Origin of the sequence: Pseudodesulfovibrio cashew (assembly GCF_009762795.1) — a bacterium.
Classification (GTDB): Bacteria; Desulfobacterota; Desulfovibrionia; order Desulfovibrionales; family Desulfovibrionaceae; genus Pseudodesulfovibrio; species Pseudodesulfovibrio cashew.
Window position 1 is genome coordinate 3,709,822 of the sequence record NZ_CP046400.1, and the last position, 57,671, is coordinate 3,767,492.

The 57,671-nt window shown below is 60.4% G+C and carries 47 protein-coding genes and 3 tRNA genes (2 of these 50 only partly in view); 18 read left to right on the forward strand and 32 right to left on the reverse strand.

The annotated features are described in order from the left end of the window. The 20 genes from GM415_RS17030 to GM415_RS17125 all read right to left on the reverse strand — a co-directional run. Positions 1-1,351, reverse strand: the 5' portion of a protein-coding gene (locus GM415_RS17030) for an L-lactate permease (protein WP_158950312.1). It extends 359 nt beyond the left edge of the window; 1,351 of the gene's 1,710 nt are visible here — the first part of the coding sequence; its start codon is at positions 1,349-1,351; the stop codon falls past the left edge of the window. 114 nt (positions 1,352-1,465) lie between these two features. Next, complete coding sequence (nifJ, locus tag GM415_RS17035) at positions 1,466-5,056, reverse strand: pyruvate:ferredoxin (flavodoxin) oxidoreductase (protein WP_158950313.1); 3,591 nt, start codon at positions 5,054-5,056, stop codon at positions 1,466-1,468. A gap of 477 nt (positions 5,057-5,533) precedes the next feature. Further along, positions 5,534-5,956 (reverse strand): arsenate reductase ArsC, encoded by a 423-nt coding sequence (locus tag GM415_RS17040; protein ID WP_158950315.1) that lies wholly within the window; start codon positions 5,954-5,956, stop codon positions 5,534-5,536. Positions 5,957-5,996: 40 nt separating this feature from the next. Further along, complete coding sequence (locus tag GM415_RS17045) at positions 5,997-8,126, reverse strand: AsmA family protein (RefSeq protein WP_158950317.1); 2,130 nt, start codon at positions 8,124-8,126, stop codon at positions 5,997-5,999. Between the two features lie 22 nt (positions 8,127-8,148). Beyond that, positions 8,149-8,454 (reverse strand): MerR family transcriptional regulator, encoded by a 306-nt coding sequence (locus GM415_RS17050; protein WP_158950319.1) that lies wholly within the window; start codon positions 8,452-8,454, stop codon positions 8,149-8,151. A gap of 88 nt (positions 8,455-8,542) precedes the next feature. After that, positions 8,543-8,827, reverse strand: coding sequence for a mercury methylation ferredoxin HgcB (gene hgcB, locus GM415_RS17055; protein WP_158950321.1), 285 nt, complete (start codon positions 8,825-8,827; stop codon positions 8,543-8,545). 8 nt (positions 8,828-8,835) lie between these two features. Next, the gene (hgcA, locus tag GM415_RS17060; protein ID WP_250697410.1) at positions 8,836-10,032 is read right to left on the reverse strand and encodes a mercury methylation corrinoid protein HgcA; all 1,197 of its coding nucleotides are present in this window, start codon (positions 10,030-10,032) and stop codon (positions 8,836-8,838) included. Next, on the reverse strand, positions 10,032-10,349 hold the full coding sequence (locus GM415_RS17065; RefSeq protein ID WP_158950323.1) for an ArsR/SmtB family transcription factor: 318 nt from the start codon (positions 10,347-10,349) through the stop codon (positions 10,032-10,034). The genes hgcA and GM415_RS17065 overlap by 1 nt, the downstream gene beginning before the upstream one ends. 177 nt (positions 10,350-10,526) lie before the next feature. Further along, complete coding sequence (gene pheT / locus GM415_RS17070) at positions 10,527-12,941, reverse strand: phenylalanine--tRNA ligase subunit beta (protein ID WP_158950325.1); 2,415 nt, start codon at positions 12,939-12,941, stop codon at positions 10,527-10,529. A gap of 243 nt (positions 12,942-13,184) precedes the next feature. Then, positions 13,185-14,237 (reverse strand): phenylalanine--tRNA ligase subunit alpha, encoded by a 1,053-nt coding sequence (gene pheS / locus GM415_RS17075; RefSeq protein WP_277872926.1) that lies wholly within the window; start codon positions 14,235-14,237, stop codon positions 13,185-13,187. A gap of 3 nt (positions 14,238-14,240) precedes the next feature. Then, positions 14,241-14,594, reverse strand: coding sequence for a 50S ribosomal protein L20 (gene rplT, locus GM415_RS17080; RefSeq protein WP_158950327.1), 354 nt, complete (start codon positions 14,592-14,594; stop codon positions 14,241-14,243). Positions 14,595-14,769: 175 nt separating this feature from the next. Then, positions 14,770-14,967, reverse strand: coding sequence for a 50S ribosomal protein L35 (rpmI, locus tag GM415_RS17085; RefSeq protein ID WP_158950329.1), 198 nt, complete (start codon positions 14,965-14,967; stop codon positions 14,770-14,772). A gap of 44 nt (positions 14,968-15,011) precedes the next feature. Next, positions 15,012-15,560, reverse strand: coding sequence for a translation initiation factor IF-3 (infC, locus tag GM415_RS17090; RefSeq protein ID WP_158950999.1), 549 nt, complete (start codon positions 15,558-15,560; stop codon positions 15,012-15,014). Next, entirely contained in the window at positions 15,544-17,481 is a 1,938-nt protein-coding gene (thrS, locus tag GM415_RS17095) for a threonine--tRNA ligase (RefSeq protein WP_158950331.1), read from the reverse strand. Before thrS ends, infC begins: the two co-directional genes overlap by 17 nt. A 78-nt stretch (positions 17,482-17,559) precedes the next feature. Further along, positions 17,560-17,634: transfer RNA gene (locus GM415_RS17100), tRNA-Val, on the reverse strand. A 126-nt stretch (positions 17,635-17,760) separates the two neighbouring features. Beyond that, positions 17,761-18,450 (reverse strand): DVU0298 family protein, encoded by a 690-nt coding sequence (locus tag GM415_RS17105; RefSeq protein ID WP_158950333.1) that lies wholly within the window; start codon positions 18,448-18,450, stop codon positions 17,761-17,763. A gap of 109 nt (positions 18,451-18,559) precedes the next feature. Then, the gene (locus tag GM415_RS17110; RefSeq protein WP_158950335.1) at positions 18,560-19,177 is read right to left on the reverse strand and encodes a tetratricopeptide repeat protein; all 618 of its coding nucleotides are present in this window, start codon (positions 19,175-19,177) and stop codon (positions 18,560-18,562) included. A gap of 17 nt (positions 19,178-19,194) precedes the next feature. Beyond that, entirely contained in the window at positions 19,195-19,560 is a 366-nt protein-coding gene (locus GM415_RS17115) for a hypothetical protein (RefSeq protein ID WP_158950337.1), read from the reverse strand. Positions 19,561-19,563: 3 nt separating this feature from the next. Beyond that, a complete protein-coding gene (locus tag GM415_RS17120; protein ID WP_158950339.1) occupies positions 19,564-20,379 on the reverse strand; it encodes a YkgJ family cysteine cluster protein in 816 nt (271 codons plus the stop codon). 327 nt (positions 20,380-20,706) lie between these two features. Then, positions 20,707-20,895 carry a ferredoxin gene (locus GM415_RS17125; RefSeq protein WP_158950341.1) on the reverse strand — a complete coding sequence of 63 codons (189 nt, stop codon included), beginning with the start codon at positions 20,893-20,895 and terminating at the stop codon, positions 20,707-20,709. A gap of 245 nt (positions 20,896-21,140) precedes the next feature. Here GM415_RS17125 and GM415_RS17130 point away from each other — a divergent pair, with 245 nt between their 5' ends. From GM415_RS17130 to GM415_RS17145, 4 genes are all read left to right on the forward strand, one after another. Next, entirely contained in the window at positions 21,141-22,343 is a 1,203-nt protein-coding gene (locus GM415_RS17130; RefSeq protein ID WP_158950343.1) for an aminopeptidase, read from the forward strand. Positions 22,344-22,505: 162 nt separating this feature from the next. Continuing rightward, positions 22,506-24,467 carry a molybdopterin biosynthesis protein gene (locus GM415_RS17135; RefSeq protein ID WP_158950345.1) on the forward strand — a complete coding sequence of 654 codons (1,962 nt, stop codon included), beginning with the start codon at positions 22,506-22,508 and terminating at the stop codon, positions 24,465-24,467. A 25-nt stretch (positions 24,468-24,492) separates the two neighbouring features. Beyond that, positions 24,493-25,026 carry a cysteine hydrolase family protein gene (locus tag GM415_RS17140; RefSeq protein WP_158950347.1) on the forward strand — a complete coding sequence of 178 codons (534 nt, stop codon included), beginning with the start codon at positions 24,493-24,495 and terminating at the stop codon, positions 25,024-25,026. Positions 25,027-25,173: 147 nt separating this feature from the next. Further along, the gene (locus GM415_RS17145; RefSeq protein WP_158950349.1) at positions 25,174-25,620 is read left to right on the forward strand and encodes a bacteriohemerythrin; all 447 of its coding nucleotides are present in this window, start codon (positions 25,174-25,176) and stop codon (positions 25,618-25,620) included. A 94-nt stretch (positions 25,621-25,714) separates the two neighbouring features. On the opposite strand, the gene GM415_RS17150 is transcribed toward GM415_RS17145, so the two are convergent. Further along, on the reverse strand, positions 25,715-26,659 hold the full coding sequence (locus GM415_RS17150; protein ID WP_158950351.1) for a PhzF family isomerase: 945 nt from the start codon (positions 26,657-26,659) through the stop codon (positions 25,715-25,717). A gap of 14 nt (positions 26,660-26,673) precedes the next feature. Further along, on the reverse strand, positions 26,674-27,201 hold the full coding sequence (locus tag GM415_RS17155; RefSeq protein WP_158950353.1) for a hypothetical protein: 528 nt from the start codon (positions 27,199-27,201) through the stop codon (positions 26,674-26,676). 87 nt (positions 27,202-27,288) lie between these two features. Between GM415_RS17155 and GM415_RS17160 the strand changes: the two genes are divergently transcribed. From GM415_RS17160 to GM415_RS17180, 5 genes are all read left to right on the forward strand, one after another. Then, positions 27,289-29,037 (forward strand): aldehyde ferredoxin oxidoreductase family protein, encoded by a 1,749-nt coding sequence (locus GM415_RS17160; RefSeq protein WP_158950355.1) that lies wholly within the window; start codon positions 27,289-27,291, stop codon positions 29,035-29,037. Then, positions 29,034-30,209, forward strand: coding sequence for a class II aldolase/adducin family protein (locus GM415_RS17165; RefSeq protein WP_158950357.1), 1,176 nt, complete (start codon positions 29,034-29,036; stop codon positions 30,207-30,209). Before GM415_RS17160 ends, GM415_RS17165 begins: the two co-directional genes overlap by 4 nt. Positions 30,210-30,271: 62 nt before the next feature. Further along, entirely contained in the window at positions 30,272-30,631 is a 360-nt protein-coding gene (locus GM415_RS17170; RefSeq protein WP_158950359.1) for an ArsR/SmtB family transcription factor, read from the forward strand. A gap of 10 nt (positions 30,632-30,641) precedes the next feature. After that, complete coding sequence (arsB, locus tag GM415_RS17175; protein ID WP_158950361.1) at positions 30,642-31,733, forward strand: ACR3 family arsenite efflux transporter; 1,092 nt, start codon at positions 30,642-30,644, stop codon at positions 31,731-31,733. A gap of 46 nt (positions 31,734-31,779) precedes the next feature. After that, positions 31,780-32,670, forward strand: a complete 891-nt coding sequence (locus GM415_RS17180; protein ID WP_158950363.1) for a CPBP family intramembrane glutamic endopeptidase — start codon at positions 31,780-31,782, stop codon at positions 32,668-32,670. Between the two features lie 286 nt (positions 32,671-32,956). On the opposite strand, the gene GM415_RS17185 is transcribed toward GM415_RS17180, so the two are convergent. Beyond that, a complete protein-coding gene (locus GM415_RS17185) occupies positions 32,957-33,112 on the reverse strand; it encodes a rubredoxin (RefSeq protein ID WP_158950365.1) in 156 nt (51 codons plus the stop codon). A 159-nt stretch (positions 33,113-33,271) separates the two neighbouring features. Between GM415_RS17185 and GM415_RS17190 the strand changes: the two genes are divergently transcribed. Continuing rightward, positions 33,272-35,389, forward strand: a complete 2,118-nt coding sequence (locus GM415_RS17190; protein ID WP_158950367.1) for a cache domain-containing protein — start codon at positions 33,272-33,274, stop codon at positions 35,387-35,389. Here GM415_RS17190 and murA read toward each other — a convergent pair. Continuing rightward, positions 35,386-36,642 (reverse strand): UDP-N-acetylglucosamine 1-carboxyvinyltransferase, encoded by a 1,257-nt coding sequence (murA, locus tag GM415_RS17195; protein ID WP_158950369.1) that lies wholly within the window; start codon positions 36,640-36,642, stop codon positions 35,386-35,388. The genes GM415_RS17190 and murA overlap by 4 nt on opposite strands. Positions 36,643-36,711: 69 nt before the next feature. On the opposite strand from murA, the gene GM415_RS17200 reads away from it, so the two are divergent. After that, positions 36,712-36,787 (forward strand) — tRNA-His (locus GM415_RS17200). Positions 36,788-36,841: 54 nt separating this feature from the next. On the opposite strand, the gene GM415_RS17205 is transcribed toward GM415_RS17200, so the two are convergent. The 4 genes from GM415_RS17205 to GM415_RS17220 form a co-directional block, all read right to left on the reverse strand. Continuing rightward, positions 36,842-37,561, reverse strand: coding sequence for a lipid-binding SYLF domain-containing protein (locus tag GM415_RS17205; protein WP_158950371.1), 720 nt, complete (start codon positions 37,559-37,561; stop codon positions 36,842-36,844). 26 nt (positions 37,562-37,587) lie between these two features. Continuing rightward, complete coding sequence (gene selB, locus GM415_RS17210) at positions 37,588-39,495, reverse strand: selenocysteine-specific translation elongation factor (RefSeq protein WP_158950373.1); 1,908 nt, start codon at positions 39,493-39,495, stop codon at positions 37,588-37,590. A gap of 188 nt (positions 39,496-39,683) precedes the next feature. Beyond that, positions 39,684-42,194 (reverse strand): methyl-accepting chemotaxis protein, encoded by a 2,511-nt coding sequence (locus GM415_RS17215; protein ID WP_158950375.1) that lies wholly within the window; start codon positions 42,192-42,194, stop codon positions 39,684-39,686. Between the two features lie 302 nt (positions 42,195-42,496). Continuing rightward, positions 42,497-44,785: an ATP-binding protein gene (locus GM415_RS17220; RefSeq protein ID WP_158950376.1), complete on the reverse strand. Its 2,289-nt coding sequence runs from the start codon at positions 44,783-44,785 to the stop codon at positions 42,497-42,499. Positions 44,786-44,990: 205 nt separating this feature from the next. Here GM415_RS17220 and GM415_RS17225 point away from each other — a divergent pair, with 205 nt between their 5' ends. The 4 genes from GM415_RS17225 to GM415_RS18125 all read left to right on the forward strand — a co-directional run bounded on the left by GM415_RS17225 (position 44,991) and on the right by GM415_RS18125 (position 50,061). After that, positions 44,991-45,767 (forward strand): hypothetical protein, encoded by a 777-nt coding sequence (locus GM415_RS17225; RefSeq protein ID WP_158950378.1) that lies wholly within the window; start codon positions 44,991-44,993, stop codon positions 45,765-45,767. Positions 45,768-46,008: 241 nt separating this feature from the next. Beyond that, entirely contained in the window at positions 46,009-46,773 is a 765-nt protein-coding gene (locus GM415_RS17230; protein WP_158950380.1) for a substrate-binding periplasmic protein, read from the forward strand. Between the two features lie 220 nt (positions 46,774-46,993). Next, a complete protein-coding gene (locus GM415_RS17235; protein ID WP_158950382.1) occupies positions 46,994-47,740 on the forward strand; it encodes a substrate-binding periplasmic protein in 747 nt (248 codons plus the stop codon). A 428-nt stretch (positions 47,741-48,168) separates the two neighbouring features. Next, the gene (locus GM415_RS18125; protein WP_242012287.1) at positions 48,169-50,061 is read left to right on the forward strand and encodes an ATP-binding protein; all 1,893 of its coding nucleotides are present in this window, start codon (positions 48,169-48,171) and stop codon (positions 50,059-50,061) included. Positions 50,062-50,314: 253 nt separating this feature from the next. On the opposite strand, the gene GM415_RS17245 is transcribed toward GM415_RS18125, so the two are convergent. The 4 genes from GM415_RS17245 to GM415_RS17260 form a co-directional block, all read right to left on the reverse strand. Continuing rightward, entirely contained in the window at positions 50,315-51,142 is an 828-nt protein-coding gene (locus tag GM415_RS17245; protein WP_158950384.1) for a nidogen-like domain-containing protein, read from the reverse strand. Positions 51,143-51,494: 352 nt separating this feature from the next. Continuing rightward, positions 51,495-52,880 carry an aminopeptidase gene (locus GM415_RS17250; RefSeq protein WP_158950386.1) on the reverse strand — a complete coding sequence of 462 codons (1,386 nt, stop codon included), beginning with the start codon at positions 52,878-52,880 and terminating at the stop codon, positions 51,495-51,497. Positions 52,881-52,883: 3 nt separating this feature from the next. After that, positions 52,884-54,293, reverse strand: a complete 1,410-nt coding sequence (gene selA, locus GM415_RS17255) for an L-seryl-tRNA(Sec) selenium transferase (protein ID WP_158950388.1) — start codon at positions 54,291-54,293, stop codon at positions 52,884-52,886. Between the two features lie 12 nt (positions 54,294-54,305). Then, positions 54,306-55,520: a bifunctional folylpolyglutamate synthase/dihydrofolate synthase gene (locus tag GM415_RS17260; RefSeq protein ID WP_242012288.1), complete on the reverse strand. Its 1,215-nt coding sequence runs from the start codon at positions 55,518-55,520 to the stop codon at positions 54,306-54,308. A gap of 115 nt (positions 55,521-55,635) precedes the next feature. Between GM415_RS17260 and GM415_RS17265 the strand changes: the two genes are divergently transcribed. The 3 genes from GM415_RS17265 to GM415_RS17275 form a co-directional block, all read left to right on the forward strand. Then, positions 55,636-55,712, forward strand: a tRNA-Arg gene (locus GM415_RS17265). 350 nt (positions 55,713-56,062) lie between these two features. Further along, entirely contained in the window at positions 56,063-56,851 is a 789-nt protein-coding gene (locus GM415_RS17270) for an alpha/beta fold hydrolase (RefSeq protein WP_158950390.1), read from the forward strand. A 323-nt stretch (positions 56,852-57,174) separates the two neighbouring features. After that, on the forward strand, positions 57,175-57,671 hold the 5' portion of the coding sequence (locus tag GM415_RS17275; RefSeq protein ID WP_158950392.1) for a transporter substrate-binding protein. It continues 1,657 nt past the right edge of the window; only the first 497 of its 2,154 coding nucleotides appear in the window; it begins with the start codon at positions 57,175-57,177; its stop codon lies off the right edge, out of view.

Here is a 57,671-nt window from a genome sequence, read left to right on the forward strand (position 1 = left end):
CCTTGGCCATGGCCAGCGGCATGGACGGATAGGAGTTCGGGTTCAGGGCCGCGTCGCCGATGCCGGAACCGCGGAAGATGGAAACCAGAGCAACGGCCGCGAACAGCGCGATGGTCGGGTTCTTCATGGTCTTGATTGCCTGAGTCCAGGACAGCTTCACCTTGTCGGCGGGCATGCCGTGGATGAAGATGGTCAGGATGGCCACCAGGGTGAACGGGATGGTACCGGGCAGATACAGGTAGGCGATGGCGCCGTTGACGCTTTCATAGCCCAGGATGTGGCTGAACTTGAGGGCCTGGCCGGCGAGCATGCCCTTGAGGCCGAGTTCGGGAATACGGGTGACGACCAGGATGGCGCCGATCAGGATGTACGGCAGCCAAGCCTTGAACTGGCTCATGTGCGCGGTGAACTCGGTGGAGTCGGCGGACACGGAACCGGTCCATTCGGGGTCCCAGTTGGCGGAGGGGCCGAAGTCCCAGGATTCCTTGGGCATGCAGAAACCGGCCTTGGCACCGGCGATGATGACGCCGAGGCCGACGAGACCACCAATCAGGGACGGGAACTCGGGACCGACGTTCCAGGCAAAGATCAGGTAGGGCACGGTGAAGGACACGGCGGCGAAGATGCAGAACTTCCATGCGGCCAGACCGGGCTTCCAGCTCCGTTCGGGGCCGAAGAAGCGGGTGATGAAGCCGAGCATGAAGATCGGAAGGATGAAGATCATGCTCAGGTGCATCAGAGTGGCCCACTGGCCGATGACGGCCACGAACTCGCCCATGTTGGAGAAGTTGAGACCGGCGACGCCGGAGGCAACGGCCTGGTCAACACCGGGAGCGAGGTACTTCAGGCCGAGCACGACCGGAGTACCGACCGCGCCGAAGGTGACCGGGAAAGAGTTGAAGACCAGACAGATGATGGCTGCGGCCAGAGGCGGGAAGCCCAGGGAAAGCAGCAGCGGAGCAGCCAGGGCGGCCGGGGTTCCGAAGCCCGCGGCGCCTTCGATGAAGGCGGCGAACATGTACCCGATGATGATGGCCTGAATGCGCCGGTCAGGGGTGATGTTCTGCATCCCGTGCTGGATGGTTTCCATGCCGCCCGAATGCTGCAAGGTACGCAGAATCAGGATGGCGCCGAAGACGATAATCAGGATACCGATGGCGGTAATGAACCCTTGCAGGGTCAGTGCTGCAACATATTTGACGGGGAGGCCCCAGACGACAACAGCCCCCGCGGCAGCGGTCAGCCATGCGACAGGCATGGCCTTGGTGGCGGGCCAGCGCATGCCGACCATCAGAATGAGCGCCACCAGAATCGGCAGCAGCGCGACCAGCGCAAGTACTTCCATAGACATTATTACACCTCCGTTGCTGTGGACCCCCCAGGGTCCACACAGTTGAGAAAGAAGTGCGGGGCGGAACCAGGCTGAACCTCCGCAAATGTTCCGCCCCGCACAAACATCAGACGATTATCTGCCGTCGTCGCAAGGCTCGCCGGAGCCCGGGCTTTCGGCGGACACGCCGGTCGTACAGACATCCCCGTCCTCTGCATCAGGCTTGCTGAAGTCAGCTTCGGCCAGATGAGTCAGGATGGTGTAGCGTTCGGCGTAGTCTTTTTCGAGTTGAGCACGGAACGCCTTGGAGAGTTCCGGGTGGAACCGTTCCAGCATGGCGTACCGGTTTTCGCCGGAGAGGAACTCCTGCAGGGAACCGTCGGGAGCCTTGGACTCCAGGATGAACGGATTCTTGCCCTCGTCGGTGAGATCGGGATTGTAGCGGTAAAGCGGCCAGTAGCCGGAATCCACCGCGAGCTTCTGCTCGAGCTGGGTCTTGCCCATGCCCTTGCGGATGCCCTGGTTGATGCACGGTGCGTAGCAGATGATCAGGGAGGGGCCGTTGTAGGCCTCGGCCTCCTTGAAGGCCTTCATGGTCTGCTGCTTGTCCGCGCCCATGGCCACGGAAGCCACGTACACGTAGCCGTAGGTCATGGCGATACGGCCCAGGTCCTTCTTGCCGGTGGCCTTGCCCGCGGCGGCGAACTTGGCGATGGAACCCAGCGGCGTGGCCTTGGAGGACTGGCCGCCGGTGTTGGAGTAGACCTCGGTGTCCATGACCAGGATGTTCACGTCCTTGCCGGAGGCGATGACGTGGTCCAGGCCGCCGAAACCGATGTCGTAGGCCCAACCGTCACCACCGAAGATCCAGACGGACTTCTTGGTGAACAGGTCGGCGTCGGCCGCAATGGCCTTGAGGGAGTCGTCGGAAGCGCCTTCGAGGGCGGTCTTCAGGGCCGCGCCCGCTTCGGCGGAAGCCTCGGCGTCGTCCTTGGCGGCCAACCAGCCTTCGAGAGCAGTCTTCACGTCGCCGGAAGCGGTCTCAAGGGCGGCTTCGCACTTGGTGACGAGGGTGTCGCGGCGGTTGTTGACGCCCATTTCAATGCCGAAGCCGAACTCGGCGGCGTCCTCGAACAGGGAGTTGCCCCAGGCCGGACCGTGACCGTCTGCATTGGTGCAGTACGGCGTGGACGGAGCCGAGGCGCCCCAGATGGAGGAGCAGCCGGTGGCGTTGGCGATGATCATGCGCTCGCCGAAGAGCTGGGTGAGAACCTTGACGTAAGGGGTCTCGCCGCAGCCGGAGCAGGCGCCGGAGAATTCCATGAGGGACTGACGGAACTGGCTGCCCTTGACCGAGTCGCGCTTGAAGGCGTCCTTGAAGGCGACGGTCTCGGCGAAGTCCCAGTTGGGGGCCTGCGCAGCGGTCTGGCTGGCCAGCGGCTGCATGACCAGGGCCTTTTCCTTGGCCGGGCAGATATCGGCGCAGTTGCCGCAGCCCAGGCAGTCCAGAACATCCACCTGCAGGCGGTAGGCCATGCCCTTCACGTCCTTGCCCTTGGCATCAATGGTACCGAAGGATTCAGGAGCGCCCTTCATCTCTTCCTCGGTGGCGAGGACGGGACGGATGGCGGCGTGCGGACAGACAAACGCGCACTGGTTGCACTGGATGCAGTTGTCGGCGATCCACTCGGGCACCTTGATGGCCACGCCGCGCTTCTCGAACTTGGCGGTGGACAGAGGCATGGTGCCGTCCTTGGAGAAGACGGAGACCGGCAGGTCGTCGCCCTTCTGGGCCAGGACCGGACGCATGACGTTCTTGACGTAATCAGGCTCGTCCACTTCGACGGCTTTGTCGTCGGCCAGGCCGGACCAGGAAGCCGGGACAGCCACTTCGACGATGGCGTCGGTAGCCTTGTCCACTGCGGCGCAGTTCATCTCGACGATCTTCGGTCCCTTCTTGCCGTAAGCGGCCTCGATGCCGCCCTTGAGCAGGGCAACGGCCTTGTCAAAGGGAATGACGTCGGCCAGCTTGAAGAAGGCGGTCTGCATGACCATGTTGATGCGGCCTCCGAGGCCGACCTCGGCAGCGATCTTGACCGCGTCGATGGTGTAGAACTTCAGGTTCTTCTCTGCGATGGTCCGGCGCATGGCGGCGGGCAGTTCCTTTTCCAGCTCCTCGGCGGACCAGGCGCAGTTCAGCACGAAGGTGCCGCCGTCCTTGATGCCGTCCAGCACGTCGTAGAGGTGGACGTAGCTGGGGTTGTGGCAGGCGATGTAGTCGGCTGCGGTGACCAGGTAGGTGGACTGGATGGGCTTTTCACCGAAACGCAGGTGCGAGATGGTGATACCGCCGGACTTCTTGGAGTCGTAGGCGAAGTAGCCCTGGGCGTACATGTCTGTGTTGTCGCCGATGATCTTGATCGCCTGCTTGTTCGCTCCGACGGTTCCGTCGGAACCGAGGCCCCAGAACTTGCACTGTACAGTGCCTTCCGGGGTGGTATCCAGAGCCCCGGTAGCGACAAGGGAGGCGTTGGTGACATCGTCCTCGATACCCACGGTGAAACGGTTGCGGGGATCGGAGGCGGCCAGGTTTTCGAAAACGGCCTTGGCCATGGCCGGGGTGAATTCCTTGGAACCCAGACCGTAGCGGCCGCCCACGACGAGCGGGCCCTCGCCCAACTCCTTGTAGGTGGTGCAGACATCCAGGTAGAGGGGATCGCCCAGGGAGCCGGGCTCCTTGGTCCGGTCGAGCACGGACACGGTCTTCACCGTCTCGGGCATCACCGCCAGGAAGTGCTTGGCGGAGAACGGACGGTACAGGCGGACCTTGATCAGGCCGACCTTTTCGCCGTCGGCCACCATGTGGTTGACGACTTCCTCGATGGTCTCGCAGGAGGAACCCATGGAGATGACAACGCGCTCGGCATCGGGTGCGCCAACATAGTCGAAGGGCTTGTAGTCACGGCCGGTCAGGGCGGAGACCTTGTCCATGTACTCCTCGACGATGGCGGGGATGGCGTCGTACTCGGCATTGGTAGCCTCGCGGCCCTGGAAGTAGATATCCGGGTTCTGGGCGGTGCCGCGAACGTCCGGGTGTTCCGGGTTCATGGCGCGCTTGCGGAACTCGGCCACCTTGTCCATGTTCAGCAGCGGCTTCATGTCGTCGTAGTCGATGACCTCGATCTTCTGGATCTCGTGCGAAGTGCGGAAGCCGTCGAAGAAGGACAGGAAGGGAATGGAAGCCTCGACGGTGGACAGATGGGCCACCAGGGAGAGGTCCATGACTTCCTGGACGGAAGCGGCGGCCAGCATGGCGAAGCCGGTCTGACGGCAGGCCATGACGTCCTGATGGTCGCCGAAGATGGACAGTGCATGCGCGGCGATGGCGCGAGCGGAAACATGGAAGACGCTCGGCAGCAATTCGCCGGCGATCTTGTACATGTTGGGGATCATCAGCAGCAGGCCCTGAGAGGCAGTGAAGGTGGTGGTCAGTGCGCCACCGGCCAGGGAGCCGTGCACCGCACCGGCGGCGCCGGCCTCGGATTGCAACTGGCGGACCTCCACGGTCTGGCCGAAAATATTCTTGCGCCCCTGCGCAGCCCATTCATCGGCGATTTCGCCCATGGTGGACGAGGGGGTGATGGGATAGATGGCGGCGGTTTCGCTCATGGCATAGGCCACCCAGGCGGCGGCGGTGTTGCCATCCATCGTTTTCATCTTTGACATTTGGTCGTTCTCCTCTTGAGGTGTTTTTTCCGTTCATCATTCCAGTGTATGAAATGCGGACAAGTCGAAGTAACGACACCCCTTACTCAACATCCGTGCCAACCCGATGAACACATTATATTCTCTTTAAATACAGTATATTATCAATTTTTTAACGTTTCCGTTAAAATCAAAACACGCCAATTCAGTCCGAAAAACAGGACAGAATCGAACAAGTTGTTCCAGCCTCGACCAGCAGATTTTCGCCATTTACGGGGTTTTCTCCACTTTTGCCCCGCCCAGCCCGAAAAAAAGGCCCAGTCTGAAAAAACGGACACGTCCGTTTTGCGGGATAAAGCAAGGCGGGCAGGGACTCCGGCGGGAATTCAGTTCACACGGCTTTCCAATAGAAAAAGGCCGCTCCGGAAAGGGAACGGCCCAGAATGATTACCAAGTCCAATCTGGCAGGCTAAGATGATTCTTCAAGCAGACTGCGAATCATGCCTCCAACGACGCGGGCAGTCCTTCGACCATGACCCGAATCTCATCGCGCACCCGGCGATAGACAGCGAGCCCGTCGTCTTCGGAAAGATCCTGCTCCCGAACCAGGCTCGGCGGATCATCGAACCCGCGATGGACTCGTTTAGCGGAGGAAGGAAAGTATGGGCAGTTTTCGGCGGCATGGCCGCACAGGGTGACCACGTAGTCGAATGCCTCGTCCGGCAGGTCGTCCACGGTCTTGGACTCCTGGCCCGACATGTCCACCCCAGCCTCCTCCATGACCCGAACGGCCATGGGATTCATGCCGTGCCGGACCACGCCCGCAGACCAGACACCGATCTCAGGGCGCAGGTGGCGCGTCCATGCCTCGGCCATCTGGCTGCGGCAGGAGTTGCCGGTGCATAGGTAGAGAATTTTCATCAAGCTGTTCTCCGTCATTCCGGTCGTGCTTGTATTGCGCTCAAAAAATGCCCAAAAACTTCTTCCGCTTCCCGGAATCCTCCTGGCCGTCGCTCCCCTGCCGGGTGGAGTTGCCGCCAACCAGCGCCTTGCCAACGCCCTTGACCACGGAGGTTACACCGCCGAGAATGCTCCCGGCCGTGTCCAGCACGGCACCGCCCAGAACCTTGACGTATTCCGTCAGGCTGACCCAGTAACGGGGATGATCCAGGGTTCCTCCCACACGGATGGGAAACATCACGCCGTACAGATCGGCGGAGTCCTTGCCGCCCTGCCCCTCGCCCGTGGGCACGAGCTTGACCTTGACCAGATAGTCCACCTTGCGCGTGACAAGGGAAACAGCACCCTGGCCGTCAGCCCGCAAGCCCGGGGCCTTGACCTCCAAATCCCGGTTGTGCACCACGCCCGAACGGACAACCCCGGTGCCGGTGATGGAACCGAACCGGGTTGCATCCGTTCCCCTGGCTTCCACGGTCCCCTTCTTGTCCTCGTCGGCATAGGTGTCTCGGGCCATCCTGTCCAAGTCGACGCCGGGGAAAACGCCATCGGCGAGGCTGAACCCGATCTTGCCGTCCAGGGTCCGCACCATGTCGGCTCCCCGCTGCCCCGCGCAGGAAAGCGCTGCTTCGGCGTCCAGCAGCCCCTCGTACTTGTCCGCCCCGCCCCTGTCGCGGCTCAGGGCTCCTATATCCACACCCTTGGCTTTGCCAAGGATGCTGCTCCGGGGCTCGGCTCCCTGTGCGTTCAGGGTGGCGGAGCCGGTCAGGACGCCGTTGTAGAACGCCGCCGACAAGGGCTCGGCACGAATCTCGCCAGCGTCCGCCTTGATGGTTGCCGCAACCTTTTCGAACCACATCCGCTGTACCCGAAGGCGCGCGACCTTGGCTTCAAAATCCAGTTTGAGCCGCCTGAGCATCTCGGAATCCGGCAGACCGGATTCGCCGCCCTCCTCTCCCGCCGGAGCAGGCGGCAGGTATCGGTCGAGATCAAGCTCTCCTACGTCAAGATTTGCCGAGTACGACGTTTCCCCGCCATCCTTGCGGACAGCCCCGCCGCTGCCGACAATACGGCAGCCATCCAGGTCGGCCTGAAATGTCTTCACCTGCAGGTTGCCCGGAACGTAGTCCACCTCGGCCATGCCCCCGACTTTTGACAGGGCATCGGCGTCAGCGGTGGCCGGCTCGCCCCGCCCAATAGCTTCCAGGGTCTTGCGCGCATTGAATTCGTCTACGGTCACCGTGGCGGCGAGTTTGCGTACCCCGGTGGTGATGCCTTCCAGGGTGCCCTCGGCGTGGGCCGTCACGCCGTAGGCCGAGAGGGTCATGTCCGTGACCTGGGCCTTTTCCTGCTTGAAATCCAGTGCTGCGAAGCGGACCTTCATCGAAGCCTGCCCCTTGCCGCCAGGCACGTCGGTGCCCTCGGCCTTGACAGTCACGGCCATGTCCATGTGCCCGTACACGCGATTCAGCAGGTCGATGGAAGACTTGCCATCCAGGGAGACGGTCCCCTTGACGTCGGGCCGGGTGCAGCCGAAGGCCAGGCTAGCCTTGACCGGGAAAGGTGCACCCCGGTAGATGCGCCCGGTCTTCAGGCTGATGGAGTGCAGGGTGAACCGCCTGCCCGTCATGTGGTCATCCCAGTTCAGGGCACCGCCTTCCAGTGTGATGCCGTCCACATCGAGAGAAAAACCCTCTTCCGTATCACGTTCAGGGGATTCGCCGCCCTTGCCGCCCACCAGATCGTCCCAGTTGGCTACGCCATCCTTCTTCCGGCTCAGATTCAGGACCACACCCCGCAAGTCCAGCGGGCCGAAGGTGATCTTGCGCATGAGCAACGGGAGGAAACGGACCGAGACGCTTGCCGATTTGGCGGTGAGCATGGGCTCCGGGCCAAATCCTTCGGCGTTGCCCAGCCGCACTCCGCCCAACTCCACGCCCAGACCGGGGAACACGGCCAGCCGCAACTCGCCGTCAAAGGAGAGCGTGCGGCCCGTTTTTTCGCGGACAGCCTCGGTGATACGGTCCTTGTAGTCGTTGAGATCAAAGGTGGCGAGAAAAACGGCCAGGGCGATGGCACAGCCCGCCAGGATGAGAGCGGTCAGGAGCATGCTTATTTTAACTGCCTTGTTCATAGCGGCCTGCTTGCAAAGAAAGTCAGGAGAGCATGGACTTGATAACGCGAAGTTCGTTGTAGACCTCACGCAGGACGTCGGCGGCCTCACGGCTCCGAAGCTTCCGCTTGGCACCGTCGATGGTCAGCCCCTCGTCATAAAGAAGCCGCTTAATCTCACGAATGATCTCCAGGTGCTCCTCGGTATAGAGCCGCTGGCCCGAGGCAGTACGAATGGGCTCGATCTCGTCGAACTCGCCCTCCCAGAAACGGAGGACATAGGTCTTGACGCCGATCTCCTTGGCCGCCTGGCCAATCTTGTACTGCTTGAACTCCTGCAACTCGTCCATTCCCGCTCACTACCAAATCGGTGCCCCGCATTCAACACGTTTACGCAAAAGCACCGCTTCCGGGCCGGAATATCTTCACAAGCCGGGCCTAGCAGCAGGAAGTCACCTTGCGCCCGGTCAGGCGGCTGAGCCAGACGGACAGGATGTGGGAGGCGCATCCCACGCCTGGGTGCACGGACAGGGCCGACACCGGGCAATTGGTCACACAGGCCCCGCACTCCATGCAGGCGTCGAAATCGATGATCTCGGCCTTGCCCTCCCGGACACGCAAAACGCGCTGCGGACAAACCTCGGTGCAGAGCCCGCAGCCCACACAGGTATCGCGATCCAATGTCAGGGTGGAAACGCCGTCGATATAGCGAAAATCCTTCATATCCCCTCCTATCCCCAGAACGGCGCGCCAAGCCAGAGGGCCAGCGCAATCAATGCGGCGGCGGCCTGGACCGGAATGCCACGACGCATCTCCCGCTCCACGCCCGAAGGCGAGGTGTAGGGTGTCGAGCCGGTGAAGTTCATGGCCGTAAACGAGCCCACCGCCAGCGCCCAGAGAATCATGGCCGCCGCACCAAAGCCGGAAACACTTCCGGACAGGCACAGCGCGGCCAGTCCTCCGGCCGCGCCACCGACCAAGGCGCCCTTGAGCCAGAATTCGCGCCACGGCAGCCGGTTCAGCAACAACGGCACCATGAGGCAGCCAGCCAGGATGCCCAGAATCGTGATCCCAGAAGCGATCACTCCCCGCTCCCAGGCGCGGGACAGGGAAAAGAAGCCCGGACCGATCCCGGACAGGACAAAAGCGGCCAGCACGGTAAGGAGCAACGGCTTGCCGATGAGAAACAACTCCACCGGCACCAGCTCTGCCCGCTCCTTGAGGGTGAATGTCACGGAGCGCATCTCCTCATCGGCCCGCTGCCCCGCCGCCAGGTAAGCCGAGAGGTCCTCCGCGCGAACCGGGCCGTAGGCCACTTCAAACCCGCACGCCTTGCGTACGTGATGGGCAGCCACCCCCGTGGCCCCGAGCTGGGGCAGGATCAACTTTCGGTGGGAGACCACCTCGTCCAGCCGCGCCGACCGGACCGAGTACACGACCTCGTCAGTGGAAAAGAGCCCCTTGCCAGCCGCGCACCACACATTGATACCGCGCGTGTCCGCCACCAGGAGCCAGGCGTCGACGCCGTCCAACTCCCGGCGTACCGCGTCGAAGGTCAGCTTGTAGTTGGCCGTGACAAGCACGGGGGAATCGGGAGTGGGGTCACCCACGCAGTACAGGCCGGGCACGACCTTGTAATTAACGCGGCAAGCCCCCAGACGGGCGAGCGCGGTCCCGACCATATCGCGGCGGGAGAGACGGGTGCGGACTCTGGGCACGAACCCTGCGGGCGTATCCACGAACCCATCCACATAGGACTCCATGGAATATCCCGGCTTTTCGTGGACCCCTGCACGGGGGTCGGGCTTCGGGCCTCAACAGGGTGCGTCGTCCTGGGAGGGACACCCTTCCAACGGTGCAAACTCCAAGGGAGCCATGTCCAGCGGCTGCAGGTCAAGCGGCTGCATTTCCTTCTTCTGTTTCTCCATCACGACTCTCCCTCCTTGCCCGACAGGCGCAGCAGCGCTCCGATGGCCCCGCAGAGCCGTTCAAGGGCGTCACGGTCCACGCAATAACAGGTCTTGGGCCCTTCCACGGACCCGGCCACCAGCCCAGCGTCCTTGAGCACCTTCAGATGCTGGCTTACCGTGGACTGGGCCAGAGGCATGATCTCCACTATCCTGCCGCAGATGCACCGGTCCTCCTCGATAAGGTGCCGAAATATTCGGACTCTCGCCGGATGGGACAGGGCCTTGCAAGCCTCCGCCAGCCAGGCATCCTCCGCGGTGATTGATTCCTTGTTCATGGCATCTCCATATAATCGTTAATCGACGATAAGCGATAAATTCGTTAATGTAAAGCACGCTAGCCAGCCGTACGGATATCCGGACAATGCTTTACCCCGAGGTTCCGTCGGGGAATGACAAAAAAAAGACCCGCTCCTTTCGGAGGGGGCCTTTCGTGCTGAGCTTGAATAATGCGGCTAGAAACGAATCGGAAGATTCTTTTCCAGAGCTTCGAGCACCTTCTTGTGCTCCTTGTCCACCTGCTTGTCCTTGAGGGTCTTGGTGGGGTGGCGGTAGGTCAGGCGGAAGGAGAGATTCCGTTCCTTGTCCTTGTCCTCGGCCTGGCCTTCGGGCACGAACTCGGCCACCAGTTCCACGGACTCCAGAATCTGGATGCCAGCGCCCTCGATGGCCTCGCGGATGGCTCCCGCAGGCAGGGTCGCCGGGCCGATGACCGTCACGTCGCGACGGCTGGCCGGGAACACGGGCAGCGGGCTGAACGTAATCTTGTGCGCATCAGTCATGGCGCGCAGTGCGTCCAGGTCGAGGTCTGCCAGCCAGACATCTTTGCGGGCATGGTAATAGTCGGCCATGTCTCCCTTAACCTTGCCCACCATGCCGACGGCTTCGCCGCCCACGGTCACGGATACGCACGGCTCCAGGTAGGCGTGCTCGCCCACCAGGGAGAACTGCGGCTCCTCGAGCTTCAGGCGATCGGAAATCAGGTGCTCCACCAGTCCCTTGACGTCCAGGTAGTCCACGTCTCCGGCAGCCTGGGGCCACTCCTGCGCATGGCGCGGGCCGTAAAGCAGCATGCCAAGGTGCACGGCCTCGGCGGTCTCGGTCTCGGACTCGGCGTCGGCAACAAACCGCTTGGCCACTTCGAAGATGCGGACATGGTTGTTGGACTGGGCCAGGTTATGCTTCAGCGTGTTCAGCAGGCCCGGCGCCAGGTCGGTGCGCATGACGTTCTGGTCCTCGGAGAGCGGATTGGCGATGTGCACGCGACCCTCGGCGGGCAGGCCGAGGCGGTCGAGATCGTCGTCACCCACAAAGGAGTAATTGATGGCCTCTTTAAGGCCGACGCCTGCGCCCCAGGTCTTGATATTCTTGATGAAACCATACACGGACTGGCCGAGGTCGGCGATATCCATGGACTTGGACACTTTGGGCAGCACCGCCGGGATGCGGTCCAGGCCGTAGACGCGGCCTACTTCTTCGTACAGGTCCACTTCCCGCTCCAGATCCAGGCGGTGGGACGGGCTGGACACGGTCCAGTTGGCCGGGTCGGAATCGTCCACGTGGCACCCTTCCAGGGTGAAGACCTTCTTGGCAAATTCGGGTTCCAGATTCAGACCGAGCAACGACATGCAGCGGTCGTGGCGGTAGCCGTGCTTGCGGTCCTTCCACGGAACGGGCTCGTTGGAGGCCACGCCGGAAACCACGGTGCCGCCGGAGGTCTCGGACATGAGCTGCGCGGCGCGATCCATGGCGAACCGGTTCATGACCTGATCCACGCCCCGCTCGAAGCGGTAGGAAGCGTCGGACGGCAGCGCCAGGCGGCGGGCGGTCTTGCGGATGGTGCCAGGACGGAACACGGCGGCCTCGAGCAGCACGTTGGTGGACCCCGAGTTCATCTCGGAGTTGGCGCCGCCCATGACACCGGCCAGGCCCACGGGCTTCTTGCCGTCCCAGATGAGCAGGTCGTTGGCAGTGAGGGTGCGCTCGACGTTGTCCAGCGTGGTGAACTTCATACCGTCCGTGGCCGGGGCCACGCGGATGGTGGCGTCCTCCACCAGGTCGAAATCAAAGGAGTGCAGCGGCTGCCCCAACTCGAACATGATGTAGTTGGTGCAGTCGACGATGTTGGAAATGGGGCGCTGTCCCAAGGCCAGAAGCTTGAAGCGCATCCAGTCCGGAGCCTTGCGGGTCTCCACGCCGTGCAGCAGACGGGCGTTGTATAGCGGGCAAAGCTCGGGATCGTCGATGATGATCTTGACCTCGTCGGCCGCGTTGCCTCCGGACTCCACCAAGTTGAGCTTAGGCAGGGTCAGGGGCAGCTCGAAGGCCAAGGCTGTCTCGCGGGCGAACCCGAGGATGGAGAGGCAGTCGGCCCGGTTGGGCGTGATGTCGAAATCGAAGACAACCCGCTCCAGATTGAGTGCGTCCACCAGCTTGTCGCCGACAGTCAGGGAATCGTCCAGAACCCAAATGCCCTCGTGGTCCTCGGAGAAGCCGAGTTCACGTTCAGAGCAGATCATGCCCATGGACTTGACGCCGCGCAGCTTGGCCTTCTTGATCTTCATGCCGTCGGGCATGATCGTGCCCACAGTGGCCACCGGGACCTTCTGGCCCTTGGCCACGTTGGGCGCGCCGCAGACGATGGTCAGGGTTTCGGGGCCGCCCACGTCCACGGTGCAGACCGACAGGTGGTCCGACTCGGGGTGGGTTTCGCACGCCGCGACGAACCCGATCACGATATCCTTGACGGCCTCGAAGGGATCGACGATTCCCTCCAGCTCAAGGCCGAGCATGGTGAGTTTGTCGCCCAACGCCTGGACTTCCCCCTCGTAGGGGACGAATTCACGCAACCAATTCAAGCTGACTAACATGGAAATGCCTCCGGCGGCTGGGGGGAAGGGAAGAGGGACACCCTTTGCAAAGGGTTCTCCCTCTTCCCTTCCCCCCAGACCCCCCATCTCATCTCCCTACTCCCAAACTCTTTGGCGGCGCAATGCGCGCGGGTCGAAGGGGATGAAAAAGTTATCTTCGCGGATAAGGAACCCTCTCGGGTTCAGTATGTCAAAAGAAGGGCGGCAAAGGGCACGCGCCTTTTGCCACCCTATCTCACTAATCTATGCAAACTGTTCCAGGAAACGGACGTCGTTCTCGAAGAACATGCGCAGGTCGCCGATGCCGTACTTGAGCATGGCGATACGCTCGATGCCCATGCCGAAAGCAAAACCGGTGACCTCTTCCGGGTCGTAACCCACGGACTTGAAGACATTGGGATCGACCATGCCGCATCCCAGAATCTCAACCCAGCCGGTGCCCTTGCAGACGCGACAGGTCTTGCCGCCGGTCTCCCCCTTGCCACCGCACATGACGCAGGAGATATCGACCTCGGCGCTGGGTTCGGTGAACGGGAAGAAGCTCGGGCGGAAGCGGACCTCGGTCTTGGGACCGAAGACCTGGCGCACGAACACGGTCAGAGTGCCGCGCAGGTCGCCCATGGAGACTTTTTTGTCGACCAGCAGCCCCTCGATCTGGTGGAACATGGGGGTGTGGGTCAGGTCGGAGTCGCGGCGGTAGACCTTGCCCGGAGCGATGACGGCCACGGGCGGCTTCCGCTTGAGCATGGACCGGATCTGCATGCCCGAAGTGTGGGTGCGCAGGACGATGTTGTCCGAGACGTACAGGGTGTCCTGCATGTCGCGGGCCGGGTGCTCGGGCGGGATATTCAGGGCCTCGAAATTGTGCCAGTCGTTCTCCACCTCGGGACCGGCGGCATGCTCAAAACCGAGTCCGGTGAGCACTCCGCAGACCTCGTCCATGACGAGGGTGACCGGATGCAGGGACCCGGCTGCGGGCTTTCGGCCAGGCATGGTGGGATCGAACAGGGACATGGCCTGGGACGTCTCCGTCGCGGTCAGATCGGCCTGCCACGAGTCGATGAGCGCAGTGATGCGCTGCTTGACCTCGTTGGCCTTCTTGCCACCTGCGGGCTTGTCGGCGTTGTCCAGCTTTCCGAGCCTGCCCATGAGCTGGGCCAGTTTGCCCTTGCGGCCCAGGAATTCAATGCGCAGTTCGTCCAGTTCCTTCAACGAACAGGCCTGGCCCTTGCGAGATTCGCAATCCTGGGCCAGGCCATCTAGTCCTTCCAGGAAGGACTTGAGTTCACTACTCACGATTTAGCTCACCTTGGCTTTGGCGGCCTCGGCGACTTTGGCGAACACTTCGGGGTTGCGCACTGCCATGTCGGCGAGGACCTTGCGGTTCAGCTCGATACCGGCCAGCTTAAGACCGTTCATGAGGCGGCTGTAGGAAAGGCCGTTGATACGGGCGGCGGCGTTGATGCGCATGATCCACAGCTTCCTGAACTCGCGTTTTTTGCGCTTGCGGTCCTTGTAGGCGTGACACAACGCCTTTTCCACGCGCTCGCGAGCGGTACGGTACAGACGGCTACCGGCTCCGCGGTAACCCTTGGCCATTTTCAAATACTTTTTGTGACGACGCTTTGCAGCGAGTCCGCGTTTAACTCTCATGGTTAAACCTCCATCTTTGATCAACCTCCCGGGCCGGACGGATTCCCCCAGCGAGGCAAGATTCTATAGGTTGAGTGACGATACGGTCCAGTTCGCTTCCGATGCCTAGGCCGACTCGACGCGGGAACTCACGTTCCTCTTTGGTGCGCGGCCGGCTGGCGTGTATCGAATGCTACTAGCCGTTGGGCAGCTGACGACGAACGGCCTTCATGTTGGCGCCATCCACGGTGGTGGACTGGCCCAGGCGACGTTTGCGCTTGGCGTTCTTCTTGGTCAGGATGTGACGCAAGTTCTTCCTGCGGCGCTTGAACTTGCCGGTAGCGGTCTTGGAGAACCGCTTGGCAGCAGCGCGACGGGTTTTGATCTTGGGCATATGAGCCTCCTTCATTCGGGGATCTTGTCCCCGGTGAGTATCGACTATTTTTTCACGGGAGCAAGCATCATTGTCATCGTCCGTCCCTCAGACAACGGCCTGCTCTCAACTTTGGCTAAATCCTGCGTATCCTCCACAACCCGCTCGAGCACCATCAGCCCGCGGTCCTTGTGGACGATTTCGCGTCCCCGGAAGAAGACGGTGACCTTGCAGCGGTCGCCTCCATCCAGAAAGTTAATTATCTTCTTGAGCTTGGTCTGGTAATCGTGCTCATCGGTTTTCGGCCGGAACTTGACTTCCTTGATCTTGATGACGGTCTGTTTCTTCTTGGCTTCCTGCAGCTTTTTCTTCTGCTGGAATTTGAACTTTCCGTAGTCCATGATCTTACAGACCGGCGGATCGGCGTTGGGCGCAACCTCAACGAGATCGAGGCCCTTTTCGCGAGCGCGATCCAATGCATCACGAGTGTCCATGACACCCAACTGCTCACCGTCCTCGTCAACCACCCGCACCTTGGGAATGCGGATTCTTTCGTTGCGGCGGACCTGATCCTGACGTCGTTGACCTCGACGGTCGTTACCCCGAAAAGCTATAGCACATACCTCCTGCTTCGAAAGGCGCCTTGGCAGCTTCCAAAACAAGCTGCGCGGCTTCTTCCAATGTCACCAGGCCGGGGTCTTCTCCGTCACGGGAGCGGATGTTGACACACCCGGCTTCAACTTCTTTATCGCCGATTACCAGCATATACGGGATCTTCTCAACCTGAGCTTCCCGTATCTTGTAGCCGAGCTTTTCGTTCCGGACGTCCGCTTCAACGCGGATCCCCTTGCCCTTGAAGAACGCCTCGGCTTTCTTAACAAAATCAAATTGCGCATCGGTCACGTTCATCAGGCGGACCTGGACCGGCGCAAGCCAAACAGGATACGCACCAGCACAGTGTTCCGTCAACATCCCGATGAAACGTTCGATGGAACCGAGCATGGCGCGATGGATCATAACGGGGCGGTGGCGCTCACCGTCCTCGCCGACATATACTATGTCAAACCGCTCTGGCAAGGTGAAATCCACCTGAATTGTCCCGCACTGCCAGGACCTTCCGATGGAATCGAGCAGATGGAAGTCGATCTTGGGCCCGTAGAACGCGCCGTCGCCTTCGTTGATGGCATACTTCATGCCGTATTTTTCCAAGGCCTGACGAAGGGCCTCGGTGGCGACTTCCCAGTCCTCGTCCGAACCGATGGACTTCTCCGGCCGGGTGGAGAGCTCCACCTGGAAATCGTAGTCGAACAGGGAATAGATGTCGCTGTAGAACTTGATCAGGTTGAGGATTTCCTCCTCGATCTGGTCCGGACGGCAGATGAGATGGGCGTCGTCCTGGGTGAAGGTGCGCACGCGCATCAAACCGTGGAGCACGCCGGATTTCTCGTGGCGGTGGACCACGCCCAGTTCGAAGTAGCGCTGGGGCAGATCGCGGTAGCTCATGATCTTTCTTTTATAGATGATCATGTGCGCCAGGCAGTTCATGGGCTTGATGCCGTATGCCTGCTCGTCGATCTCCGTGAAGTACATGTTCTCACGGTAGTTCTCGTAGTGACCGGACTTCTCCCACAGCTCGCGCTTGAGGATGAGCGGCCCCTGGACCAGGTCGTAGCCCCGCTTGAGGTGCTCCTTGCGCTCGAAGTCCTCCAGGATGGCACGAATAAGCATCCCCTTGGGATGCCACAGGGCCATGCCCGGTCCGACTTCCTCGTTGAAGGAGAAGAGGTCGAGCTGGTTGCCCAGCTTGCGGTGATCGCGCTTCTTGGCCTCTTCCAGCTGGAACAGATACTTCTTCAGCGCCTTGGGGTCCTGCCAGGCAGTGCCGTAGATGCGCTGGAGCTGCTTGTTCTTCTCGTCACCGCGCCAGTAGGCGCCAGCAACGGAAAGCAGCTTGAAGGCCTTGAGCATGCCGGTGCGGGCCACGTGGGGGCCTCGGCACAGGTCGGCGAACTCGCCATGGGTATAAATGGAATATTCGTCCGAGCCCAGGTCGTCAATGAGCTCACCCTTATAGTCCTCGCCCAGGTCGGCGAAGTACTCGCGGGCCTCGTCGGCGGACACGGTGCGGCAGGAGAACTCCTTGTTCGCGCCGACCGAGGAGAGCATCTCCTTTTCGATGGCCTCCAGGTCTTCGGGCGTGAACGGACGCTCAAAGTCGAAATCGTAGTAGAAGCCGTCCTTGATGGCCGGGCCGATGGTCACCTTGGCGGTGGGGTACAGCTTCTTGACCGCCTCGGCCATGAGGTGGGCGGTGGAGTGGCGAATAACGTTAAGCCCCTCTTCGCTGTCCGCGAAGACGGGCTCGAGAGTGGTGCAGGTAGTGGGAACGACGGTGGTCAGGTCCAAGAGGGTCTCGCCGCACTTGGCCACGACAACGTTCTTGAACTGTTTCTTGGACAGCCCTTCCTTGAGGGCGTCGGCGCATGAAGCGCCGTCAGCCAGGTCAACCTGTTTGCCGGAGACGTCGATCTGCACTTCCTATGGCTCCTTGTCCCGCGTCCGGGACCGTAAAAAAATGAAAGGGAGGCACTAGGCCTCCCTTCCGGGGATTTCTGGTAGGCGCGGAGGGATTTGAACCCACGACCCTTTGCACGTCAAGCAAATGCTCTCCCCCTGAGCTACGCGCCTTCTCGTCGAAGCGGAGTGAATAACTATATGTGAGCCGCTCAGTTGTCAAGCAGCTTCTTCAAAAAAATTCAACTTTTCGCACCCCCTTGCCGGACAGCCCTGTGCAAGCGTCCCGCACCACCCGATTCAATCGAGGGCCCGCAAGGCCTCGGAGGCAATTTCCCCCACCGTGACGTCCATCAATTCATTATCCGCGAAGGTACGGATTGCCGTGGCGTCGGCATCGAGTTGCGTCAACTTCTCCCGCGCGGACGCGGCCTTGATGCCGCCCAGAGCCCAGGCGGCGTAAGCCCGGTTGTACGAGTCCTCCTCGTCCAGGGCCGTTATCAGGAAGCGTTCGGCCCCGACCACGTATTCGGGACGCTCCCCGGCCAGACGGGCCAGCCCCCAGAACACGTCCCGTCGCAACTCCGGATGATCCAGGAAGTTGCCGTCGCACTCCTCGTCGCAGAAGATGTAGGAGGCGAGGATCTTGTGAAACTCGACAGCAATCCGTTCGTGCCGGACCATGGCCTCGGCCATGAAGTGCGGGATACCCCACCCCAGGTTGCCGGATTCCTCGTTCATATACCACATGCAGGTACGCATGAGCGTCCGCGCCTTTTCCATGGACGCGTCCGCCAGTCGGGCGGCAGTGATCCCGAAAGCCGTGACCGAGCGCCAGCGGACCAACTCTTCCTTGTCCAGACGCAGGTTCAGCAGCGGAGGCACCAGGATATTGGGAGGATAGTCATCCAGCTCGGACAGGCGGTCCTGCCATGCCGGGTCGGCTAGTATCTCGCGAAGCGTCTTCTTTACGCGGCGGAATCGGGACATGTTCGCTCCTGGGATCGGGTTTCGTTGACCGTACCAACAAAAAAGGGAACCGCCAATGCGGTTCCCTTGAAAATAATCACCTTTTTCCCGAAAGCAATGGGAACAATTCCTAATTCGCCTCGATTTCCTTCTTGAAATCGGGCTCGACCGGGAAGCCGAACTCTTCGGCCTTGGCGATGCACTTCTTGGCATCGTCCCAGCGCTCGAAACGGGCGTCGATGATGGCCTTGTTGTTCCATGCCGGGCCGAACTCGGGATGTTTGTCCAAAATGGTCTTGAGCAGCTTGTCCGCCTCCTCGTAGTCACCGATGGTGATGAACAGGGAGGACATGGTGGCCTGGGCCTGAACAAACTCAGGGTCGAGCTTGAGCGCCTTTTTCAGGGCCTTGTGCGCCTCGTCGGTCTTGCCCTGCTGAAGCAGGACGAAGCCGATGTTGCCCCACGGAACAGCAAAGAAGGGACGCTCCTGGGTGGCCCGGACGTTATAGTTGAGACACCCTTCCAGGTCGTTGCGCTGCATGGCAATACCGCCCAACTGAACGTAGGCCTCGGCCATCTTCGGGGAATTGGAGACCGCCTCGAGAAACTCCCGCTCGGCTTCCATGAAGTCGCGGCGGGACAGATAGGCCACGCCCAGGTTGTAGTGGGTGTTGCCGCAGGTGGCGTTGTTTTTGAGTTTGCCCTTGAGGTCGGCGATGTAATCGTCGAGATTGTCGAAGTGTTCCATGGTTTCCAATCCTTATCTTATGGCTTTACGCCGTGTTTCTTCAGATGCTCCGCGTACCAGAGGCAGTACTCGAAGACCGGGCGGACCTTTTCGAAGTTCATGACCAGCATAACGTTGAACTCGTTGACCGCGTCGATGTACTCCTGGTTCTTGTTCTGGCCGGAGGCACGAACAAACATGTGGGAGAGCTGGTCCGAGGTGAAGCCGGTCCGGTCCTGCCGGATGTCGATGGGATCGAACGGCGCGGCGAAGGGGTCCCAGTTCTCGTAGCCCATGCGGTCCACGAACTTGCGACGCCGCTTGGACATCTTCCCGTACATATACTGCTTGCGCTCCTCGATCTCCTCTGCGGAAAGCTCCTCGTAATTGATGGTGTCTGTCATGGCCTACTCGCCGCCGCCCAGAACCACGGTCTTGGTCTTGCAGGTTTCACAGGCGGATTTGGACTCCGTACAGGAGGAGCAGGCGTCGTCGGCAGCCTTGGGCGCTGCATCCGGGGCCTTGATCTCCGCGGGCTTGGCCGGTTCGGCCTTGGCGGCGGTGTCGGCCTTGGCCTCCCGCACGCCCAGGTACGCCTCGTCGTACTCGGTGACCAGGGCCATGGACAGGGGCAGGAGCATGTCACCCAGCTCTTTATATCGGCTGCCGATGCCCTTTTGCATGTCCTTGCCGATGGTGATCAGTCTGTCGATGATGATATCCATGTTCACGGTGGGGTATTTTTCCCCGCCCTTGAACCCGGTCAGATTGCAGGTGTGCGCCTCGCCCGCGATGGACGTGGGCACGCCGTAGAGACGGCAGGTGATGGGGCGATGCTCGTACATGGAGCAGAGGTCGTTATCGTCCAGCATCGGACAGCGGACGCGCGCCCTTGCCACTTCCATGAGAATCTCCGTGGCGGGGCGCCCTTCCTGGGACGCCTTGTAGACCTTGCGCTTGAGCTTGTGGATCTGGCGGTCGGCCTTGTCGGCGCGCTCCAGTATCGTCGAACGTTCGATGCCCGAGAAACGCTCGTTGAACTTGTGATTGATGTAGAGGGCCTCGGCCAGGGTGATGTCGAACAGGGCGTGGCAGCAGTCGCTGCACCCCTTGCCGCACCTGACCAGGTCCGGCATGTCGGTCTCGAACTTCTTGAAGACCGCGTCAACCTCGGCAACAATTGCCTCATATCGTTTGAAATACTCAGTAAAATCAAGCGCCATTATCTATACTCCTCGTCAGGCCCTCACGCGGGCCGCGGCGGTGTTGTGCTTGCTAACATAAGTCGCGGATCGGGGCCGTCAACAGTGGGCGTCGGAGAAAAAAGGGGATCGCGGCCGGTGGAACGAACGGTTCGCCGAATACGGCTCTGGCTGTTCCGGGTGCCGTCCGCCTGGTCATGCCCGAGCCGGACCGGTGCGTACTTTACAATACGTAAGGGTCTGGCCCCGGCGGAGCAACCATGCGATCGAGCCCTCGGGACAGCCAGAAAAAAATGGAACGGGAGCGATAGAATTCTATCGCTCCCGATACCATATCTTGAGTCGGAACTAGTTCTCTTCGATGGTGATAGCGTCGGCTTCGCAAACCTCGACGCAGGACTCACAACCGAGACACTCGTCTTCGTTCACGGCAACGGCTTTGCCGTCCTGCAGCTCGTAAACTTCCACGGGACAAACGTCCACGCATTCGCCGTCGCCAGTGCACTTGTCGGTGTCGATAGTAATAGTGTAGCCCATTTTTTCCCTCCAGAAAATGATTTGGGACGCCTGCGGAGCGCAGGCAGATTTTGATTCACGATTCCGGCCATAGGACCGGGCACGAATTTGCTGATATAATCAAGCCAGCCCTGTGTCAAGCCGATAAATGCATTAAACGGGCTACTGGCAAAAACGTATGCGGGCACAAGTGGGTTGTGGTCGGGCCGTGACTTGTTTATCCTGCGGGGTCTGTATCCAAAAACACCAAGACCGCGAGGACAAAAATGTTTACCCGTGAAGAACTCGATAAATACGCCCGGACGCTCTGGTGGGGGCTTTCCACTGCCCGCACCAACCCCTATCAGCCCGGCGACTTCATCCTGCTGCGCTTCGATCCCGACGCCCTGCCCCTGGCCGAGGCCATGTTCGACCTGCTCATGGATAAAGGCATGAACCCGATCCCCAGGCAGAACATGACCTCCAACATGGAGGTCTCCTTCTATGGCAAGGGCGGCGAAGACCAGCTGACCGCCATCCCCGCCGGCGACAAGGAGTTCGTGGGCGGCCTGAACGGCCTGATTTCGCTCATCGCACCCTCCTCCCTGACCCATCTCCAGAACATCGACCCCAAGAACATCGGCAAGGCCGCCGTGGCCCGCAAGTTCATGCGCGACATCATGGAGAAGCGCGAGCAGACAGGCGACTTCGGCTGGACCCTCTGCGTCTGCCCGACCAAGGCCATGGCAGAGGCGGCAGGCCTGACCATGGAGGAGTTCAAGGACCAGGTGGTCAAGGCGTGCTTCCTGGACGAGGCCGATCCCGCCACCAAGTGGGACGAAATTTTCGACGAGGCCGAAAAGGTCAAGGCATGGCTCAACGGGCTGGACATCGAGCACCTGCACATCAAGTCCGAGTCCACCGACCTCATTGTGGACCCGGGCAAGGACCGCCGCTGGCTCGGGGTCTCCGGCCACAACATCCCGTCCTTCGAGATATTCCTCTCCCCGGACTGGCGAGGCACCGAAGGCGTCTACTACGCGGACCAGCCCTCCTTCCGCTCGGGCAACTACGTGGAAGGCGTCAAGCTGACCTTCAAGGGCGGCGAGGCCGTGGAGACGGACGCCAAGGAAGGGGCCGAGTTCGTGGCCAAACAGCTCACCCTGGACGAAGGCGCCAACCGACTGGGCGAGTTTTCGCTCACGGACCGGCGCTTCTCCAAGATCAGCGCCTTCATGGCCAACACCCTCTTCGACGAAAACTTCGGCGGCGCACAGGGCAACTGCCACGTGGCCGTGGGCGCATCCTACTCCGACACCTACGCCGGAGACCAGTCCACCCTGGACGCGGCCAAGAAGCAGGTCCTCGGCTTCAACGACTCGGCCCTGCACTGGGACCTGGTCAACACCGAACAGAAGACCGTCACCGCCACCCTCAAGGGCGGCGAGGAACTCGTCATCTACAAGGACGGCGAATTCCAGTATGAATAGCTGACGAACGATAAATCGGAAGAAGGGAGCGGGACGGCTCCCTTCTTCCGATCGCTCTCGTCACCGCCCGCTCCGGACGGGAATGCGACATATGGGGAAGACAGGAAACCAAGGTTGGAAGACGACGGGGACCGGTCGTGAGGCCGGACAAAGGAACAGAGAATGCCCAAGACGAAACGGAATATATATCTGATGACCATCCCGCCCGAAGAGGCGGTGGAACAGGCCAAGTCCAATCTGGACCGGAAAACGCTACTCGGCAACGAGACCATCCCCACCCACGAGGCGGCGGGACGGGTCACGGCCGGGCCGATCTTCGCCAAGTACTCCTCGCCCACCTTCCACGCCGCAGCCATGGACGGCATCGCCGTCAGGGCCGAATCCACTTTCATGGCCCGCGAGGACGAGCCCACCGCCCTGTCCCAGGGTGAGGACTTCCTGTTCGTGAATACGGGCAACCCCCTACCCGAGGGCATGAACGCGGTGATCATGATCGAGAATGTGGTCCAGAAGGACGAGGTCACCGTACTCATCGACGCCCCTGCCTTTCCCTGGCAACACGTCCGCCGCATCGGCGAGGACATCGTGGCCACCGAACTGCTCATCCCCCAGAACCGCGAGCTGACCCCGGCGGACATCGGCGCCCTGCTTTCGGCGGGCATCTACGAAATCGAGGTCAGGGAAAAACTCCGGGCCGTATTCCTGCCCACAGGCGACGAAGTGCTCAATTTCCTAGACAAGCCCGCACCGACCGCCGGACAGGTCATCGAATCCAATTCCCAGGTTTTCAAGGCATACGCCGACTCCTGGGGCATCGAGGCCTCCTGGACCTCGCCGGTGCCCGACGACGAAGAGACCCTGCGCGAGGCCGTCCTCAAGGGACTCCGGCGGGGCAACCACCTGGTGGTGGTCGGCGCAGGCTCCAGCGCAGGCAGCAAGGACTACTCCAAGCGAGTCTTCCAATCCATCGGCACGGTCCTGGTCCACGGCATCGCCATCATGCCCGGCAAACCCACCCTGGTGGCGGTCACCGATGAACGGAGCGGATACCCGGGAAGGATGCTCGTGGGCGCCCCCGGCTACCCGGTCTCCGCCGTCGTCTGCCATGAAAAGATCCTCTCGCCGCTGATATCCTGGCTCCAGGCCACGGCCCAGCCCGAGCGGAACACCGCCGAGGTGGTCCTGGCCCGCAAGACGCCGTCCAAGCCCGGCATGCGCGAAGCGTTGCGCCTGGCCTGCGGACGGATCGGCGACAACATCGTGGGCGCTCCCCTGGCGCGCGGCGCGGGTATGATCACGACCATGACCAAGGCACAGGCCGTGGCCTACATCCCCGAGGAATCCGAGGGCGTGGAAGCCGGCGAGAGCCTGACCGCCGAACTGCTGGTGCCCAAATCCGAGCTGGACCGCGTGCTCGTGCACGTCGGCAGCCACGACAACACCATCGACCTCATGGCCAACGAGCTCATGGGCCTCTCGTCGCCCATGCGACTGGTCTCCAGCCATGCGGGGTCCATGGGCGGCCTGACCGCGCTCAAGGCGGGCTCGGCCCTGTTTGCGGGCGCGCACCTGTTCGACCCGGCGACCGGCGACTTCAACTTTCCCTTTATCGAACGCTACCTCTCCGGGCTCCCGGTCACGGTGATCAACCTGGCCATCCGCCATCAGGGGCTCATCGTGCCCAAGGGCAACCCGCTGGGCATCCAGGGCGTGAATGACCTCGCACGCGAGGACGTTGTCTTCATCAACCGCCAGCGCGGAGCGGGAACCCGCATCCTTCTGGACCATCACCTGAAGACAGCGGGTATCGAACCGCGTGACGTCCGTGGATATGATAACGAGGAGTTCACGCATATGGCAGTGGCCGTAAACGTGCTCACCGGCGCGGCCTCGTGCGGCCTGGGCATCTATGCCGCGGCAAAGGCCCTGGATCTCGATTTCGTGCCCCTGGCCCATGAACGCTACGACCTGATCATTCCCTCGGAACACATGGAGGACATACGGGTGCAGACCCTCATGCGCCTCATCTCCACCGAGAATGTCAAAAAGAAGATCAAGGCGCAGGGCGGATACGAAATCGACCTGACCGGCCAGATCATGAAGCCCGGCATGGGGCTGGGATAGCCACCGACAGAGAGAGGGAAAAGACATGGCGGACAAAACAGCGCTTGTCGTCGTCGACGTCCAGAACATCATGTTCGAGACGCCCGACGAGGTCCTGTTTGACGGAGAACGGGTCCTGGAGACCATCGGGGAGCTGATCGCCGCAGCCAGGCAGATGAAAGTGCCCGTGGTATATATCCAGCACACCACCGAGGGCATCGGCAGCCCGTTCGAAAAAGACTCCCACAATTGGCAGGTCCACCCCGCAATCGCGCCCGAACCGGGAGATGTCACGTCCCTCAAATACTCCTACGACGCATTCTTCAAAACCGGGCTGGACACCAGACTCAAGGGGCTCGGTGCGGAGAGGCTCGTCTTCTGCGGACTGCAAACCGAGGTCTGCGTGGACACCACGGTCAGAAGCGCACTGGCCCACGGCTACAAGAGCGTTCTGATCGGCGACGCGCACAGCTCCTACGACAATGGCGTGATCAAGGCCAAGGATATCGTGGCCCACCACAACACGGTGCTCGATAAACGATTTTGCCAGGTAATGCCTTCGAAAGACTTCCTATTCTAAATACAGAAAGCAAAAAGACCGCCTTCCCGGCGGTCTTTTTTTCGCCCCGCCTGAAGATTCTAATACCTCATTTCAGAAAAATGGGTATGGTACTGCTACTGTCCGAAATCCCACCCATGAAGCATACATGAACAAGGAGTTGGACCCATGCAGGAGATTACCCTGGACGACGAGTTGAAATTAGGCATCGCCTTCATCGACAACCACCACCAGAAGCTGGTGAACATCGCCAATGCCTTTATCCGGGCGGCGAGCAGAGGAAGCGGCGTAGTCCCGCTCTCCCGCCTCCTGGTCACCCTGCGCGAACACGCCGTTTCCCATTTCCACACGGAGGAACGGATGATGACCGCAGTGCGCTATGCCCGACGCTCCGTGCACGCCCTGGAAAACGAACGGTTCAAGAAGACCATGAAGCGGTTGCAGCATCATCTCGAAACCACGGGCGGGGCCACGGTCAAGGATTTGACCCTGCTCAAGAAGGTTCTGCTGGCGCACATCCGGGGCTCGAACAAGGGAATTTCAAACAGCATGCTGGCAACCGCCGCGCCTTCGGGGTGGCACGGCGTTTCCCGGCAACAAGGGGTCGCCCTGTAGCGGCCGCGGCAACGTGACGGTGCGGCGGACGGGGGAGACCCCGTCCGCCGCCCGGAATGCGTCCCTCATGCCGCCTTCGCGGCAAAATATCGAATCAGGAAACGGCTCGCGCCAAGATGTGTCCGGAGTCGTCCATCTGTAATTCCACGGTCATGGCCCCGGCCTCCACGGCGGTGCCGCCCACCTGGATGAGGACGGGCGCGCCGTCCTTCCTCTGGACCGTGACCTCTATGACGCCTTCCTTGCCCATGGCCACGCCCTGCCTGCCGAGATAGGCATGAAGCGGAACGTCCGGCAGCACGCCGTGCGAGGACAGGTACGCACCGCAAGGCCCGTTGCCGTTTCCGGTGACCGGGTCCTCGTCCACGCCAATGGCCGGGGCGAACATGCGCCCGCTGGTTAGACAAGGGTCCCCCTCACCGTTGAAGGCGAAAACGAAAAAGCCGTTGCAGCCTATCCTTTTGCTGACGCCGGCCAGGACATCCATGTTCGGTTCCAGAGCGTCGAGGGTCTCAACGGAGCGGATGGGCACCATGACCTTGGAATGCCCGGTGGAGGCCTCCGTCACGGGCAGCCCTTCCGCCAGATCACGCTCCGAAAGCCCCAGCGCGGACAGGATCAGCTCCCTGTCCTCTTCCCCGTAGGGTGGCGACAGAGAAACCCGTCCCTGTGTCATGATGATCTTGCGGTTCTTCCCTTCCGTAACGATATCCACGGGCAATACGCCCGCTCCGGTCTTGACCGTGACGGTCCCGTTGTCGAGACCGATCCTGCGGCTCCTGACAAAATGGGAGGCAATGGTGGCGTGGCCGCAGATGGGCACTTCGGCGGCCGGGGTGAAATAGCGTACTTCCAGTTCATACCCGGCCCCGTCCGGCGCAGGAATCATGAACGCAGTCTCCGAGACGCCGACCAGGGCGGCCACGGCCTGCATCTCCGGCTCGGTCAGGCCGGACGCGTCGAGCACCACCCCGGCGCGGTTGCCCTTGCCTGGCGTGGTGGTGAACGCGTCCACCAAGAGAACGGGAACCTGTTTCATGTCATGTCCTCCGATCAGCCTACCCGGTTTCCGGAAGCCTCGATGGCGGCCTCCACGGCCCGCGCAATGTCCTCGGCGGGATCGGCCACGCCTTCTTCGATCATGCCGGTCTGAAGGTTGAGCTCACGTTGCACCTCCACGGCCAGGGGGTTGAAATACTGTTTCCAGAGAGCCAAGGCCTTTTCCGGCTTTTCCAGCCGGACCATGGTCAGCCCGAGATAGAGGAGCGAGTCCTTATACTCGCGATCGATACGCAGGGCGCGCTCGAGCTCGAGCTTGGCCTGACGGTACTTGCCTTCCTTGTACAAACACACGCCGCAGCGGTAACGCACGTCCGCGTCGTTCTTGTCGCAGACGATGCACTCCTTGTATTTGAGCCGCGCGGCCTCCCACTCTCCTGCCACGTACAGGGCGTTGGCCTCCCTCGTGACGTCGATGGCTTCAGCCGTGGACGCTTCCGGTCCGTCGGACTTTTCGTTCTTGATCCGGCGCACCGCACCGAACAGAAAACTGCGCCGGGATTTGTCGATCTTATCTGCCATGAAACTCCTCCGGTGGGTCAGAATACGCATTTCGCCACCGGGGTCAACTTGTTGCCTTTTCACGGTGTTCGTGGGATTCTTTCACCCATGAGCGCCCCCCTGTACGGTTGGACCGGCAAGGTCCTGCACATCGACCTGACCACGCGTGAAGCGGTAGCCCAGTACCCTCCCCGCGCCCTGTATGAGACATGGCTCGGCGGCCGTGGCCTGGCCGGATATTTCCTTCGCCCCCACTGCACGCTGGAAGCCACGGACCCGGACCTGCCCATAGCCATTTTCGCCGGACCATTGGGCGGCACGGACGCCCCCACTTCCTGCCGGGCTTTCATGGTCTCCCGCTCTCCGCTCACCGGCGGCGTGCTCGACTGCGCTGTGGGCGGCAATCTCGCCGACCACCTCAAACGCGCGGGCTGGGACGGGCTGGTGATCACCGGCAGAAGCACCGCGCCCTGCGCCATCCTTATAGAGAATGAGGACGTCTCCATCGAGGACACCGACCTGTGGGGCGAAACCTGCGCCACGGTCTTCGACAGGATGGACGATGACCGGTCAACAGCGGCCATCGGTCCGGCGGCGGAGAACGGCGCGCCTATAGCCTCGGTGGTCGTAGACCGCCACCACGCCGCGTCACGGGGCGGAATGGGCTTGAACTGGGCCGCCAAAAATCTCAAATATCTCTCAGTCCGGGGCACGGGCGCGGTCCCCGTCCACGACGAACAGGCCCTGGCTGAAGCGCGGGAGGCCATCCTGCGCCTCACGGCGGCCTCCCCGGCCCTCCTGGGCCAGCACGGCTTCTCCAACCACGGCACGGCGGCCCTCTACGATCTGATCGACTCGCGCCGGATGATGCCTACGGACAACTTCCGCAAGACCCGGTTCGATGGAGCGGCAAGGCTCAACGCCGTCGCCTTCGAGCGAACCTTTGCCCCGCACGCCCATGGCTGCGCAGGATGCCACATCCGCTGCAAGCGGGTTGCGGCTGACGGGCGAACCATGCCGGAATATGAGGCCACGGCCCACTTCACGGCGCTCATCGGCAACTCCGACCCCGAGCTGGTCATGCAGGCCAACGACATCTGCGGTCGGTTCGGCCTGGACCCGGTATCCGCCGGGGCCACCCTGGCCTGCCGCCGGGAGATCACCGGGGAGGACTTCTCCCCTGCCTCCCTGCTCAAGGAGCTCTACGAAATGACCGAAGGAGGTTTCCTCGGCAACGGCTCCCTGGACTTCGCTGAGTCGTGCGAACAGGCCGAGCTCTCCATGTCGGTCAAGGGCCTGGAACTGCCCGCCTACGATCCGCGCGGGGCCTATGGCCTGGCCCTGGCCTACGCCGTGAACACGCGCGGCGGTTGCCACGGCCACGCCTATCCCCTGAGCCACGAAATTTTCCGTAAGCCTGTGGCCACCGACCGTTTCTCCTTCAGCGGCAAGGCCAGAATCATCAAGCTGGCCGAAGACCAGATCGCGGCGGCCGACTCCCTGGGCGTCTGCCGGTTTACCCTGCTGGGGGCCGGACTGGAGGAATACGCCAAGGCCTTCGCCGCCGTCACCGGCACACCGCTTTCGGCCCAGGCCATGCTCGATACCGGCGAACGCATCAATTACCGCGACCGGATCATGAACGCAGCAAACGGCTTCGACGCCTGCGACGACGACCTGCCCCCGCGCTTCTTTAACGAGGAAGGCTCCTCCGGCGGCGGGGTGGCTATCCGCCCGCTGGACCGACAACAATTTCTGGAAGCCCGCGCCAACTACTACCGGGTGCGCGGCCTGGACGAAGAAGGCAGACCCACCGCCAAGACCACCCGACGGCTCGCCCTGGAGATGGAACCGTGAAAACGCTCTGCGAAAAATACGCCCGCAAACTGACGGCCCAGGGACTCTGCGCCGAAGGCGAACCGCTGGTGGGAGGACTGGACGCGGACCTGGTCTGGAACCGCGAAGACCCGCGTGCCGAAGGACTGGCCAAGGTGTTCGACGGTCTCTCCATCAACTCGCTGGTCTGCGCCCGCCCGGCAGAGCCCTACGCGACCCTCATCGATTACCTGGCAAAGACGCACCCCGGCGGCATCCGCCCCGAGGACACCGAGACGCGCACCTTCCTGCACGACATCCCGGTGGCTAGCGAACTGACAGCCGAGACGGTCGTGGCCGGGCTGAAGAAGCGAAAGGCCGTAATCATCCCGGGGCAGGGCATAGTCTCCTCGGGCACGGTCAGCCCGGAGCAGGGCTTTGTCTTCTACTCGTCCACAGTCTTCGCCTGCTTCGTGCTCTTCTTTTCCGAATACCTGGCAGCGGCCCGGCGCGGAGATATCCCTCCAGCCTTGCAGGCGGCCTTTGAACGCGTGGCCGACAATCTGCCTACGCCGCGCACCGATTTGCCCAATCTGGCCGAAGGCCCCCTGCCCGTCGAGGACGAGGTGCTCGCGGCCATGGCCGAGGCAGGCCGCGCCGTGGTCGATTACGGCCTGGTGGATTCCTTTTTCGGCAACATCTCCTACAGGTTGGGGGATACCATCCACGTCAGCCAGACCGGCAGCTCCCTGGACGAACTGGAGGGGTGCATCGACCCGTGCCCCCTGGACGGCTCGGCCACCAACGGCATGACCGCCTCGTCCGAGCTCTCGGCCCACGAGGACGTCTACAGCCGCTCCGACGCCCGCTGCATCCTGCACGGACACCCCAAATTCGCGGTTATCCTGTCCATGGACTGCGACAAGGCGGACTGCGCCAACCGGGGGCGATGCCACGTTGCCTGCACCGAGTGCCGCACTGTAGAGGGCGTCCCCATCGTGCCCGGCGAGGTGGGCACCGGCCCAACCGGGCTGTGCAACACCCTGCCCCCGGCCCTGGCCGCATCCGGCGCGGCCATCGTTCACGGGCACGGCGTGTTCACCCTGGGCGACACGGACTTCAATCAGGCCTTCCGCCGCCTGCTCGAAACCGAGACTCTCTGCAGGGAAGCCTACTTCCGCAAGCTCGCTCAGCTGGACGCCCGATCCAGGTGACGATTGTGCGTCAAACGGCATAATTCCATTGACATATCCGCCAAGGCGGATATGTTCAACACATGGAAACACTTGCCACCGCACTCAAGGGACTGACCGAGCCCATCCGGCTGCGCATTCTCAACCTGCTCCGAAACAGGGAGCTCTGCGTCTGCGATCTGATGGAAGTGCTGGAAATCCCGCAATCGACTATTTCCCGCCATCTGTCCTACCTCAGGAAGGCCGGATGGATCGAATCCCGCAAGGGAGGAAAGTGGACCTATCACCGGCGCTCGGAAAAGCCCACGCCGCTGCTCGTCTCCGTCTTTGCCGCCCTGGACACCGCCTTTGCCCAGAAGCCCATCGCCCAGGAGGACAACGAGCGCCTCGCCCGATGGCTGGAGACAAAGGACGAACACCACTGCAACGATACGCAGGAATAAGGACACCGCCATGCCCGCCGCGCCCAAACGCCTCTCGTTCCTCGACCGTTTTCTGACTCTCTGGATTTTCCTGGCCATGTTCATCGGCGTCATGGCCGGTTACCTCTACCCGGGCGTCAAGGACGTCATCAACTCGTTCCAGGTGGGGACCACCAACATCCCCATCGCCGTGGGGCTGATCCTGATGATGTATCCGCCCCTGGCCAAGGTCCGCTACGAGGAGCTGCACCGAGTCTTTCGTGACGTCCGCGTCCTGACTCTCTCCCTGGTCCAGAACTGGATCATCGGCCCGGTGCTCATGTTCGGCCTGGCCGTGACCCTGCTCTCCGGGCAGCATGAGTACATGGTCGGCCTGATCCTCATCGGCCTGGCCCGGTGCATCGCCATGGTCATCGTCTGGAACGACCTGGCCGACGGCGACACCGAGTACTGCGCAGGCCTGGTGGCCTTCAACTCCCTCTTCCAGGTGCTCTTCTTCTCGGTCTATGCCTACATCTTCATAACGGTCCTGCCCGGCGTGTTCGGGCTCACCGGCGTGGAGGTGGACGTGTCCATGGGGCAGATCGCCGAGTCAGTCTTCATTTATCTGGGAATCCCGTTCCTGGCGGGCATGTTCTCCCGCTTCCTGGGCCTCAAGCTCAAGGGCCGGGAGTGGTACGAGGAGAAGTTCATCCCGGCCATCAGCCCGCTGACCCTGGTCTTCCTGCTCTTCACCATCCTGGTCATGTTCTCCCTCAAGGGCGAATACATCGTGGAGCTGCCCCTGGACGTGCTGCGCATCGCCGTCCCGCTCTGCATCTACTTCCTGGTCATGTTCCTGGTCTCGTTCTATCTCTCGGCCAAGGTCGGGGCCACCTACGAGCAGGCGACGACTCTCTCGTTCACGGCGGCCTCCAACAACTTCGAGCTTGCCATCGCCGTGGCCATCGCGGTCTTCGGCATCGACTCGGGTGTGGCCTTCGCCGCGGTCATCGGCCCCCTGGTGGAAGTCCCGGTGCTTATCGCCCTTGTCAACGTGGCGCTCCGCTTCCGCCAGCGCTACTTCCCCTACGTGCTCAACACGCCCACCGGCGTCTGCCACGTTACCTGCAAGCCGGAGTAGACGCCGGAGTGGACGAAGCAAGGGGGGTCGGGTAGATTCCCCCACCATGAACAACGAAACAACACAGAGGGCGGGCCTTGCGCCCGTCCTCTGGTATCTCGCACTCACCTTTGCGGCCACCTTCGCCCTGGAGGGCTGGCTCATCCTGCGCGGCGTGCGCTTTGACGGCGACGTCCTGGGCGCAGGACAGTCCCTGTGGCTCATGGCGGTCATGTGGATTCCGGGGCTGTCCGCGCTAGTGGTGACCCGCTTCGTAGAGGGCTCCCCCCTGAAGGCCGGGTTGTCGCTGCGCATTGGCCCCCTCGCCCCCTATCTGCTCACCGTCGTCCTCACACCGCTGGCTTTCGCCGCCATGTACGGCCTCACCTGGGCGCTCGGGCTGAGCTCGCCCGACCCGTCCCTGACCGTCCTGGCGGCACACACCGGCGGAGAAGAAATCCTCACCCCGGACATCGTGTTCAAGCTCCTGCTCCCCATGTCGATCTTTCTGGGACCGCTGATCAACTTCATCTTCGGACTGGGCGAGGAAATCGGATGGAGGGGCTTCCTGCTGCCCCGGCTCATGGTCCTGGGCAAGGTTCGGGCCCACTTGCTCCTGGGCGTGATCTGGGGATTGTGGCACGCCCCGCTCATCTGGGCCGGGTTCAACTACCCGGGGTACCCGGTGGCGGGCATGGCCATGATGTGCGTGCTCTGCCTGGCCTTCGGCCTGTTCATCAACGAGATGACCCTGCGCTACGACTCCGCCCTGCTGGCCGGCTTCATCCACGCAGCGGTCAACGCACAGGGTTTCGGCATCTGGCCGTGGCTCTTTCCCGGCACCGACCCGATACTGGGCGGCGGCGCGGGCCTGACCGCCGTTCTGGTCTGGATCCTGATCGGCGGCGCAGCCATGATGCTCTTTTCCCGGCGTAGAAAACGCGGGGAAACGGCCTAGAAAAGGCTGGCCCCTGCCCCGTTCTCACCAGCGAAACGCACCAAAAAAGAAAAACCCCCGCGAGCGGGGGTTTGTCATGAAGTTCTTGAATGGTTGCCAAATGCCGTCGCTCTTGCCAGAGTTCAGGGTTGGTCTTTTTGTTTCCTTAAAACGCTGCCGATTCCACAATTCTTGAAGTTGATCCAAGGTTGACTCGAAACAGCCTTTACCGGTTGATTCAAACATACGCTCCCGGCAGAACATTGCAAGCATTTTCTTAAGAAATGCGTCAATTTTTCATGCCGCGTCAGACCTTCTCGAAATATTCCTTTTCCGCACCACACTGGGGACAGACCCAGTCGTCGGGCAGGTCCTCGAAGGCGGTGCCGATGGGGATATTGTTTTCCGGGTCCCCTTCAGCCGGATCGTAAACGTAGCCGCACGGGCATTCCCACTTTTCCATACTGTTTTCCTCCGTCAAATGGCGATTGAGTGTTTGCCTGTATCTTATCAGAAGTGGTATGGGTTTCAAGCGCAAAGCCATCGGCACGGCCCCGATTTCCAAAGAAATGAACGAGCCGAACGCCGAATGACGCAGTTAATCAGTCAAGGGAGCAGAGGCATGAGGCATTTCAGGAGCATCATAGGGCTGACCTTCATCAGTTCGTTCCTGCTCTCCGGCATCCTGCTGGTGAGCCTCGGCTATCTCTTGTTCCAGACGGAAAAACAATCCATGGAAGAGGGGTACGCCACGTTCGAGACCGAACATGTCTCCACGCAGAAGGAACTCATCCGCCACGAAGTCCAGAACGTCATCGCCTACATCGAATACAGTAAATCGCTCATTGAGCAACGCGTAAGGCACGACATCCAGGCCCGGGTATACGAGGCCCACGACATCGCCACCCACCTTTACGACCGATACAAGGGCACCCTGTCGAAACCGAAGCTTCAGGCCCTGATCAGGGAGGCCATTCGCCCACTCCGCTTCAACAGGGGAACAGGGTACTATTTCATTACCCGGCTGGACGGCATGGAAGTGCTTTTCGCCGACCGGCCCGAAATGGAGAACACCAACATCCTCGGCATGCGGGACATCAAGGGCAAGGCGGTAGTCAGGGAGATGATTGATATCATCCGAAAAGATGGCGAAGGATTTTGTTCCTATTACTGGAGCAAACCCCGTCATGAGGGCAAGGGCTTCAAGAAGATCGCCTTCGTAAAATATTTCGAGCCGTTCGACTGGTTCATCGGGACAGGTGAATACCTCGACGACACCGAGGCCGTCATCAGGCAGGAGGTCCTGGACCGCATCGGAAAGATTCGCTTCGGCGAAGACGGCTACATCTTCGTCCTGAAGACCGACGGCACCTTCGTGAGCCATATCAACACCGACTTCGTCGGCAAGAACTACATGCAATTCAAGGACCCCAACGGATTCCCGGTCATCCAGGAGCTGATAGACACGGCAACGCGCCAGGGAGGCGGGTTCGTGCAGTATCTTTGGGAAAAGCCGACTCTGGGGAAGTATGCGCGCAAGATATCTTACTCTCGCGATTACAAGGAATGGGGCTGGGTCATCGGCGCGGGCATATATCTGGACGACCTGGAGGCCGCCCTGCACGAGGCGCGCGACCGGCTGAAAAAAAAGACCACCGAGGAATTCAGCCTCATGGGCTACCTCTTCGCTCTCCTGCTGGTGGTCCTGCTCTCCATCTCCTTCTTCCTGTCCCGGCGCATCGGCAGGGGCATCGAAACCTTCACCGCCTTTTTCGACCGGGCTGTCACGTCCCAGGAAAAGATCGACGAAGGCAAGCTCTCCTTCGAGGAGTTCAAGATCATCGCCTCACGGGCCAATATAATGGTAGAGGACATGGCCCGCGCCAAGGCCGAGTTGGCCGATCTGAACCAGAACCTGGAACATCAGGTTCTGGAGCGCACCGCCGAGTTGGAAAAGGCCAACAGGGAGCTGGTCCAACTGGACGTAACCAAATCCAACTTCATCTCCATGGTTTCCCATGAACTGCGAACGCCCCTGACATCCATCCTTGGCTTCACGAAACTCATCGCAAGGGACGTAACGCGCTACATCTTCCCCGTGGCCGAGGCCGACGAAAAGGCAAAGATGAAATCGCAACGCATCATCAAGAATCTCTCCATCATGGAGGAGGAAGGCGTGCGCCTGACCCGGCTGGTCAGCGACATCCTCGACCTGTCCAAGATCGAATCCGGCAAGATGGAGTGGCGGTCCGAGGAAGTCAGAATCGACCATTGCATCGGCATGGCCATCAATTCCCTATCCGGACAGCTGGATTCCAAGCCGGCCATATCCCTGGAGCAGGAGATCGCTTCAGGCCTGCCGCCCATCATCTGCGACGGCGACAAACTGACCCAGGTCATCATCAACCTGGCGGGCAACGCCATCAAGTTCATGGACCGGGGCACAATCCGGGTCACGGCGGATCGGGAAGAAGACGGCGGCGTCAGGATTCAGGTCGTGGACGACGGGCCGGGCATCGCGCCCGAGGACCAGGCGATCATCTTCGACCGCTTCCGCCAGGCGCGAAAGGACAAGGACATGGCCAAGCCCGGCGGAACCGGCCTCGGCCTGACCATCTCGCGCCAGATCGTGGAGCACTTCGGCGGCAGGATATGGGTGGAAAGCGAACCGGGCAGGGGAAGCACCTTCGCCTTCACCCTGCCCCGCAACGGAAGACCAGCCGCTCCGCGCCCCGCCTAGCCGCTGACGCGCTTGATGCGCGCGCCCACACCCGAGAGCTTTTCCTCGATATTTTCGTAGCCGCGATCCAGGTGATAGATGCGCTCGATGGTGGTCGTGCCCTCGGCGGCCAGTCCGGCCAGCACCAGGGAGGCCGAAGCGCGAAGGTCCGAAGCCATGACCGGGGCTCCGGTCAGCTTGCCCACGCCGTGGACCATGGCTGTTCGCCCCTTGAGCCGGACGTCGGCACCAAGACGAACCAGCTCCAGCACATGCATGAAGCGGTTCTCGAAGATCTTCTCCTCGATGGTACCCGCGCCCTGCCCGAAGCACATCAGGGCCATGAGCTGGGCCTGCATGTCCGTAGGGAAGCCGGGATGCGGCAAGGTGGTCACATCCACGTTCTGCAACAGGCCGTTGGCCCGCCGAACCAGAACATAGTCGTCCTCCTCCTGGAGCCAAACGCCCATTTCGCGGAGCTTGTAGCTCACGGCGTCGAGATCGGCGAAGGGGCAATCCAGGATTTCCAGTTCGCCGCCGGTGATGGCCGCGGCCACCATGTAAGTCCCGGCCTCGATGCGGTCAGGCATGACCCGGTAGTCGCACCCTTTCAGGGAGGAGACGCCCTCGATGGTCAGGATGCTGGTGCCGTGGCCGGTGATCTTCGCGCCCATGGCGTTGAGGAAGTTGGCCAGGTCCACCACCTCGGGCTCGCGGGCCGCGTTCTCGATGGTGGTCACGCCCTCAGCCAGGGTGGCGGCCATGATCAGGTTCTCGGTGCCGCCCACGGTGGGAAAATCAAGGGAAATGTGCGCGCCCTTGAGGCCGTCCGGACAGCTACCCTTGATGTAGCCTGCGGTGATCTCGAAGGTGGCGCCCATGCGTTCCATGCCGCGCAGGTGCATGTCAACGGGGCGGGCTCCGATGGCGCAGCCGCCGGGCAGGGCCACCTGCGCCTCGCGCAGCCGGGCCAGGAGCGGGCCGAGGCAGAGGACCGAGGCGCGCATGGTCTTGACCAACTCGTAGGGGGCCTCGGGCTTGAGGTCCACGCAGTTCGACGTGGCCGCATTGTTTTCAAAGGTTGTCTCGCAACCGAGAATATTCAAGAGCTTCAACGAAGTGCGGATGTCGGCCAGACGCGGGACATTGGTCAGACGGACCTCGCCCTCGGCCAGCAGACAGGCCATCAGAATGGGCAGGGCCGCATTTTTCGCCCCGCTAACCTGGATCGAACCCTGGAGGGGAACGCCGCCTTCAATGATAAGTTTATCCATGGATTACCTTTTTGTGTTTCTTTTACTTGACCGTTGAGGAAACCTTAGCTAGAAAAGCTCCCTCACACGGTGGGTGTAGCTCAGTTGGTAGAGCACTTGGTTGTGGCCCAAGGGGCCGTGGGTTCAAGTCCCATCACTCACCCCAAGTGACCTTGTAAGGACGGAATTTCCATTCCGTCCTTTTTTCTTTCCGAAATTCCTATTCAAGGTGTCCCGCATCCTTTTCGGCCTTGTCCAGCATGTCCCGTAGCGGGCGCACGCCCTCGGGCACGGTGGGGACATGATAGAGGACGTTTTCAGGGCTCCCGTCCTCCACGCCATGGTAGACCGCGTTAAGCCCGGTCCGGTCGGACAGGCCACCGCCGTTGAGGGCCACCCCTGCATACAGCCCGGTGGTATCGCCCACAAAGACCACGTCGCCCGTTTCCTGGAACTCGGCAGTACGATTGAACTCCACGTCCGAATCCACCACCGTGACGTTGGCATTGCCCTGGAAGACAACGCCCGTGTCCAGCACGTAGCGCAGGTCGTCCCCGCTCATGTAGAAGATGATGCCCGAGGTGCGGGTCACCCCGGCCTGAAGGCCCACGCCCCCGGTGCCCTTGCTCAGGAAGGCGGGGCCGCTCCAGCCGTCGGGAGTGCGGGCCATGGCGATGGCGTTGCCGCCGCCCACGGAAAAGAAGAAGCTGACGTTGCCCATGGCCGGGATGATGAGCATCCCCTGGGCGTCTCGAATCATTTCCTCGACAGCCTCCCGGTTCGGGCCCTCCAACTGCTTGCGGACCACGGCCGTGGCCTGGTCCACAATGGATTGGGCCGCCGACATCTCCCGGGGCGCGGTCGACCTGCCCGCGCAACCGCAGAGCAGGACGGCCACAAAGGCCGCCGCCAGGAATGAAAGACGTTGCTGCATATGCATGGCGTAGTGCCCCTGCCCCTATGGTGTCAAGAACGTTTGCGCAGGTGCCGGACGTCGCCCACCCGTACCGTGATCTTTTCCTTGTCGAAATACTCCAACACCGGGATCAGGTACTTGCGCGAAAGCCCGGTCAGCCCCTTGAAGTCAGGGGCGGACATTTCCTGATTTTCAGCAAAGAAACCGAGCACCTTTGACTTGATCTCGTTCAGGGCCGGGCAATGATAGTAGAGATCGTCCTTGACCCGGACCAGCTCGCCCTGCTCCTGCAACAGCTTGAGCACCGGCGCGGCCTGCTTGAAATCAAGGCCCAGCGGCTCCAACACGTCCTTGAGGTTGGGGGGCGTGGCCCCGCCCTGCGCATAAGCCGTGAGCAAGGCCTCACGCACCTTGGCCTGGTCCGAGGCAAGGGAAACCTTGTGGTCCTTGAGCCGAAGCACCTCCTGCTCGGCCACCACATCTCCCTGTTTGAGCAACCGCTCCACAATGAAATGCAACAGCTTGGACGGCAGTTCGCGCCCCCAGGAGGAGGCCAGCTCGCCCCGCTGCACGCCGGGCTTCATGGAATCCGCCTTGTGAAAAGCCTCGAGGAACCCGAGCAGGCTTTCCGTGAGGGAGCCGACCAATTCGCCACCCGCGTAGCGCCGGGCCTCCTTGTCGAAGAGCACGGCCCGCTGTTGGCCGCCAAGCACGCCCAGGGTCTTCTCCAGCGCCTTGGACTCCAGGTTGGTCATGGTCAGCAGCTCTCCGAAGGTCAACCCGGCAGGCCCGGCCAACTCCAGCTGGGCAGCGGCCACCTCACCCGGATCATCCGATGAAAGCTTGCCGATTTCAGCCACTTTATCCGAAAAGCGTTTTACCCGATGACCCGAGGGGCCCAGAACCCGCCCGCCCGCAAAGGCGCGCAGCGGAGAAAAGGAACGCAACACGATGCGGTCGCCGTAGACTCCCGCCAGGGGTTCGGTGAACCGCGCCTGGCACACGGCGGTCTCACCGGGCTTGAGCTCGTCGCGGTCGAGTAGATGGATGCGGGCCAGAACCTCTCGTGAGCCGTGATGAAAATGAATTTCCCGCCTGTGTTTGAGCGGAATATGCGAGGACTCCAGCACGGTAAGCTCGATGTCCCAGAGGTCGGACGGGAACAGGGTCCCGGGTCTCGCCAGGACGTCGCCGCGCCTGACATCGTCCACTTCCAGGCCGTGCAGATTCACGGCAGTGCGCCGTCCGGCCTGTGCCGTCTCGACGGTCTCTCCGTGGGATTGCAGGCCACGCACCTTGGTCCCGGTGCCGCCCGGATAGAGAGTCACCTCGTCGCCCACGGAGATGGACCCGGAGATCATCGTTCCGGTGACCACCGTGCCGTGTCCCTTCATGGAGAAGACGCGGTCCACGGGCAGCCGGAACAGGTCTGAACGCCGCTTGGGTTTGAACGCGCTGATCAGCTTGGAAATCTCGGTCTTGAGGGTATCCAGCCCCGCCCCGGTGTGTGCCGACACCGGCACGATGGGCGCGCCGCCCAGAAAGGTCGGTTCAAGGTAGGCTGCCACCTCCTCCTCGACCATCTCCAGCCACTCCTCGTCGACCATGTCGGTCTTGGTCAGAGCCACAAGTCCGGTCTCGACGCCCAGGAGCTGGCAGATCTCAAGATGCTCCCGCGTCTGCGGCATGATGCCCTCGTCCGCGGCGATGACCAGGACCACGAAGTCCACGCCCGTGGCTCCGGCGACCATATTCTTGACGAACTTCTCATGGCCCGGCACGTCCACGATGCCCACCCGGTCGCCCTCCCCCAGGTCGAGGAAGGCGAAGCCGAGCTCGATGGTGATGCCGCGCTTCTTCTCCTCCGAGAGCCGGTCGCAATCGATGCCGGTGAGCGCTTTGACGAGGGTGGTCTTGCCGTGGTCGATGTGCCCGGCGGTTCCCATGATGACTGGCATGTATGGCTATCCTTTTCTGGCGTGATATCGGCGTGTTCCAATCTCACTGAGCCATACCAGATAAATGGGCGGCCCGCCACAGGGGGAACCCCTCCGCGCGACCGGGGACGGGCGGAGGACAGCGGCTGTCCTCGACTGGCGGTAAAGCAAAAACATGACCGCCATGATCCGGGAACAGCCCGTCCAGCTTACGCCTGTGCGTTCAATCCCCCGATGAGTTCATTCAACTCCCGGGCGATGGAATTGAGTTCGGCACATGCCTGGGCCGATTCCCCCATGGCCTCGTTGGTTGCGTGCGATATGCCAAGCATGTCCTCGGCGGCGCTGGCGATCTCTTCGGAAGTGGCCGACTGTTCCTCCGAGGCCAGGGCGATCCCCTGAATCTGTTCCGAGGAATTGTCAGAAAGCTTGACGATCTCCTCCAGGGCTTCGCCTGCGGTCCCGGCCTGGGAGGAGCAGGCCTCCACCACCTCGGCGACCTTGTCTGTCTCGCCGATGTTCCGCCGGGTTCCCTTCTGGATGGCTCCGATACTCTCACCGACCTCGGTGGTGGCAGTCATGGTCTTCTCCGCCAGCTTGCGGACCTCGTCGGCCACAACTGCGAACCCTCTTCCGGCCTCGCCGGCCCTGGCAGCTTCGATCGCCGCATTGAGCGCCAGGAGGTTGGTCTGATCGGCGATGTCCGTGATCACGGTCATGACCCGGCCGATGTCCTCGGCCCGTTTGCCGAGATCATTCATGTTGTCCTTGAGACCGGAGGCCAGCACCCTGACATCGTTGATGGAGGAAACGACATCGGTGACGATGCCTTGGCCCTGGCGGGCCTTCTGCTCGGTCAGTTCGGCGTTGCCTGCGGCCTGGGCCGCGTTCCGGGCCACTTCGCCCACAGTGGAGTTCATCTCCTCCATGGCCGTGGCCGTCTCGGTGGCGCGCCTGGCCTGTTCCTCGGCCCCACTCCTGGACTCATTAACTCGTGCCGAGAGCTGTTCGGAAGCCGACGCCATGCGCTGGGAGAGGTCTCTCGCCCTTTCGGCAACGTCCAGAATCTTCCGCTGCGTGCTGCGAATGTCTGTCTCATCCACGACGACTTCCAGCGCACCCGAAGCCACGCCGTCCTCCACGCCAAGGGGCATCGAGTATCCTCTGATCTCCATTTTCCCGCAGTCCGGATTCGCCTTTGTCTCGCGACTTTCCTGCGACAGGGAAGCCATGGCCCGGGTGCAGACGCACTCACCGGTTCCGCAGATCTCGGCCCGGAAGACCTCACTGCACTTGCGGCCCACCAGCGACTGGCTTGTACGGGCGATCTCGCTCGTGACCTTGTTCGCATAAAGGAGGGTGAAATCACGGTCGATGGTAAAAACCGGGAAGGGGAACGAGTCGAATGTCTCGACAAAGGTATCGGCAAGGGTGTTCATGCTGCGCACCAGTTCGGCATAGGCGCCTTCATACTCGGACTCGTCGCCACGCGCCGTCAACAATCCTTTCCGAACCTGATCCGAAATGGATTCGCAATCGGAAATAACCGCCGTGAGCCGGGCCGGTATTCTGGCCACGGACCGATGAATCCTGCCGATCTCGTCATTGGGCACCGAGTCCGAATCGTTGGTCAGGTTGCCATCGGCCACTTGCTCGGCAAAACGGCTGATGCGTGCCAGCGGACGGAACACGGCAAACGGCAGGACGCCGAGGATGGAGAGGATGGGGATGATGACGGCAGCGGCGAAAATCCCCACCACCAGCATGGCCGCTCCGTCCAGGATGGTGTTCTGCTTGGAAATATCCTGAGCCAACGCAATGACCCCGATGGGATGACCCTGGTAATCCTTCACCGGGAGATAAGCCAGGGCGTAATCCCCTGAAAGCGCGAAGAACTTTTCCGCCATCCCCCGCTTGAGCCGACTCACGGACACCTTGCCGTCAAGGGCCTCGTTCTTTTTGCCCGCCACCCGGACGAAGGCACCCCCGAGTACCGGGAACTTGGCCGGGTCCTGCAATTTGGTCGTGGTCGGCAGCAGGGCCGCATCCATGTAGAGCGAAAAGAACTGCCCCTCTTCTTTCTCCAAGGGCTTGAAGACGTCGCCGTAACTCTTCAGGACCTCGACGGAGCCCAGCCGGTTGCCGCCCTCGTCCAGAACCGGGGCCAGGCCGCGAATGGCGAATCCGCCCCTGCCGGGTTCGATGCCCTGCCTCGCCTTGCCGTCCCGGTTGACGTCAAGGACCGTCTTGCGGAAGCCGGAAATATCGTCGGAAATATCAACCCATTTCCCATCCCGCTTGGCCTGCTTGTCCCGCCACATCCGGGCCAGGCTCCTGCCGTTGGGCAGGTGAAAATGCAACCTGAGCTTCTCCCCCAACACGTCGGCATATCCGTCCAGCACGGCCTTCAGGGACTGCCGGAGATCCTCTCGCGCCTGTTGCGCCATGGGATCGCTTTCGTCGTCCATCCGGCCCTGATGGGCCGACCGATACGCCGCCACAACCGAAGGCATCCGGCTGAACAGCGCGGCTTCCTCCAGGGCTCTGACCGAGGCCTCCTCGGTATTCTGCTCCACGGTTTTGGCCACACCCTTGACCAACATCTCCGCAAAAGACTCCCGAAGGGTGTCGAACTGCCCGGTCAGCAGACTGTACCCACCAATCCCGACAATCAGTACTAATGGAATAATCGGCAGTAAAATCTTATACTTGATACTCATTCCCACTCACCTCAACTAGCAATAAGAAGCCATCGGCCATGGCTGGAACAAACCTCAGGAAAATCGCGAATGCGAACTGCGGGTTGCCACAGTTCGCAAGGTATTTATTTTGATAATCGCAAAAATAGACCGGAAAGGAATGTTTTGCAAAGGAATCACAACTCGTTCTTTATGGTACAATCCGGAAGCCAAATTTCGGCACAGCCCGTAACGCGAAGGTCGAAATCTTGTGAAAAAAAGCACTATCGCCAACTTGTGCAACAGGCATTGCGAACCACCCAAAGCTGTCATCCCGCCCCGCTTCATGACTTCAAATATCGGTCAATAACACCGTACAACTGGTCCGGCCCCACCGGCTTGGCGAGATACTCGTTCATGCCCGCCTCAAGGAATTCATCCCTGCTGGAGCGCATGGCGTAGGCCGTCAGGGCCACGATCGGAATGTCCGTGTTGAGCACTCCGGCCCCGCCCGAACGGATTATGCGGGTAGCCTCCACGCCATCCATGACCGGCAGTTGGATGTCCATGAGCACGAGGTCGTAACTGTTGCCGGCAAGCTCATGAAGGGCGGCCTCCCCGTTTTCCACGGCGGTGGCGTGATACCCGGCCTTTTCTAGGAGTGACTTGACGGCCATCCTGTTGACCATGTCGTCCTCCACCAGGAGGATCGCCCGATTACAGGGAGGCTGACAAATCAAGGTCTGCCCGGCCGGCTCCTCCGGACTTCCTTCCACGGCCTGCTCGAAGGGCAGGCTTAAATGGAACAGGGTGCCTTCGCCCGGCTCACTGACCACTGACACATTCCCACCCATCAGGGAGACGAGCTGCCGGACAATGGCGAGCCCGAGGCCAGCCCCCTGGTAGGCGCGCTGAAATCCGTCATCGGCCTGGGAAAACGATTCGAAGATGCCGTCCACCTCTTCATCCCTGATCCCTATGCCCGTGTCGGAGACAGTAAAGAGAACGCGATATCCCTCAAAGGAGTGGCGGGGCAGCAGGCTCGCCTCGACAAGAATCTTTCCGCTCTCCGTGAACTTGACGGCGTTGCCCACCAGGTTGTTCAGTATCTGGCTCAACCGAAGAGGGTCGCCCGACATCATGCCTGGGACGCCTTCGTCCACACGCCTCTCCAACACAATCCCCTTTTGGCTGCAGGCCAGTCCGAACAGTTGCTCCACGGAATCGAACACTTCGGACAGGCTGAACGGCTTGTTGACCAGGCTTGTCTTGCCGGACTCGATCTTGGCCAGGTCCAGAATATCCCCCAGGAGACTTGTCAGCCGTCGGGCCGAAGCGATGGCCATGTCCACGTAATTGCTCTGCTCGACGTCCAGGGGCGTGGTCTTGAGCAACTGGTGCATGCCGAGGATCCCGTTGAGGGGCGTCCTGAGTTCATGGCTCATGTTCGCCAGGAAGACCGACTTGGCGTTGCTGGCGGCCTCGGCCCTGGCCTTCTCCTCGGTGAGCTCGGCGTTATTTTCCAGCAGTTGCCGATGCGCCTTGTCCAGTTTGAAGACCATCTCATTGAAGGCCTTGGCCAGTTCGATCATTTCATCCGGGAACGTGCCCGCCGTATCCACGATCTCCACATCCCACTTGCCGAGGCTGCTGAAGGCCTTCTTGAAATGGTCCTTGGCCGTGACCACGAGTTCGCTCACGGAGAGCACGGTCAGGCACATCCACTGCATGAGTGGAATATTTTCCCAGTGAATCTGAAATCCCCCTTCATTCGTCTCCACGTGCGTGTGCCCACTTCCTGTGGCGAACAGCTCCTCAAGGTCCAGATCGCTGAAAGAGGCATGCACATCCCAGAAGGGAATCAGGGAAAGCTCCCCTTTGGCCAAAGCCTTGATGGGAATGCCCTGGCAACTGGAGATCAGCTCCCCATCCCCGGCCACAATGCAGGTCAACTGCGTCTTGCGTCTCGAGACCAGGATGTCATGACGGATCAATTCGTCGACCTTGAGGTCAATGCTCCAGAGCCCCACGAACCTGTCGTCTAAATACACGGGGATCGAAGCCGCCACGATCAGCCCCTGTCCGGCATAATCTATGTGCGGCGCGGACCAGCGCACCTCACGCTCCGGATTCACCTCCGGCCGGACCGAGGCGTAGGTATGATATGTTGACCATTGGAAGTCCGGAGTGATCGCCGTTATCTGGTCTATATAGGGGGATTGGAGCGCCGTATTGGTGACGTCCTGATAGTATACCCAGACTGCGCTGTGCAACCGCTTCTGCATCAGGACGAGCATGGGCCCGATGTCCCGATGGCAATACATACGGAACCTCGCCTCGGGATCGTCAACCCTGTCCGGAGGCCATGAATAACTCAGCACTTCCGAGTCCAACCCGCCCCGTCGGTGCTCCTCCAGTTGAGGCACACTCAGGTAGAACCCGTCTTCACCCACGGCAAATCCATCGTTCTCCAGCCAGGCGGCGATGGCCGCTTCGTCGTGTGGGGTCTCGCGTAACAGCTTGGCCGAAAGCGATTCCAGATAATACAAGGTGTCCTCAACACGCTCCAACTCGCACGATATCACGCGGGCTATGGACTTGAGCTGGGTCTGGATCTGTTCGAATTCGGGCATGTTCTCCCCTTCTCCTGTGGACACTATTCCAACCTTACCCCAATTCGTACGCTTCGTTAAGGGAAGAATCAAGAATGCGGACACGCCGACAGGCAGGAAACGAATTCCGGATCGTCGGGTAATGACCTTTATACAATCGACACAATTCCTTATATAGTGTAAATAGATTTCGCATATCCCCAACCTTTCAGAGGAGAACCCCGTCATGCGCAAACTTTTCTGTCTGATAATCCTTGCCCTGGCCCTGCCTGCGGCTGCTGCCGCCTCCGACGTTGTCGCAACCTACAAGTATTCCGATGGCAGCATGGTCACCCTGTGCACCCGCGACGCCAGCCACGTCCGCATGGACACCTCGCCCACCAGCTACATGCTGCTCTCGGGCGGCAAGGTCTACGCCGTCAACCGTGGCGACGACGGTACCTGCACTGTCATGGACATGGACACGCTCAAGTCCTCGGGCGGCGGCCTGACCTCCATGTTCGGCGGCGGCTCCACCCCGGAATACGACGTCAGGTATGAAAAAACCGGCAAAACGGAATCCATCGCCGGCTACAAGGGTACCGTATACAAAGCCGTGGTCTTCGAAGACGGAAAAGTGGTGTCCAGAGACGAAATCGTGCTCTCCTCCCACGGCAACATCAAGAAGCTCACCGAAGCCTGGATGGCCATGGCCTCGCGCATGACCAACATGGCCGCGTCCTTTGAAGCGTCCACGGAAGAAGCCCGCAAGATGGGCTACGGCGGCGTGCTCCGCTACGGCAACGACATGCGCCTCGCCAAACTCAAGGTCATGAACCTCAAGAGCGCCTACTACCAACTCCCCTCCGGCTCCAACCAGGTCCAGGCGCAGCCTGCCGCGCAGCAATCCGACGACATGGGCCTGAGCGACGACGCCAAGGAAATCGGCATGGACGCCAAGCAGTCCACCAAGGAGGAGATCAAGGAAGGCATCCGAGGCGCCATAGGCAGCATCTTCGACTAGCTCTACCGTATCGAAAAATGCAAAGGGCCACCGGACTGGAATCCGGTGGCCCTTTTGTCTGCCCATTGCCGCCAAGCCATCAGCTTCAGCCCGCACGTCTCGGGGAACACCCGCCTCAGAGACGGCCCGGCTTTCCGCTCCGCGCGCCCAAGACTCGACCCAACGAGTTTATGGTTGCGACCGGGCGCAAAAAACGACTATGCTACGAACTAATAATGACTAAATTCAGCAGGCATACAGCATGAATGTATTTATCCGTTATTTATGGATTGTACTTATCTTTTCATTTTTTTCTCCGGCGCATGCCCAAGAAACGCTCACGCTCTGTTCTGCAGACTCCCCACCCTGGACCATTCAAAACAGCAGTTCCCCCACCGACATTGAGGGACTGGCTGTGGACATCATGTATGAATTGTTTGACCGAGCCCATACGGAAGTCCAAATGGTGGCCCTTCCGTTCAAGCGATGTCTCGCCAACACGCAGTCCGGGGAATTGGACGGATGCTTCATGACCATCAAGAATGCGGAGCGGGAAACCTATGCCGAATTCACGGACTCCTACCTGACCATTCCGACATACGCTTACTACTCCTTGAAGAAATTCGACCAATTCGAGTGGGACTCATGGGAGGATCTCAAACCGTATCGGCTCGGGGTACAACGAGGTTTCAAATACGGCCGAGCATTCACCGATGCATTGAAGTCCATGCCGTTTAAAATAGTTGAAGTTTCCGATGTGAGCGAGGGCGTCGGAATGCTTTTTCTGGATAGAATCGATTTAATGCTGACCAACGAGTTTCGATACGAGTATATGATCAGACAACATCCGGCATACGAGGGCAAACTGGCGCATGCACTCAAACCGATTGGGATAGGTCAGGTATATATCGCCATTTCAAAGAACTCCCCGCATGTCTCCATCGTTCCAAAGCTGAATGAAATTATTGCGAACATGAAATCCGACGGCTCCCTTCAAAAGATCGTCCATCCGACTCCAAGGCCATGACATGCCGTATCCCTTTGACGTTCCATGTCTCACAGAACATCGGCAAGAAGAACGCAGTTGAACTCAAACCTCTCTCCTGAATTGAGGACGGATCACCCCGGGACGACGACAATACCCGGCTCACCCGCATCCTGCGCCCCTATTCGCACAGGATTCTCCCGCTGCCGTCACCCCGATAAAGTAATTGAACGAAATCGATCCATCATCTAGTGAACCTTTTATGCTTCAGCGGACAACAATCCTTATCGCCCTTTTCCTCAGCCTGTTCATGGCTGAAGCGAGCGCGAACAACCCCACGATCATCGTTGTCGGCGACCACTCCCCTCCCTTCAGGATTTTTGAAGATGGCCGGGCATCGGGAATCTATTTCGACACCATCAAGGAAATCAGCAAACGCATGGGGTTCACTCCAAAGTTCGTCCAGGTTCCGTTCAAGCGGGCTCTGGACATGATGCGCAAAGGAACCGCCGACATGATGCCCGGCCCCAACTACACGAAGGAACGGGCCTGCAACATGGTATATACGGCTGCGATGCTGCCCGCCGAACCCAAGGCGTTCTACTATCGAAATCCCCAAAACAGGATCTTGCGATTCGACGACCTGCAAGGCAAGAGCGTGGCCAGCACACTGGGCAAGGACTACAATCATATCCTTGAGAAATCACCAAGGACGACTCTCGAGCTCGTACGCAACTACGAGCTGGCAATCCAGAAAGTCCTGTTCAACCGGAACGACCTTGTCATCCTCCCGGAATTCCAGGGGGACTACCTCCTGCATACCCGCGATCTCAAGCTCTTCAAGTCGCCGTTCAAACTGCCTGGGAAGCCGAGCCATATCTGCCTTTCGCGCAACTCGCACTTGCAGGGCCGTCAAGAGGAACTACGGAAAGCCATGGAATCCATCATCGCGGATGGTACCTTCCAGAAGATCCTCGACCGGTACTCTCCCAACCTCACAACTCCCTAAATACTCCGCCACCAGAAGATGGTGCCACATGGAATAACCAGGAATGCGGCCCCTGAACGAGGCAGGCGTTGGAAAGAGAGGCTCCATCACGCCAAAGGGCTTTGCTGTGCTCTGACAACGGGAAGAGACAAACGCACCTCTGCGGTGACAAACTCCCTGCTCGCCCATAGTTAGCCACGCCACCTCAGGGATCCACCAGTCTCACTGAGACAATGTGCTTGCTCTGGCGGTTTCAAACGACAAAACCGATACGGTTCGGCCACGCGAGACAGGAAGAGTTCATACGGGATCCGTTTCCAAAGGATGCCAGTTTATTCAAAAAAGAGAACCTAAAAGTGTTGTCAATTCTCTATGCAAAATGTAATAGATATTGTTAGGATAAACCTAGATTTCACCATTGTTGCGCCGGGGAATTTTGGTACAAGCTTATGAAGTATTTCAGTTCAGTCAGATTTATTTTGATCCTCATTGTCCTAGCAGGCATATTGCCTAACTTGGTAGTGGTGTTCTCCGCCGGACTGGAACGAAGGAACAATGAGACTGAACACGCAAAACGAACAATACTCAGATTGGCAGAGTACTACGCCTACGAGCAGATACAGGAATTTAATCGCATTAAGACCATCCTTATCACTCTGAGCAAAACAACAGAAGTACAATCCCTGGATGAAGCCGCATGTAATGAATTATTCAAATACTATCGTTCCGCAAATCCGACTTATGCAAATTTTGCCATGATAGGGCCTGACGGATTTGCTATATCATCCGCCCTGCCATTCAAGAAACCAAAGGATCTGTCGAATCGAAAAGAAATTATTGATGCCTTGAAAACGAAAAGATTCTCCATCGGAGAATATGCAATCGGGAGGGTAAGTAAAGTTCAAATATTGCCAGTGGCATATCCTGTCTACAACAAACAAGGGAGAATATTGTGCATCTTGTTAGCGTCCCTGAGACTGGGGGGCTATGAAGAATTATTTGAAAAAGCCCATCTCCCTCAGGGGTCTTTTGTAGGTCTAGTCGATTCCAAGGGAAAACGTTTGTACAGGTATCCCGTTGTGGAGAAGAAACATGTCGGAACGGCGATCCCGGCCCAGGTTTGGGATAAACTGATTCATCTGAAACAAGAGGGAATGTTCACCGCGCTGGCGGGCGATGGCAGACACATCATCTTCGCTGCCCGCCGTATACAATACAGCGCCGAGCAAGAGCCGTTCCTCAATATTTTTGTCGGCACCCCTGAGAAGGACGTCCTCCAAAAAGCGGATATCGCCACCATCAAATACGTCACCTGGGCCGGCATAGCGTTTTTCCTCTCTGTCACACTGGCTTATCTTATTGGAAAATTTGCCATTCACAACCGAGTGAAGGGATTGGTTACCGTCGCTCAGCGATTGGGAGCCGGGGACTTTTCCGCACGGACCGGGCAAGGAGAAGACAGCGGAACTTTCGGCAAACTGTTCAACGCTTTTGATAAGATGGCGGAACAACTGGAGCAAAACATTGTCGAGCGAGAACGGGGCCGAATAGCTGCCGAGAAAGCGGCCATACTTGAACAAGCCAACGTTCGCCTGCAGGAGTTGGATGAAATCAAATCAAACCTGGTATCTTCAATTTCCCATGAACTTCGAACACCGCTGACTTCGATTAGGGGTTTTGCCAAGCTTACAGGGAAAGACTTCGAACGGTATTTCAAAGTATTGGCCAACAACCCTCAATTGGAGGAGAAAGGCGATCGCATCTGCCACAATTTGGCAATAATCGAATCCGAAGGGGATCGCCTGACCAGGTTGATCAACGATTTTCTGGATATCAACCGTATTGAGGCAGGAAAGGAAGTATGGAACGACGCGTCGTTTAACCCCCTCGAGATCATAGGCAAGGCCGCTGAAGCCGTATCCGGGCAGTTCTCCACCAATCCGAATTTGCAATTACTCGTGGATCTGCCCCAAAGTGCCCCTGAGATCTTTGCCGACCCGGACAAAATCCAGCAGGTCCTTATCAACCTTCTCAACAACGCCTGCAAATTCACCAAAGAAGGCACCGTCACGGTATCGTTCAAGACAGAAGGTGAGAACATTGTTGTTAGCGTGGCTGACACCGGGATTGGCATTCATGAAAGCGAGCTCTCAGTCATTTTTGAAAAATTCCATAAATCCCAATCAGATGGAGCAATGCGCAGCGACGTGCGCGGCACAGGGCTCGGCCTCGCTCTCTGCAAGGAAATAGTACTGCACTACAAGGGAAACATCTCAGTCGAGTCAATAAAGGATGAGGGGAGTGTCTTCACCTTTACCCTGCCGATAGCCACCAAGGATTAAGCCACAAAAGCCCGCTTAACTGCTTGCCGGTCTATTCTTTTCGGTGAACCATCCGGATCATCCCGACACTGAAACGTCCTCATCAACCAGTCCACACCAGGAGGGCTCGCCCGCTTCCCTCTTGCTCGGACTACTCCCTTCGCAATACCATTCGAGACCTGGGTCATGACGATTCCCAATGGAAGTTCATTTCACAAAAAAAGGGCGTCCCTGCAACAGGGACGCCCTTAAAGTCATCAAGCTTGTCTTCCGACTAGGCGAACCGCTTCCTGGCGATGCCAAGCAGCCCCAGCAGCCCCGCTCCCAGGAGCAGGAAGGTGGAGGGCTCGGGAGTGGCGACCGGACGGATGGGGTCGATCGGAGCTACCGCGCCGTTGCGAACTGTAAACAGGTAGCGTCCCTCGACACCTACGTTGCTGCTCTCGGTCAGCGCGTAAGCGCCGCCATCCAGCAGAGCGCCGTTGACGCCGCTGCCGGCAAACTCGTAGTAGTCGCCGATACCGTTGGTCCATCCCGCATGAGCGGAGTCGCCTCCCATACCGCCAGTACCGTCAGAGGCGTCACCGGTTTCCCACAGGATCTGGTCATAGTTGAATTCGATGTCGAAATCGCCCGCGCCAATGTCGCTGCGATCAATCAGCACCAACTGGAAGCTGTTCAGCAAATCCGTATGTTGGCTATAATACCCGACGTCGATCCAGTTCACGCCGAATGCATTCAATCCGCCCAGCAGGTCCTGACCATAGGTGACCTCATTGCCCGAGCGGGTATCCACATCCGCGAAAAACGGCGCAAGCATTGCCAGTGACCCACCGGTAATGCCGTAGGGAGTATAGGTGGACAGCGCGTAATCAAACGTTACGTTACCGTTGTTGTTTACGTATAGCTGACTGTGCGTGTTCCCGAAGAAATTGGCGGTGAAGCCGATGTTGACAAGTCCAGTGGAACCGTCGTCATTCGCCCCAAGGACGTTTCCGTCAAACAGACCTGTGCGGACTGCCGCAGCGTTGGCGGCCGTGACCATGCCCGCAACGGCCAAAAACAAAGCTAGAAAACAAACAATGCCTACCCGTTTGTGCATCACATCCTCCTCAAGATCCGAGCTGTTACTAGACACGTGTTCAACCAATCAGACAAAAACGTTCGTGCAGCACATACTTGCAAGCAACATTTGTTCCAGAAACCACATTCAATAATTACAGGTAGTAGGAGAACGCATATTTATATGAACAGTGAGAACTGTTAAGTTTTTACCGAATCGGGTTAATACTTCTTTACATTGTACGGAAAATACGGACACACAATTTGCACTGTGCCTCGACGGCGGCGCACGCACCTCATCAGATGAAATGTCCTCCTCAATGAATAAACAAAATAGCCCCGCCGGATCACTCGATCCGGCGGGGCTATTGTTGCCTTGATATAATATCAAATCAGTTCTTGAGGAACTCTCGAAACGCCTTGGTGCAGGCGTAGATGTCCACCTTGCTGGAGAGCTCGAACGGGGAGTGCATGGAGAGCACGGGCACACCCACGTCGATGACGTCCATGCCGTACACGGCCAGAAACTTGGCCACGGTGCCGCCGCCGCCCATGTCCACCTTGCCCAGCTCGGACATGTGCCAGGGGATGCCCGCGTCGTCGAAGATGCGGCGCAGCCAGCCGATGAAATCCGGGTGGGCGTCGTTGGCCCCGACCTTGCCTCGGTGGCCGGTGAACTTGTTGAAACAGGGGCCGTAGCCCATGCGCGCGGCGTTGAGCGGCTCGTACACGTCCTTGTGGTCCGGATCCATGGCCGCGGACACGTCGGCGGACAGGGCCGAGCCGTTCATCATCACCTTGGAGAGGCGTGCGCCCGGTTCCCAGGCGTCCACCAGTTCCTCCATGCAATACTCGAAGAACAGGGACTTGGCGCCCGTGGCCCCCTCGGAGCCGATCTCCTCCTTGTCCCAGAAGAGCACGATCTGGGCGTATTCGGGCTCAGTCTCGGCCAGCAAAGCCTCCAGGGCGCAGAACACGCTGGAGCGGTCGTCCTGGCCGTAGGAGCCGATGATGGCCTCATCCACGCCAACGAAGCGAGCCGGACCGGCCGGAACCGCCTGCATCTCTGCGCTGAGGAAGTCCGCCTCGGTGATGCCGTACTTCTCGTTGAGCAGCTCCAGCATGCGCAGCTTGACAGGATCCTTGGCCTTGTCCTCGTCCTTCTTGCCGGGCAGGGACGGGCTGTGGCCCATGATGATGTTGAGCTTCTCTGCCTCAAAGGCGTCGGAGACCTTCTTGGTCACTTCCTTGTAGGCCAGGTGCGGCAGCAGGTCGGTGATGGTGAAAATCGGTTCGCCCGGCTCCTCGCCGATGCACACGGTGACTTCGGTGCCATCTTTCTTGACCACGGTGCCGTGCAGAGCGAGCTGCATGGCCAGCCAGTGGTACTTGCGGATGCCGCCGTAGTAGTGGGTCTTGGCCAGGGCCAGGTCCGTGTCCTCGTAAAAGGGGCGCTGCTTGAGGTCCAGTCTGGGGCAGTCGGCGTGCGCGCCAAGCAAACGGAATCCCTCGGACAGCGGGCGTTTTCCCTTCCTGGCCAGGAAGCAGGTCTTGTTGCGATTAAACCGTAAGGCCTGCGGCGCCCTGAGGTCGTCCACGAAACCGGCCTTCTCCACCTTGGCGCGGACATAATCCATGACCAGGCGTTCGGTTTTACATTCGCTCAGAAACTCCACGTAGCTCTTGGCCATGGCGTCCATGGCCTTGAGGTCCTTCTTGGAGGTGTAGACCTCCCAGGCGGACTTGGGTTCGTATTCCAGGGTATCCTTCTTGCTCATGTGCTATCCTTTGTTAAGACCGTCCACAGCTTGTTTCAGTGCCGAGGCGGCCAGCTTGAGTTCGGTTGAGGTCAGGGTACGGGCATCCAGCAGGAAGACGTCGTCCTCGATGCGCGCCACCAGCGGCGGATCGGTGTCGAGCAGCGCCTCCCGCAGGTCGTCCGCTGAAATTCCGTTTGCGGCAAAGGTGACCATGGTCCCGGGCAGGTCGTACTCCGGGAACGCGCCACCGCCCACGCGGGACACGCCCTTCTTCAGTCCCACCACGGCCACGTCGCCCAGTTCATCACGAATGGCGTCGGCCAGTCGCCGCGCCTTGGCCTTGAGGGACTCTTTCGACGCAGTGATCATACGCAGGGTCGGCACCTTGCGCCGGGCCTCGTCCATGTCCAGGTAGAGCCTCAGCGTGGCCTCCAGCGCGGCCAGGGTCATCTTGTCGATGCGCATGGCGCGGTTGACCGGGTTCTTCTTGATGCGATCGATGTACTCCTTGCGCCCGACGATGATCCCGGCCTGAGGCCCACCCAGCACCTTGTCGCCGGAGAAGGAGACCACGTCCGCGCCCTGGGCCACAACCTGCTGCACCGTAGGCTCGCCCAGCAACCCCTCGCCCTCAAGGGAATAGAGGGAGCCGGAGCCCAGGTCCTCGATAACCGGCAGGCCGTACTTGTCGCCGAGAGCGCGCATTTCGGCCAGGCCCACCTCCTTTGTGAACCCGACCACGCGGAAATTGGAGGTGTGCACGCGCATGAGCGCCCCGGTCTCGTCGCCGATGGCGTTCTCGTAGTCGTACACGTGGGTCCGGTTGGTGGCGCCCACCTCACGCAGGGTCGCCCCGGACTTGGCCATGACGTCAGGAATGCGGAATGAGCCGCCGATCTCCACAAGCTGACCGCGCGAGACCACCACTTCCTTTCCCTTGGCCAGGGTCTCCAGCATGATGAAGACAGCCGCCGCGTTGTTGTTGACCACAAGAGCGGCCTCGGCCCCGGTGATGTCACAGAGAATCTGCTCCACATGGGAGTAGCGGCTGCCCCGCTTGCCCGTGGCCAGGTCGAACTCGCAGTTGGAGTAGTGCCCGCACGCCTCGGCCACGGCCTCGATGGCGGGCTTGGCCAGCAGCGATCGGCCCAGGTTGGTATGCACCACAACCCCCGTGGCGTTGAGCACCCGGCGGAAGTGAGGCCGCGAGTGGGACCGCACGTAGGCCTTCAACCTCGGCAGCAGCACCTCCAGCGACAGCCCGGTCGGGTCGGTGATCACGCCCGAACGGATTTCCTCGCGACAGAGGTCCAGGAATGCGCTCGCGTGTTGTTTGACCAGGGACCTCGGCAATCCGGCGATGTCGCCGTCGCCGGTCGCCCCTTCCAGAACCTGGTCCATGGACGGCAGATGGCGGTAGAGTGTGCTCATATGTGTCTTGTGTCAGGGGGTTAGAAATTCAGGATACAAGGTATAGAACTCGGCGAGCAAATACAAGGAACCGCAGATCAGGATGGGCCCGTCCACATCCCTGCACCGCTCTATGGCGGCAGCCATGGACGGCGCGGCTTCAGCCCTGTCGCCGATGGAAGCAGCCAGCGCGGAGGCATCCGATGCCCGCTCGTTCTCCATGGCCGGGACCACGATGGGGCCGTTGCCCAGCCCCTTGAGCAGTTCCACCATGGGAGCGGCGTCCTTGTCCGCCAGACAGGCAAAAATCACCGCGCGGGGCTTGATGTCGTCGGCATGCAGGGAGGCGGCCAGCGCCCGCAGGGCGTGACCGTTGTGCGCACCGTCGAGGATCAGGCTGAGACCGTCGGCCTCCACCCGCTGCATGCGGCCCGGCAAAAAGGCGGACATCATACCGAAGCGCTCTGACTGGAGCAGACTCCGCTCTCCCCTGTCCGCCGCTATCCAGCGCCACCCGGCCAGGGCCAGTCTGGCGTTGACGGCCTGGTGCATGCCCTTGACGCCGAGGTTGCCCTCAACCGGATCGGCGAGGTCCACGGCAAACATGAGGCGCGCGCCCTGTGCCTCGGCGCGGTCCTGAAGCGCGACCATGGCCTCGGGCTCCTGCGGTCCGGTCAGGGCCACGCCGCCCCTGCGGATAGCCCCGGCCTTGTCTCTGGCGATATCGGCGAGGGTGGGCCCGAGAATCTTCTCATGATCCATGCCGATGGGCGTGAACAGCGTCAGATAGGGCTCGAACACGTTGGTGGCGTCAAACCTGCCGCCGAGCCCGGCCTCCATGATCGCAAGATCAACGTCCGCCCGCTCGAAGGCAAGCATGGCCAGGCAGGTCTGAAATTCGAAATAGGTGAGCTCCCCGCCGCCCGGCGTATCCAGCACGGCGTTGGCCAGCTCCACCCAGGTCTCGGGCGGCAGCGGCGCCCGGTTTATCTGGATGCGCTCCCGCGGCGTGAGAAAGTGAGGCGAGGTAAACGTGCCCACCTTCCACCCGTGGGTGCGGGCGATGGAACAGAGGAAGGTGACGGTCGAACCCTTGCCGTTGGTGCCGACCACATGCACCACGGGGAATCCGAAAGCGCCGTGCGCCTCCCGGAACCGTTTCATGCGGTCCAGCGTCAGGTCCATGCTGAACAGGCCGAGCCTGTCCATGTAGTCCGAGAGTTCAGAATAATCTTTGAAATGAGTCACGCCAGTTTCTCTATCAGGAACCGGCACGGCGCGAAAGTCCATTATGCGCCTGCGCGCTCAAACACGAATATCCTTGACCAGCCCCCACTCCCTCTATTATGGAGGATAGCCCAGCGCGCCAGTAGCTCAGTTGGATAGAGCATCGGCCTTCTAAGCCGACGGCCGGGGGTTCGAATCCTCCCTGGCGCGCCAGATTTTTCAAGCGGTTACGACAGAAAGTCGTAACCGCTTTATTTTTGATGTCAAAAAAGGAGCCCCCCCCTCTGACACAGCAGGAAACTTTCCGACTCCCACCGCATCGAGAGTTCTCCCATTTTTCACTATAAACCTGCTCGTCCTTAAGCGGCACTCTGAAATCCTTCATAGTCGGGTCGCTATCAGCAACAAGCGCAACCTTCCTAACCCCGACAAAATAAGATATGAACCGATCCGGAGCGACCACGCTTTTCCTGGTGCTGCTTGCCGCCTAGACCGTGGTGGGCTACGGCCGGACAACCGGACATGTGGAGGCCGGGAACCCCATGCAACCAAAGAAGAAAGTCATGAGCAAATTTGACCACGAGAACGGGCAGACCGTGGCCGTAAAAGGGGCCGATATCTACTATGAGACAAAGGGCACCCCTGACGGGGAACCGCTTCTGCTGCTGCACGGCGGGCTCGGCACCATGACGGACCTGAACGTCTTCGCCGACGAACTGCCTGCGTGCTTTCTGCTTATCTCCATCGACTTTCGAGGCCACGGCAAGTCCACCATGGGAGCTGCGCCGCTGACCTACGCCCAACACCAGGAAGACGTTGAAGCGGTTCTGGCGCATCTCGGCGTTGCCGAAACCTCCATCTTCGGTTTCAGCGACGGAGGTATAGTGGGATACCGAATGGCTGCGCAAAGCCCGGTGCGCGTCCGGCGGTTGGTCACCCTGGGTTCCCACTGGAGACTGCAGCCTGACGATCCGGCTCTGCCCCTCCTGAGTGGCCTGACCCCCGAAAAATGGAAAAGTATTTTCCCCGATTCCGTGGAGAGCTATGAGAAGACCAACCCCCAGCCGGATTTCGATGCGCTGGTGAAAGCAGTCGTGGCCTTGTGGACGGACCTGACGCCAACGGGATACCCGAACGAGAGCATCCGCAGCATCCAGGCCCCGGTGCTGATTGCACGCGGCGACAACGATCATCTTTTCTCGCTTGAAGAGGCTGTTGAATTACACGGCCGGATAGAAGGCTCAGGCCTCCTCAACATCCCGTATGCCGGACACGCGGCTTACGAGGACTCGCCGAAAGTATTCATAAACGCCGTCAACGCCTTCCTGGAGAAAGACCTCCCGACACAATAGATCGCTCCGGGATGGCAGGATCAGACGCATTGCCGCGATTTCGCCCCCCCCGCGCACACCCCGTATGCGGAACAAAGCCACAATCCAGCTTACCCTCAGGCTCTTGGAACAACCTCCAAGAGCCTTTTTCATACTGGCAAAGGATCAGTCCTCCGCCTCCCCGGTCAATGCACCTAGCCAAAAAAACGGAACTGGTGCTGGACAAATGCGCCACTTTGGGTACGATTCAATATAAATCAGCCAGATAGTACGGGATGGGCTATTCCCGACGATGGCAAAACGACCCGCACGGGGTCGGCTTCAGCAGGAGAGCAAGACAAATCATGTCAACGTTCATCCCCATAGGCATTCTCCACTCCCAAAGCGGCCCCATGGCCATCGAGGAACAGCCGTTGGTCGACGCGGCGCTTCTGGCCGTGGATACCATCAATGACCGGGGAGGAGTCCTGGGCCGTGAAGTCCGTCCCGTCATCGCCGATGGGGCTTCGGATGACGCCACCTTCGCCACGGAAGCGCAGAAGCTCATCCGGGACCACGGTGTCTGCGCCCTGTTCGGCTGCTGGACTTCCTCCTCGCGCAAGGCGGTCCTGCCGGTGGTCGAACGGGAGGACTCACTGCTCTGGTATCCCGTCCAGTACGAAGGCCTGGAACAGTCCAGAAACATCGTCTACACGGGCAGTTGCATGAATCAGCAGATCGCCCCGGCGGTGGAATGGGCTCTCTCCATGGGCAGGCGACGCATAGCTTTCGTGGGCTCGGACTACGTTTTTCCCCGCACGGCCAACAAGCTTGTGGCCTCCATGTTGGCCGCGACGGATGC

Bases quoted from the DNA above. Each gene is read 5' to 3' on its own strand.
- nifJ (WP_158950313.1), bottom strand. From the start codon at position 5,056: ATGTCAAAGATGAAAACGATGGATGGCAACACCGCCGCCGCCTGGGTG.
- GM415_RS17040 (WP_158950315.1), bottom strand. From the start codon at position 5,956: ATGAAAATTCTCTACCTATGCACCGGCAACTCCTGCCGCAGCCAGATG.
- GM415_RS17045 (WP_158950317.1), bottom strand. From the start codon at position 8,126: ATGAACAAGGCAGTTAAAATAAGCATGCTCCTGACCGCTCTCATCCTG.
- GM415_RS17050 (WP_158950319.1), bottom strand. From the start codon at position 8,454: ATGGACGAGTTGCAGGAGTTCAAGCAGTACAAGATTGGCCAGGCGGCC.
- hgcB (WP_158950321.1), bottom strand. From the start codon at position 8,827: ATGAAGGATTTTCGCTATATCGACGGCGTTTCCACCCTGACATTGGAT.
- GM415_RS17065 (WP_158950323.1), bottom strand. From the start codon at position 10,349: ATGAACAAGGAATCAATCACCGCGGAGGATGCCTGGCTGGCGGAGGCT.
- pheT (WP_158950325.1), bottom strand. From the start codon at position 12,941: ATGTTAGTCAGCTTGAATTGGTTGCGTGAATTCGTCCCCTACGAGGGG.
- rplT (WP_158950327.1), bottom strand. From the start codon at position 14,594: ATGAGAGTTAAACGCGGACTCGCTGCAAAGCGTCGTCACAAAAAGTAT.
- rpmI (WP_158950329.1), bottom strand. From the start codon at position 14,967: ATGCCCAAGATCAAAACCCGTCGCGCTGCTGCCAAGCGGTTCTCCAAG.
- GM415_RS17105 (WP_158950333.1), bottom strand. From the start codon at position 18,450: ATGTCCCGATTCCGCCGCGTAAAGAAGACGCTTCGCGAGATACTAGCC.
- GM415_RS17110 (WP_158950335.1), bottom strand. From the start codon at position 19,177: ATGGAACACTTCGACAATCTCGACGATTACATCGCCGACCTCAAGGGC.
- GM415_RS17115 (WP_158950337.1), bottom strand. From the start codon at position 19,560: ATGACAGACACCATCAATTACGAGGAGCTTTCCGCAGAGGAGATCGAG.
- GM415_RS17120 (WP_158950339.1), bottom strand. From the start codon at position 20,379: ATGGCGCTTGATTTTACTGAGTATTTCAAACGATATGAGGCAATTGTT.
- GM415_RS17125 (WP_158950341.1), bottom strand. From the start codon at position 20,895: ATGGGCTACACTATTACTATCGACACCGACAAGTGCACTGGCGACGGC.
- GM415_RS17130 (WP_158950343.1), top strand. From the start codon at position 21,141: ATGTTTACCCGTGAAGAACTCGATAAATACGCCCGGACGCTCTGGTGG.
- GM415_RS17135 (WP_158950345.1), top strand. From the start codon at position 22,506: ATGCCCAAGACGAAACGGAATATATATCTGATGACCATCCCGCCCGAA.
- GM415_RS17140 (WP_158950347.1), top strand. From the start codon at position 24,493: ATGGCGGACAAAACAGCGCTTGTCGTCGTCGACGTCCAGAACATCATG.
- GM415_RS17145 (WP_158950349.1), top strand. From the start codon at position 25,174: ATGCAGGAGATTACCCTGGACGACGAGTTGAAATTAGGCATCGCCTTC.
- GM415_RS17150 (WP_158950351.1), bottom strand. From the start codon at position 26,659: ATGAAACAGGTTCCCGTTCTCTTGGTGGACGCGTTCACCACCACGCCA.
- GM415_RS17155 (WP_158950353.1), bottom strand. From the start codon at position 27,201: ATGGCAGATAAGATCGACAAATCCCGGCGCAGTTTTCTGTTCGGTGCG.
- GM415_RS17160 (WP_158950355.1), top strand. From the start codon at position 27,289: ATGAGCGCCCCCCTGTACGGTTGGACCGGCAAGGTCCTGCACATCGAC.
- GM415_RS17170 (WP_158950359.1), top strand. From the start codon at position 30,272: ATGGAAACACTTGCCACCGCACTCAAGGGACTGACCGAGCCCATCCGG.
- arsB (WP_158950361.1), top strand. From the start codon at position 30,642: ATGCCCGCCGCGCCCAAACGCCTCTCGTTCCTCGACCGTTTTCTGACT.
- GM415_RS17180 (WP_158950363.1), top strand. From the start codon at position 31,780: ATGAACAACGAAACAACACAGAGGGCGGGCCTTGCGCCCGTCCTCTGG.
- GM415_RS17185 (WP_158950365.1), bottom strand. From the start codon at position 33,112: ATGGAAAAGTGGGAATGCCCGTGCGGCTACGTTTACGATCCGGCTGAA.
- GM415_RS17190 (WP_158950367.1), top strand. From the start codon at position 33,272: ATGAGGCATTTCAGGAGCATCATAGGGCTGACCTTCATCAGTTCGTTC.
- murA (WP_158950369.1), bottom strand. From the start codon at position 36,642: ATGGATAAACTTATCATTGAAGGCGGCGTTCCCCTCCAGGGTTCGATC.
- GM415_RS17205 (WP_158950371.1), bottom strand. From the start codon at position 37,561: ATGCATATGCAGCAACGTCTTTCATTCCTGGCGGCGGCCTTTGTGGCC.
- selB (WP_158950373.1), bottom strand. From the start codon at position 39,495: ATGCCAGTCATCATGGGAACCGCCGGGCACATCGACCACGGCAAGACC.
- GM415_RS17215 (WP_158950375.1), bottom strand. From the start codon at position 42,194: ATGAGTATCAAGTATAAGATTTTACTGCCGATTATTCCATTAGTACTG.
- GM415_RS17220 (WP_158950376.1), bottom strand. From the start codon at position 44,785: ATGCCCGAATTCGAACAGATCCAGACCCAGCTCAAGTCCATAGCCCGC.
- GM415_RS17225 (WP_158950378.1), top strand. From the start codon at position 44,991: ATGCGCAAACTTTTCTGTCTGATAATCCTTGCCCTGGCCCTGCCTGCG.
- GM415_RS17230 (WP_158950380.1), top strand. From the start codon at position 46,009: ATGAATGTATTTATCCGTTATTTATGGATTGTACTTATCTTTTCATTT.
- GM415_RS17235 (WP_158950382.1), top strand. From the start codon at position 46,994: ATGCTTCAGCGGACAACAATCCTTATCGCCCTTTTCCTCAGCCTGTTC.
- GM415_RS18125 (WP_242012287.1), top strand. From the start codon at position 48,169: ATGAAGTATTTCAGTTCAGTCAGATTTATTTTGATCCTCATTGTCCTA.
- GM415_RS17245 (WP_158950384.1), bottom strand. From the start codon at position 51,142: ATGCACAAACGGGTAGGCATTGTTTGTTTTCTAGCTTTGTTTTTGGCC.
- GM415_RS17250 (WP_158950386.1), bottom strand. From the start codon at position 52,880: ATGAGCAAGAAGGATACCCTGGAATACGAACCCAAGTCCGCCTGGGAG.
- selA (WP_158950388.1), bottom strand. From the start codon at position 54,293: ATGAGCACACTCTACCGCCATCTGCCGTCCATGGACCAGGTTCTGGAA.
- GM415_RS17270 (WP_158950390.1), top strand. From the start codon at position 56,063: ATGAGCAAATTTGACCACGAGAACGGGCAGACCGTGGCCGTAAAAGGG.